This window comes from Curtobacterium sp. ME26 (assembly GCF_903970945.1).
GTDB lineage: Bacteria > Actinomycetota > Actinomycetes > Actinomycetales > Microbacteriaceae > Curtobacterium > Curtobacterium citri.
In genome coordinates this window covers 57,672-114,221 of the sequence record NZ_CAJCKG010000003.1, presented here as the reverse complement: position 1 = coordinate 114,221, position 56,550 = coordinate 57,672, and the positions used below count along the sequence as shown (strand labels likewise).

General features: G+C 72.2%; 52 protein-coding genes (2 of these 52 running past the window's edge). 19 read left to right on the top strand and 33 right to left on the bottom strand.

Going from position 1 to position 56,550, the window contains the following annotated elements:
- The 9 genes from H7A69_RS02150 to H7A69_RS02110 all read right to left on the bottom strand — a co-directional run.
- Positions 1 to 720: the 5' portion of an AMP-binding protein gene (locus H7A69_RS02150; RefSeq protein WP_182045534.1), read on the bottom strand. It extends 699 nt beyond the left edge of the window; the window shows 720 of its 1,419 coding nt (coding positions 1-720); the start codon lies at positions 718 to 720; the stop codon falls past the left edge of the window.
- Between the two features lie 4 nt (positions 721 to 724).
- The gene (locus H7A69_RS02145) at positions 725 to 1,870 is read right to left on the bottom strand and encodes an MSMEG_0565 family glycosyltransferase (protein WP_182045566.1); all 1,146 of its coding nucleotides are present in this window, start codon (positions 1,868 to 1,870) and stop codon (positions 725 to 727) included.
- A gap of 2 nt (positions 1,871 to 1,872) precedes the next feature.
- Entirely contained in the window at positions 1,873 to 3,270 is a 1,398-nt protein-coding gene (locus H7A69_RS02140) for an MSMEG_0567/sll0787 family protein (protein ID WP_182045533.1), read from the bottom strand.
- Between the two features lie 10 nt (positions 3,271 to 3,280).
- Positions 3,281 to 4,360, bottom strand: a complete 1,080-nt coding sequence (locus H7A69_RS02135; RefSeq protein WP_220456172.1) for an MSMEG_0568 family radical SAM protein — start codon at positions 4,358 to 4,360, stop codon at positions 3,281 to 3,283.
- Complete coding sequence (locus tag H7A69_RS02130; RefSeq protein WP_220456171.1) at positions 4,357 to 4,911, bottom strand: MSMEG_0572/Sll0783 family nitrogen starvation response protein; 555 nt, start codon at positions 4,909 to 4,911, stop codon at positions 4,357 to 4,359. The genes H7A69_RS02135 and H7A69_RS02130 overlap by 4 nt, the downstream gene beginning before the upstream one ends.
- Positions 4,912 to 5,057: 146 nt before the next feature.
- The gene (locus tag H7A69_RS02125) at positions 5,058 to 5,906 is read right to left on the bottom strand and encodes a carbon-nitrogen hydrolase family protein (RefSeq protein WP_182045532.1); all 849 of its coding nucleotides are present in this window, start codon (positions 5,904 to 5,906) and stop codon (positions 5,058 to 5,060) included.
- Positions 5,907 to 5,954: 48 nt separating this feature from the next.
- Positions 5,955 to 7,232, bottom strand: coding sequence for an MSMEG_0569 family flavin-dependent oxidoreductase (locus H7A69_RS02120; RefSeq protein WP_220456170.1), 1,278 nt, complete (start codon positions 7,230 to 7,232; stop codon positions 5,955 to 5,957).
- Complete coding sequence (locus tag H7A69_RS02115; RefSeq protein ID WP_259346037.1) at positions 7,229 to 7,519, bottom strand: MSMEG_0570 family nitrogen starvation response protein; 291 nt, start codon at positions 7,517 to 7,519, stop codon at positions 7,229 to 7,231. The genes H7A69_RS02120 and H7A69_RS02115 overlap by 4 nt, the downstream gene beginning before the upstream one ends.
- Position 7,520: 1 nt before the next feature.
- Positions 7,521 to 8,426, bottom strand: coding sequence for a carbon-nitrogen hydrolase family protein (locus tag H7A69_RS02110; RefSeq protein WP_182045530.1), 906 nt, complete (start codon positions 8,424 to 8,426; stop codon positions 7,521 to 7,523).
- 326 nt (positions 8,427 to 8,752) lie between these two features.
- On the opposite strand from H7A69_RS02110, the gene H7A69_RS02105 reads away from it, so the two are divergent.
- On the top strand, positions 8,753 to 9,814 hold the full coding sequence (locus H7A69_RS02105; protein ID WP_182045529.1) for a GAF domain-containing protein: 1,062 nt from the start codon (positions 8,753 to 8,755) through the stop codon (positions 9,812 to 9,814).
- A 5-nt stretch (positions 9,815 to 9,819) separates the two neighbouring features.
- Here H7A69_RS02105 and H7A69_RS02100 read toward each other — a convergent pair whose 3' ends face one another.
- On the bottom strand, positions 9,820 to 10,848 hold the full coding sequence (locus H7A69_RS02100) for a zinc-binding alcohol dehydrogenase family protein (RefSeq protein ID WP_182045528.1): 1,029 nt from the start codon (positions 10,846 to 10,848) through the stop codon (positions 9,820 to 9,822).
- A 143-nt stretch (positions 10,849 to 10,991) separates the two neighbouring features.
- Here H7A69_RS02100 and H7A69_RS02095 point away from each other — a divergent pair, with 143 nt between their 5' ends.
- Complete coding sequence (locus tag H7A69_RS02095; protein WP_259346032.1) at positions 10,992 to 11,369, top strand: winged helix-turn-helix transcriptional regulator; 378 nt, start codon at positions 10,992 to 10,994, stop codon at positions 11,367 to 11,369.
- A gap of 52 nt (positions 11,370 to 11,421) precedes the next feature.
- Here H7A69_RS02095 and H7A69_RS02090 read toward each other — a convergent pair whose 3' ends face one another.
- Both H7A69_RS02090 and H7A69_RS02085 read right to left on the bottom strand, forming a co-directional pair.
- Positions 11,422 to 12,456 (bottom strand): LLM class flavin-dependent oxidoreductase, encoded by a 1,035-nt coding sequence (locus tag H7A69_RS02090; protein WP_182045527.1) that lies wholly within the window; start codon positions 12,454 to 12,456, stop codon positions 11,422 to 11,424.
- Between the two features lie 40 nt (positions 12,457 to 12,496).
- Positions 12,497 to 12,997: a BLUF domain-containing protein gene (locus H7A69_RS02085; RefSeq protein ID WP_259346031.1), complete on the bottom strand. Its 501-nt coding sequence runs from the start codon at positions 12,995 to 12,997 to the stop codon at positions 12,497 to 12,499.
- Positions 12,998 to 13,129: 132 nt separating this feature from the next.
- Here H7A69_RS02085 and H7A69_RS02080 point away from each other — a divergent pair, with 132 nt between their 5' ends.
- Entirely contained in the window at positions 13,130 to 13,432 is a 303-nt protein-coding gene (locus H7A69_RS02080; RefSeq protein WP_182045526.1) for a hypothetical protein, read from the top strand.
- An 84-nt stretch (positions 13,433 to 13,516) separates the two neighbouring features.
- Here H7A69_RS02080 and H7A69_RS02075 read toward each other — a convergent pair whose 3' ends face one another.
- Together H7A69_RS02075 and H7A69_RS02070 are read right to left on the bottom strand one after the other, a co-directional pair.
- Entirely contained in the window at positions 13,517 to 14,359 is an 843-nt protein-coding gene (locus H7A69_RS02075; protein ID WP_182045525.1) for a formate/nitrite transporter family protein, read from the bottom strand.
- 58 nt (positions 14,360 to 14,417) lie between these two features.
- Entirely contained in the window at positions 14,418 to 16,199 is a 1,782-nt protein-coding gene (locus tag H7A69_RS02070; protein WP_182045524.1) for a discoidin domain-containing protein, read from the bottom strand.
- A gap of 140 nt (positions 16,200 to 16,339) precedes the next feature.
- Here H7A69_RS02070 and mtnN point away from each other — a divergent pair, with 140 nt between their 5' ends.
- The 3 genes from mtnN (at position 16,340) to H7A69_RS02055 (ending at position 19,798) form a co-directional block, all read left to right on the top strand.
- Entirely contained in the window at positions 16,340 to 17,050 is a 711-nt protein-coding gene (gene mtnN / locus H7A69_RS02065) for a 5'-methylthioadenosine/S-adenosylhomocysteine nucleosidase (protein WP_083263868.1), read from the top strand.
- A gap of 470 nt (positions 17,051 to 17,520) precedes the next feature.
- The gene (locus H7A69_RS02060) at positions 17,521 to 19,470 is read left to right on the top strand and encodes a potassium transporter Kup (protein WP_069712540.1); all 1,950 of its coding nucleotides are present in this window, start codon (positions 17,521 to 17,523) and stop codon (positions 19,468 to 19,470) included.
- Positions 19,471 to 19,582: 112 nt separating this feature from the next.
- Positions 19,583 to 19,798, top strand: coding sequence for a hypothetical protein (locus H7A69_RS02055; protein ID WP_182045523.1), 216 nt, complete (start codon positions 19,583 to 19,585; stop codon positions 19,796 to 19,798).
- A 45-nt stretch (positions 19,799 to 19,843) separates the two neighbouring features.
- Here H7A69_RS02055 and H7A69_RS02050 read toward each other — a convergent pair whose 3' ends face one another.
- Positions 19,844 to 20,722 carry a DUF808 domain-containing protein gene (locus H7A69_RS02050; protein ID WP_182045522.1) on the bottom strand — a complete coding sequence of 293 codons (879 nt, stop codon included), beginning with the start codon at positions 20,720 to 20,722 and terminating at the stop codon, positions 19,844 to 19,846.
- Positions 20,723 to 20,927: 205 nt separating this feature from the next.
- On the opposite strand from H7A69_RS02050, the gene H7A69_RS02045 reads away from it, so the two are divergent.
- Entirely contained in the window at positions 20,928 to 21,743 is an 816-nt protein-coding gene (locus H7A69_RS02045) for a glycoside hydrolase family 16 protein (RefSeq protein WP_182045521.1), read from the top strand.
- A 74-nt stretch (positions 21,744 to 21,817) separates the two neighbouring features.
- On the opposite strand, the gene H7A69_RS02040 is transcribed toward H7A69_RS02045, so the two are convergent.
- Entirely contained in the window at positions 21,818 to 22,126 is a 309-nt protein-coding gene (locus tag H7A69_RS02040; RefSeq protein WP_182045520.1) for a hypothetical protein, read from the bottom strand.
- A gap of 66 nt (positions 22,127 to 22,192) precedes the next feature.
- Between H7A69_RS02040 and H7A69_RS02035 the strand changes: the two genes are divergently transcribed.
- On the top strand, positions 22,193 to 22,462 hold the full coding sequence (locus H7A69_RS02035; protein WP_182045519.1) for a hypothetical protein: 270 nt from the start codon (positions 22,193 to 22,195) through the stop codon (positions 22,460 to 22,462).
- A gap of 30 nt (positions 22,463 to 22,492) precedes the next feature.
- On the opposite strand, the gene H7A69_RS02030 is transcribed toward H7A69_RS02035, so the two are convergent.
- Positions 22,493 to 22,909 carry a VOC family protein gene (locus tag H7A69_RS02030; RefSeq protein WP_182045518.1) on the bottom strand — a complete coding sequence of 139 codons (417 nt, stop codon included), beginning with the start codon at positions 22,907 to 22,909 and terminating at the stop codon, positions 22,493 to 22,495.
- 38 nt (positions 22,910 to 22,947) lie between these two features.
- Complete coding sequence (locus H7A69_RS02025; protein WP_182045517.1) at positions 22,948 to 23,541, bottom strand: TetR family transcriptional regulator; 594 nt, start codon at positions 23,539 to 23,541, stop codon at positions 22,948 to 22,950.
- Between the two features lie 68 nt (positions 23,542 to 23,609).
- Here H7A69_RS02025 and H7A69_RS02020 point away from each other — a divergent pair, with 68 nt between their 5' ends.
- Positions 23,610 to 24,368: an SDR family NAD(P)-dependent oxidoreductase gene (locus H7A69_RS02020; protein WP_069712547.1), complete on the top strand. Its 759-nt coding sequence runs from the start codon at positions 23,610 to 23,612 to the stop codon at positions 24,366 to 24,368.
- Positions 24,369 to 24,474: 106 nt separating this feature from the next.
- On the opposite strand, the gene H7A69_RS02015 is transcribed toward H7A69_RS02020, so the two are convergent.
- The 3 genes from H7A69_RS02015 to H7A69_RS02005 all read right to left on the bottom strand — a co-directional run bounded on the left by H7A69_RS02015 (position 24,475) and on the right by H7A69_RS02005 (position 28,965).
- The gene (locus H7A69_RS02015) at positions 24,475 to 25,857 is read right to left on the bottom strand and encodes a hypothetical protein (RefSeq protein WP_182045516.1); all 1,383 of its coding nucleotides are present in this window, start codon (positions 25,855 to 25,857) and stop codon (positions 24,475 to 24,477) included.
- A 191-nt stretch (positions 25,858 to 26,048) separates the two neighbouring features.
- A complete protein-coding gene (locus H7A69_RS02010) occupies positions 26,049 to 26,639 on the bottom strand; it encodes a TetR/AcrR family transcriptional regulator (protein WP_069712549.1) in 591 nt (196 codons plus the stop codon).
- 118 nt (positions 26,640 to 26,757) lie between these two features.
- The gene (locus H7A69_RS02005) at positions 26,758 to 28,965 is read right to left on the bottom strand and encodes an MDR family MFS transporter (protein WP_182045515.1); all 2,208 of its coding nucleotides are present in this window, start codon (positions 28,963 to 28,965) and stop codon (positions 26,758 to 26,760) included.
- Between the two features lie 183 nt (positions 28,966 to 29,148).
- Between H7A69_RS02005 and H7A69_RS02000 the strand changes: the two genes are divergently transcribed.
- The 4 genes from H7A69_RS02000 (at position 29,149) to opgC (ending at position 36,285) form a co-directional block, all read left to right on the top strand.
- Positions 29,149 to 30,996: a DEAD/DEAH box helicase gene (locus H7A69_RS02000; protein WP_182045514.1), complete on the top strand. Its 1,848-nt coding sequence runs from the start codon at positions 29,149 to 29,151 to the stop codon at positions 30,994 to 30,996.
- A gap of 239 nt (positions 30,997 to 31,235) precedes the next feature.
- Positions 31,236 to 33,263: a glycosyltransferase gene (locus H7A69_RS01995; RefSeq protein WP_259346030.1), complete on the top strand. Its 2,028-nt coding sequence runs from the start codon at positions 31,236 to 31,238 to the stop codon at positions 33,261 to 33,263.
- Positions 33,260 to 33,673, top strand: coding sequence for an ATP-binding protein (locus tag H7A69_RS01990; RefSeq protein WP_182045513.1), 414 nt, complete (start codon positions 33,260 to 33,262; stop codon positions 33,671 to 33,673). Before H7A69_RS01995 ends, H7A69_RS01990 begins: the two co-directional genes overlap by 4 nt.
- Positions 33,661 to 36,285: an OpgC domain-containing protein gene (opgC, locus tag H7A69_RS01985; protein ID WP_182045512.1), complete on the top strand. Its 2,625-nt coding sequence runs from the start codon at positions 33,661 to 33,663 to the stop codon at positions 36,283 to 36,285. The genes H7A69_RS01990 and opgC overlap by 13 nt, the downstream gene beginning before the upstream one ends.
- A 271-nt stretch (positions 36,286 to 36,556) precedes the next feature.
- Here opgC and H7A69_RS01980 read toward each other — a convergent pair whose 3' ends face one another.
- The 9 genes from H7A69_RS01980 to H7A69_RS01940 form a co-directional block, all read right to left on the bottom strand.
- Complete coding sequence (locus H7A69_RS01980) at positions 36,557 to 39,007, bottom strand: FN3 domain-containing metallophosphoesterase family protein (RefSeq protein WP_182045511.1); 2,451 nt, start codon at positions 39,005 to 39,007, stop codon at positions 36,557 to 36,559.
- 333 nt (positions 39,008 to 39,340) lie between these two features.
- Complete coding sequence (locus H7A69_RS01975) at positions 39,341 to 40,219, bottom strand: hypothetical protein (RefSeq protein ID WP_182045510.1); 879 nt, start codon at positions 40,217 to 40,219, stop codon at positions 39,341 to 39,343.
- A 102-nt stretch (positions 40,220 to 40,321) separates the two neighbouring features.
- Positions 40,322 to 40,936: a response regulator gene (locus H7A69_RS01970; RefSeq protein WP_069712556.1), complete on the bottom strand. Its 615-nt coding sequence runs from the start codon at positions 40,934 to 40,936 to the stop codon at positions 40,322 to 40,324.
- Positions 40,933 to 42,315 (bottom strand): ATP-binding protein, encoded by a 1,383-nt coding sequence (locus tag H7A69_RS01965; protein ID WP_182045509.1) that lies wholly within the window; start codon positions 42,313 to 42,315, stop codon positions 40,933 to 40,935. Before H7A69_RS01965 ends, H7A69_RS01970 begins: the two co-directional genes overlap by 4 nt.
- 140 nt (positions 42,316 to 42,455) lie before the next feature.
- The gene (locus H7A69_RS01960) at positions 42,456 to 43,583 is read right to left on the bottom strand and encodes a Gfo/Idh/MocA family protein (RefSeq protein WP_182045508.1); all 1,128 of its coding nucleotides are present in this window, start codon (positions 43,581 to 43,583) and stop codon (positions 42,456 to 42,458) included.
- Entirely contained in the window at positions 43,580 to 44,446 is an 867-nt protein-coding gene (locus tag H7A69_RS01955; RefSeq protein ID WP_259346029.1) for a ThuA domain-containing protein, read from the bottom strand. Before H7A69_RS01955 ends, H7A69_RS01960 begins: the two co-directional genes overlap by 4 nt.
- 50 nt (positions 44,447 to 44,496) lie before the next feature.
- Positions 44,497 to 45,390: a carbohydrate ABC transporter permease gene (locus tag H7A69_RS01950; protein WP_182045507.1), complete on the bottom strand. Its 894-nt coding sequence runs from the start codon at positions 45,388 to 45,390 to the stop codon at positions 44,497 to 44,499.
- A complete protein-coding gene (locus H7A69_RS01945; RefSeq protein ID WP_182045506.1) occupies positions 45,387 to 46,337 on the bottom strand; it encodes a carbohydrate ABC transporter permease in 951 nt (316 codons plus the stop codon). The genes H7A69_RS01950 and H7A69_RS01945 overlap by 4 nt, the downstream gene beginning before the upstream one ends.
- A 65-nt stretch (positions 46,338 to 46,402) precedes the next feature.
- Positions 46,403 to 47,584 (bottom strand): ABC transporter substrate-binding protein, encoded by a 1,182-nt coding sequence (locus H7A69_RS01940; protein WP_259346028.1) that lies wholly within the window; start codon positions 47,582 to 47,584, stop codon positions 46,403 to 46,405.
- Positions 47,585 to 47,815: 231 nt separating this feature from the next.
- On the opposite strand from H7A69_RS01940, the gene H7A69_RS01935 reads away from it, so the two are divergent.
- The 4 genes from H7A69_RS01935 to H7A69_RS01920 all read left to right on the top strand — a co-directional run bounded on the left by H7A69_RS01935 (position 47,816) and on the right by H7A69_RS01920 (position 52,377).
- Positions 47,816 to 48,835 (top strand): LacI family DNA-binding transcriptional regulator, encoded by a 1,020-nt coding sequence (locus H7A69_RS01935; protein ID WP_182045504.1) that lies wholly within the window; start codon positions 47,816 to 47,818, stop codon positions 48,833 to 48,835.
- Between the two features lie 379 nt (positions 48,836 to 49,214).
- Entirely contained in the window at positions 49,215 to 50,534 is a 1,320-nt protein-coding gene (locus tag H7A69_RS01930) for an ABC transporter substrate-binding protein (protein WP_182045503.1), read from the top strand.
- The gene (locus H7A69_RS01925; RefSeq protein WP_259346027.1) at positions 50,531 to 51,529 is read left to right on the top strand and encodes a carbohydrate ABC transporter permease; all 999 of its coding nucleotides are present in this window, start codon (positions 50,531 to 50,533) and stop codon (positions 51,527 to 51,529) included. The genes H7A69_RS01930 and H7A69_RS01925 overlap by 4 nt, the downstream gene beginning before the upstream one ends.
- The gene (locus tag H7A69_RS01920; protein ID WP_182045502.1) at positions 51,529 to 52,377 is read left to right on the top strand and encodes a carbohydrate ABC transporter permease; all 849 of its coding nucleotides are present in this window, start codon (positions 51,529 to 51,531) and stop codon (positions 52,375 to 52,377) included. The genes H7A69_RS01925 and H7A69_RS01920 overlap by 1 nt, the downstream gene beginning before the upstream one ends.
- A 131-nt stretch (positions 52,378 to 52,508) precedes the next feature.
- Here H7A69_RS01920 and H7A69_RS01915 read toward each other — a convergent pair whose 3' ends face one another.
- Both H7A69_RS01915 and H7A69_RS01910 read right to left on the bottom strand, forming a co-directional pair.
- Positions 52,509 to 52,661 (bottom strand): hypothetical protein, encoded by a 153-nt coding sequence (locus H7A69_RS01915; RefSeq protein ID WP_182045501.1) that lies wholly within the window; start codon positions 52,659 to 52,661, stop codon positions 52,509 to 52,511.
- Between the two features lie 162 nt (positions 52,662 to 52,823).
- A complete protein-coding gene (locus H7A69_RS01910) occupies positions 52,824 to 53,270 on the bottom strand; it encodes a MarR family winged helix-turn-helix transcriptional regulator (RefSeq protein ID WP_182045500.1) in 447 nt (148 codons plus the stop codon).
- 121 nt (positions 53,271 to 53,391) lie between these two features.
- On the opposite strand from H7A69_RS01910, the gene H7A69_RS01905 reads away from it, so the two are divergent.
- Positions 53,392 to 54,372, top strand: coding sequence for an AraC family transcriptional regulator (locus H7A69_RS01905; RefSeq protein WP_182045499.1), 981 nt, complete (start codon positions 53,392 to 53,394; stop codon positions 54,370 to 54,372).
- A gap of 133 nt (positions 54,373 to 54,505) precedes the next feature.
- Here H7A69_RS01905 and H7A69_RS01900 read toward each other — a convergent pair whose 3' ends face one another.
- Positions 54,506 to 55,540 carry a LacI family DNA-binding transcriptional regulator gene (locus H7A69_RS01900; RefSeq protein ID WP_182045498.1) on the bottom strand — a complete coding sequence of 345 codons (1,035 nt, stop codon included), beginning with the start codon at positions 55,538 to 55,540 and terminating at the stop codon, positions 54,506 to 54,508.
- Positions 55,541 to 55,698: 158 nt separating this feature from the next.
- On the opposite strand from H7A69_RS01900, the gene H7A69_RS01895 reads away from it, so the two are divergent.
- Positions 55,699 to 56,550, top strand: the 5' portion of a protein-coding gene (locus tag H7A69_RS01895; RefSeq protein ID WP_182045497.1) for an ABC transporter substrate-binding protein. It continues 444 nt past the right edge of the window; 852 of the gene's 1,296 nt are visible here — the first part of the coding sequence; the start codon lies at positions 55,699 to 55,701; the stop codon falls past the right edge of the window.

Genomic DNA, 56,550 nt, shown 5'->3' with positions numbered 1-56,550 from the left:
GGGACCGAGGGCGGCGATCCGGGACATCATCGTCGGCACGACCATGCCCCAGGTCACGTGTGCGCGAGCGACGAAGTCGAGCCAGGTGCCGGCGTCGAAGCGCGGCACGAGGACGAGGGAGTGTCCGGTCATCAGACCGCGCATGGCGTAGACGAACGGCGCGGCGTGGTGCAGGGGACCGGCGACGAGCTGGCGGGCGTGCCGGGGGACGAAGGCGGCGACGCGTCCGTCCGGGTCGACGTGCGCCGAGGCCGCTGCGACGACGACCTTGGGGGTGCCCGTGCTGCCGCTCGAGGTCGGTGCCTTCCAGGACGCGGCGGCCAGGTCCTCCGCCAGTGGCTCGGCGTCGGCGGGGGACGGCGTGGTGCCGGCGGACGTGAGCGGCATCCACGGGGGCCCGTCGACGGGGTCGTCGGCGACGACGAGGGCGGGACGGACGAGTCCGAGCACCGCGCGGAGGTCCGCTCCCGGCAGGCGCGGGGAGAGCGGTTGCGGGGTCGCGCCGGCCTTCCACGCGGCGACCGTGGCGACCACGGTGTCGACCGTGTTCGCGCCGGTGATCGTCACGATGTCGTCGGTGCGGACCCCGGCGTCCCGGAATCGCCGAGCAAGGGCGTTCGCGCGGGCCTCGACCTCCCCGCGGGGGACGTCGTCGACCGCCGGTGCGTCCGGATCGCGCTGCGCGAGTTCCGTGAAGGCGCGTGAGATCGAGGTGCGCACGGCGTCAGGCCGGCAGGGGAGCGCTGCGGGTCCGACCGATCGCGACGCCGCCCGAGGCCGCCAGGAGCCGCTCGTACAGTGCGACGTGGGACGCGGCTGCGGTCGTCCAGGAGTACCGCGCGGCCAGGGCCCGGCCCGGCCCGGGGTCGAGCGGGTCGGAGAGCGACACCTGCAGGGCGTCGGCGATCCCCTCGACGTCGGCCGCGAACCGGACGGTGTCGCCGAGCACCTCGCGCAGCACCGGGAGGTCCCGGGCGACGACGGGCACCCCGGCTGCGAGGGCCTCCATCGCCGCGAGGCCGAAGCCCTCCTTCGTGGAGACGAACGAGAACGCCGCTGCCCCGGCGACGAGCGCGGGGAGGTCCGGGTCGGGCACGACGCCGAGCTCGGTCACCGGGATGCCCCGTCGGCTGACCAACTCGTCCACCGCCGCGCGGTAGGGACGGTAGTCGAAGAGCGTCTCGCCCCCGGCCAGCACGAGTCGGACGTCGGACCCCACGTGCTCGCGCAGCCGGTCGTACGCGGCGACCAGGTCGATGGTGCCCTTGCGGGGCTCGATGCCGCCGACGGCGAGGACGTACCGGCCGAGCCGGTCGGTCCACCTCGCCCGCGCGGCGACGGCCTCCGGCGACGGTCCGGCCGCCGCCGTGAACCGCACGGCGTCGACGCCGTTCGGGATGACCGTCGCGGTGCGGCCGTGGGCGTCCTGGACCTCGGCGGCGACGGACGCCGACACGCAGACGAGAGCCGCGGGCTCCCGGACGGCGCGGTCGTGGCAGGCCACGAGCTGCGCGGTGGTGAAGGTGTCGAGGTGGTGCACGGTCCGTACCGCGCCGTCGCAGGCGTTCGCGGAGATGCAGTCCTGCGCGTGCACGACGTCGAGGCCCTCGAGCCCGAGGCCGTCGCGCAGGGCGGCGATGGAACGGACGATGCGCTCGCCGACGGTCTCGCCGTCCGGTCCGTCGGGGAACGTCACGACCTGCAGTCGCACGCGCGGGTCGACGTCGCGGAAGAACACGTGGTCACCGCCCCGGCCGAGCGTGCCGACCGTGACGTCGTGACCCAGCTCGACGAGCGCCTCCGCGAGTGCGAGGGTGTGCACGACACCGCCGCGCGGCCGGGTGGAGTAGGTGAGCAGGGCGATCCGCACGCTCAAACCGCCGCGCTGCCGAAGCCCGTGACGCCGCCGGTCACCACCGTGGTCTCCTCACCGTCCGGCCAGCGGAGGCGGACCCCCGGCTCGCTCGTGACCTCCCCGCACTCGCGGGTGGTCGCCGCGGGGGAGGCCATCCGGCTCGCCCCGGCATCGTCCGCGGTGAGCATCGCGAATCCGGGGAAGCAGCCGAGCCAGTCCGCCGTCGCCGCGAGCCGCGGGATCGGGACGTCGGCGACGTCGAGGACGGCGCCGCCACCGGACGCCTCGGCGAGCATCCCGGCGGTGCCGACGATCCCGGCCATGCTGACGTCCTTCGCGGCCGCGGGTCGCGCGCGGCCGACGGTCGCGGCGAGGTCGCGCAGGGCGGCACGGTCCCGCCCCTCGGTGCTGTTCCACTGGGCGCCGGTGTGCCCGGTCCGCCACCCGCCGGACAGGTCCGCCGTCAGCGAGATCCGCTGGCCCGGCCGCGCGCCGCCGCCGGGCACCGGGTGCTCGGTCCGGCCGAGCGCCGTGACCGACAGCGCGGCGGGGACGCCGACCTGCGTGTGGCCGCCGATGATCGGGACGCCCCAGGCGTCGGAGGCGCGGCGCAGCCCCGACACGACCCGCGCGACGAACGAGGTGTCGCGTCCGGCGACGGCGTCGAGGAGCGCCGTGGGTGCAGCACCCATCGCGGTCAGGTCGTTGACGTTGACGAGGACGCCGCACCACCCGGCCCACTCGGGGTCCCGCTCGACCATCGACGGCAGGATCGCGTCGCACGCGGCGATCACGTCGGTGCCCGCGAGCGGTGCGCCGTCGTCGCCGACCCAGCCCGCGCCTCCCGGCCGGTCACCGGCGAACAGCGCCGCCAGGTGCGCCTTCGTCGCGTCGACGAGGCGCTGGTAGCGGTCGACGGGCCAGCGCATGCGCAGGTGCGGGACGCCGCCGAGCACCTCGCGGCCCGTGGGCTGCCAGCCGATGCGGGTGAAGAGCGCCGCTGCGCGCTCCTGCACGAGGGCGTCGAACCGCAGCGCACCGCGCTGCTCGACCAGTGCGCACGCAGCGCGGACGAGCGCCGAGCCGACCCCGGCCGCGTTCCGCGCCGCGGGACCGACGACGAGCCGACTGCCGGTCCACCAGCCGATCTCACGGACCGTGGCCGGGGCGACGCGGACGCCGCCGAGCACCGCGCCGCTGCCGTCCGTCGCGCGGGCGACGAGGACGACCGTGCGGTGGTCCTGGTCGAGGTGGTCCACGTCCGTCCGGTCGAACAGGCCCTGGTCGTCGACGAACGCGTCGTGCCGGAGCCGCCGGTACGCGGCGACCTCGACGGCGTCGGCGATCCCGACGACGAAGGGTGCGGGTGCGACCGACGCGGTGGGCGCCGGACCCATGAGCGCGGGGACCTCCATCGACGGCACGTCAGGCCCCCGTCGTGCTGAGGACGGAGCACGCGCCGCAGGCGGCGCAGCCGGCGGCCTGGTCGGCGCCGTGCATGCCAGCGGCGAGCAGCAGCGCGGAGACCCGGCGGGTGACGTCGTGCATCACGTCGCGGGACGGCGTGGTCGCCCCGTCGACGTCGACGGCGAGCGTGCCGCGGATCGGACGGAACGGGACGACGAACGGGTAGACGCCCATCTCGACGAGCTCGCCGGCCGACGCGACGAGCTCGTCCGGGTCCTCGCCCATGCCGACGATCAGGTAGGTCGAGACCTGGTTCCACCCGAAGACCCGGACGGCTTCGCGCCATGCGGCCCGGTACTCGTCGAGCGGCACGCGCGCCTTGCCGGGCGTCCAGCGGCGTCGCACGTCGTCGTCCATCGACTCGACGTGGATGCCGATGCTGCGGGCACCCGCCTCGTACAGGTCCGTGATGGTGCGGAGGTCGGCCGGGGGCTCGCACTGGACCTGGATGCCGAGCTCCGGGACGCGCTCCTTGATCGCGCGGACGCAGCGGGCGAGGTGCGTCGCGCCCCGGTCGCGCCCCTTCGAGGTGCCGGTCGTCATCACCATCTGCTCGACGCCGTCGAGCCGGACCGCTGCCTCGGCGACCTCCGCGAGCATCGCCGGAGTCTTCACCGCGATGGTGTTCCCGGCACGGAGGCTCTCCTCGATGGAGCAGAACCGACAGCGCTCGGCCTCGTCGTACCGCATGCAGGTCTGCACGACGGTGGTGGCGAGGACCTTGGCGCCGTGCAGCCGGGCGACCTGCTCGTAGCGCACGCCGTCCGCGGTCACGAGGTCGTAGAAGCGGGGGCGGGCGACGGGGTCGACGCTCAGCCCGAGGTCGGCACCGTCGAGCATGAGCTTCCCGCCCGACACGGTGTACGGGCTCGTGGCGTTCACCGGCAGTGCCGCCTGCAGTCCCTCGAACAGCACGTGGCCGTCGTCCGACGGACCGGCTCCGCCCTCGCGGTGCACCGGTGCGGCGACTCGCACACCGAGGAGGGACACCGCCACCCGGTGCCCGACGCGGTCGGTGCCGTTGTTGGTGATCGTCACGGCGTCACACCATGTAGGTGCTGTTGATGATCGCGCCCTTGCGGGGCGTAGTGGATGACGGCGTCCTGCACGTCGAGCGGGTGGCAGGGGGTGACACCGGCGATGAGGTCCTCCTCGCGGTTGCCGTGCAGGGCGAGGCCGAAGCGGCAGCAGAAGACCGTCCCGCCCTCGGCGATGAAGGTCTCGAGGGCGTTGTTGATGTTGTTCTCGCCCGGGAACCCGTCGGCGCCGGTCGTCGGGAACCCGCGGTTCGCGATGCAGTTCATGGCACCGGGTCCGTAGAAGTACAGGACGCTGGTGAAGCCCTTCCGGAGCGCCCGCGTCGCCTGGAGCACCGCGACGAACGACACCGAGGATTCGTGCGCGATGCCGTGCACGAGCTGGAAGTAGTACTGGTCCTTCGTCGCCTCGTAGTCGGGGAAGACCTTGGTGGAGCCGTAGATGTTGCTGCCCTTCGGCAGTGACGGGTGCGCGATCTCGTTGCGCGACTTCTCGGCGTTCTCCGCGACGATCGCGTCGTAGTCCGGGGTGTCGGTGGCTGCATCGGTCATCGAGTGCTCCTTGCTCTGCGTCGGGAGGCGGCGAGGAGACTGCTCCGCGCCGGTGGTCCCAGTGTTCGGGCGCGCGGTTTCGGAGTGGTTTCACCTGGAACAACGCTGCGTTTCGTCCGTGACGATTGCGTTTCCGGGGCGGACGGTCAGCCCAGGCGGTAGGCCGACGGGGAGCGCTGACGGACGTGGTCGAGCGATCGTCGGGCGCGGGCGATCGTCGCGGCGACGTCGAACTCCGCGACCGCCATGCCGCCCTTCGCCCACGTCTTGGCGACGATCTCGCCGCCGGGGTCGACGATCTTCGCCTGCCCCAGGAACCGGAGGTCGCCGAGCACCCCGGTCTGGTTCGAGGACACCAGGACGACCTGGTTCTCCGCCGCACGGGCGCAGTCGTACAGGTCGAACAGGTGCGCCTGCCGGTCGGAACGGATCCGGTCGGAGCGGTCGGTGACGCTGGCCGGCCAGGCGCTCAGGCAGGCCAGGACCTCGGCGCCGTCGAGGGCCAGCGTGCGGGCCGCCTCCGGGAAGGTCTTGTCGAAGTCGATGAGCATGCCGACGCGACCGACGGGGGTGTCGAAGGCGCGGAACTCGTCGCCCGGCCGGTAGGCCTCGGACTCGCCGAGCGGCAGGTGCACCTTCCGGTGCGTGCCGAGCACCCCGTCGCCGGTGAGGCAGACCGCGGTGTTGTACCGCACGGGCTCGCCCCCGACGTCGCCGCGTTCGGAGATGCCGAAGCAGATCGTCATGTCTCCGGCCATCTCCTGGACGGCACGGACCTCGGCGCCGTCGAGGTCGATTGCGCCGGGGATCCCGTCCTCGGTCGCGGCCGGGCGGTGGAGGTCGAGCAGGTAGCCGCCGATGGTCGCGTCGGGCAGGACGAGCAGGTCCACGCCGCGCTCCCGGGCCTGTTCGACGATGCCGGGCAGCTTGGTGAGCGTGCGCTGCACGTCGCGGCCGAAGTGCGCGGCCACCGCTGCCATCCTCACGGTCGTCACACGGTCAGCGTAGGGCGAGGTGTCCGTTCCGGCGCCGGCGACCGCCGATCAGCGCGTCGGCGCGGGCACCGCGGGGCGCACCGTCGCGGTGACGACCCCGGCGACGTGCTCCGCGTCGCGTGCGACCGCGTGGAAGCGGCCCGATCCCCAGGTGTGCATCCACGGCAGGCCGATGAACTGGAATCCAGGGACCTCGGTGACGCCGCGGTCGTGCACCGGCATCGACTCGGCGTCGAGGACGCCCAGGTCCCCGAGCCACGACCAGTCGGCCCGGAACCCGATCGCCCACACGACCGTGCCGATCGCGTCCAGCGGCAGGGCCGGCGGAGCACCGGGTGCGGTGTCGTCCGGCCGCCACACCGGCACGTACCGGGGCTCCTGCGGCACGTCGAGCCCGACACGGTCGATGTACCGGTCGATGTCGTCCTTGATCGACTCGGCCACGGAGTCGGCGTGGTCGAGGTCCGCGGCGAGGCCGCCGCCGAACGTCACGCCGCCGTCCGCGATGCCGGTCGCGCGTCCGTGCAGGTGCATCCCCTGGAGGGCGAAGGCGCGGAGGTCGACGTCGCGGCCACCACCACGGCCGGTGACGTAGTGGTTCGTCGACTCCCGCTTGGCGAGCCCCCGCGTGGCGACCGGGACGTCGTACACGCCCATCTCCGCGAGCCAGGTCATGCAGTCGCGTCCGCGGTAGGAGCGAGCGACACGGGGGGCGCGACCGAGCGCCAGGTGGACCTCGCGGCCCTCGAGCAGCAGGTCCTCGGCGATCTGCGTGCCGGACTGCCCCGTCCCCACCACGAGCACCGCCCCGTCGGGCAGCGACCGGGCGTTGCGGTACTCGTGCGAGTGCACCTGGTGCACCCGCGCGGGCAGCTCGTCCGCCCACGTCGGGACGACGGGCCGGTGGTAGCCGCCGGTGGCGGAGGTCACCGTGTCGGCCGTGACGGTCCCCGCGGAGGTCCGCACCGTGAACCCGCCGCCGGCCCGCCGCTCGACCCGCTCGACCGCGATGCCCTCGGCCACGGGGGCGTCGAAGGTGTCGGCGTACCGACGGACCCAGGCGTACGTCTCGTCGCGCGTCATGAAGCCGTCGGGGTCGGAGCCGTCGTACGGGTACCCCGGCAGGCGGCAGTGCCAGTTGGGTGTGACCAGGGTGAACGCGTCCCAGCGGCCGTCACGCCACTCGTGCGCCACGGTGTCGCGCTCGATCACGACGTGGTGGACCCCGGAGGCCACGAGCCCGTGGCTCACCGCGAGGCCGGCCTGTCCGCCCCCGACGACGACGGCCTCGAAGTGGTCGCCGTCGCGGAGCGTGACGGCGATCACGCGGGCGCTCCGTCGAGCGGCGGTTCCATCCGGAGCACCACGACCTCGCCGTCGTCCACGCCCCGCGCGGCGTCGGCGATCTCCTGCCGGGTGTGGGCGGCGGACGTGCAGGCGAACCCGAACCGGGCACGGACCCGCTCGCTCGCGATGTCGAGCGCCCGGTCCGCGCGGTCGACGAACTCCGCCACCGGGTAGGTGCCGCCGACCTCGAGGTGGTCGTGGACGACGAGACTGGGGGAGTAGTAGGAGGCCTCCGAGCCGTCCGGCCACCGGACGGCGAAGTGCATCTCAGGCACGGGCGAGCTCCCGCCACCCGTTGACCGAGGCCGACTCCGACTCGGCGACCGGGCCGTAGAGGTCGGGGCGGCGATCGCGCAGGTGGAACATGCCGCCGCGCATCGCCCGGAAGGTCCCCTCGACGTCGATCTCCGCGACCGCGAGTCCGGCGTCGAGGAGGGTGTTCGCGAGCACGTTCCCGCCGGGGTCCACCACCTTCGCGTTCCCGACGTAGCGGAGGGATCCGAAGGTGCCCGACTGGTTCGACGCCATCCAGAACACCTGGTTGTCGAGCGCCCGTGCGACGTCGAAGGTGTTGTGCCGGTACGTCCACCGGTCGTCCTGCAGGTCCTCTGCGGTGGCGGTGCGTGCCGCGGGCCAGGCGGAGAGGCTGACGATGACCTCCGCGCCGTCCAGGGCGAGCATCCGAGCGGCCTCCGGGAAGGCCTTGTCGTAGCAGATCTGCAGACCGACCCGGGCGAGCGGGGTGTCGAACGCGGCGTAGGAGTCGCCGGCCGCGTACGACATGTGCTCCCCGAGCGGCTGGTGCACCTTCCGGTAGGAGCCGTAGACCCGGCCGCCGTCGAGGCATGCTGCCGCGTTGTAGCGCGTCACGCCGTCGTCGTCGAGCTCGCAGAAGCCGATGGCGACGAGGGTGTCGCCGGCGAGCTCCTGGATGCGCCGGATCTCCGGCCCGTCCAGACGGATCGCCGGGGGCAGCGAACGCTTCGTCGTCGCGACGGTGTCCCCGTGGTTGCCGAGCGACGACAGGTACCCGCCGATGGCCGCCTCGGGGAAGGCGACGAACTGCACGCCCTGCGCCCGGGCGTCCTGCAGCGTCTGCTCGATGAGTGCGAAGTTCTGGTCGAGGTCCCGGGTGAAGTTCGCCGAGACCGACGCGACCGTGATGGGTGGCATGGTGCTCCTGCAGGTCGGTCGACGACACCCGGACCACGCGGAGGTCGGCGGTCTCGTCTGGTCGGACGCGTCCGACGACTGTCGGGCGGTGCGGGGAGAAGCGTTGCAACCAGTCTGCGGAGCGGGTGTTTCCGGATGGTTTCGAGCGGAATGAGAGTCTGTTACCGGGAACCGCGCTGATCGTCACCGGGTCCGCGTGCAACGGATCGCGCGTCCCCGTCCGCGTGTCTACCGTCGAGGCCACGCCGGCGCGCGCCGGCCGCACACCGAAGTGCTCCCCGGACCGCGGCGGTCCCGGAGCAGCTGTCTCGAGAGGGATACCGACGATGACGATGACGGAACCACCACGACCCACCCACCGCCCGCTCCCGACCCGCGTCGTCACGGCGTCGGCCGGTGGCTCGGACCCCGATCGGATCCTCGTGTTCGGCGATGCGGTCCTCGCGCCGGGGGAAGCGCTCCACGACGCCGCCCGCCTGGTGGCGGACGCGGTGGCCGCACGGTCCGGTCGGGGTGCCGACGTCACCGCGGTGCCCTGGTCGAGCTGGTCCGAGCAGACGCTGCTCTCGGCCGTGAGCGGGCTGCAGGTCGCCAACCACGACGTGGTGGTGGTCTGCCTCTCCGGCAGCGTCGTCCACAGTCGCACGACCACCACGGCCGTCGTCGGAGCCGCCGAGGAGGCCCTCGTCCTGGTCGACCAGCTCCGGCCACGGCTGGCGCCGAACGCCGAGGTCGTGGTCGCCCTGGCCCTCACGGAGGACCAGGGTGCCCTCTCGGCGGCGCTGCAGCGGGCCCGGCCGGACCTGGTCGTCCTCGACCTCGACCCCGACGCGCTCACGTCGGTCCCGCCGCTGTTCCTGGAGGTGACGCACCTGCTCCTCGAGCAGCAGCGTGCCCGAGCCGGGAGCCCCCAGTGGCGCCGTTCGACGCCGCAGCCGTTCGAGCACCGCTACGAGGCGATCCGCCGCCTGGGGATCGTGGATGCCCCGGCTGATGCTGCACTGGACCGGATGGTGCAGCGGATGACCGAGCTCTTCCACACGAGGGGCGCCGCGATCACGTTCCTGCCGGAGGGGCGCCAGTGGTCCGCTGCGAGCCTGTGGATCCCGCGGGGGAACGGCGCCCTGCAGGACTCCTTCTGCCGGTCGACGGTGTTGGGGTCCGGGCCGATGGTCATCGGGGACGCCTGGGACCCGGACCGTCCGCAGGTGGCACGTCGGGGGCGGATCCGCTTCTACGCCGGCCATCCGCTCGAGGACATGGACGGGACCCGGGTCGGCGCGGTCTGCGTGTTCGACCCCGAGCCGCGGCGCGAGGACACCGTGGAGCGCGACCTGTTGCGGGACTTCGCCGTCCTCGCCCGGGACACCCTGTACCGCTGGGCGTGACGGACTCAGTCCTCCGGTTCGTCCGTCACGACGACCTTCCCGATCACGCGTCCGCCCTCGACGAGCCGGTGCGCCTCGCGCAGGGTCTCGGCGGTGATCGGCCGCAGGACGGTCGTCGCGGTCCCGCGGATGCGTCCGGCGTCGACGAGGTCCGCGATCCGGTCGAGGATGCGGTGCTGCTCCGCCAGGTCGGCGGCGCCGTGCAGGGATCGGGCGAACATGAACTCCCAGTGCCAGGTGAGTGCCTTGGACTTGAGCGCGACGACGTCGACCTGCTCGGGGTCGTCGATCGCGACGACCTGCCCGAAGGTGCGGAGGACGCGCTCGTACACGGGGAGCTGCCCGGTCGAGTTCGTCGTCAGGATCCACTCGATGCCGTCCGGAGCGAGCTCGAGGACCTGCGCGGCGAGGTCACCGTGGTGGTCGACGACGTCGTGGGCGCCGAGGTCACGCACCCACGCCTCGCTCTCCGGACGTGACGCCGTGGCGATGACGCGCACCCCGGGCAGCAGGGCGCGGACGAGCTGGATCGCGATCGACCCGACACCGCCCGCACCGCCGACGACCAGCAGGGTGCCCGTGGCCTCCGGCGCGATCCGGAGCTTCTCGAACAGGCTCTCCCACGCGGTGATCCCGGTGAGCGGGAGCGCGGCGGCCTCGGTGTGGGACAGGGTCGACGGCTTCCGGCCGACGACGCGTTCGTCGACGAGCTGCAGCTCGGCGTTGCTGCCCGGTCGGTCGATCGCACCGGCGTACGAGACCTCGTCCCCCGGCGCGAAGAGCGTGACCGCCCCACCGACGGCGCGGACGGTGCCGGAGGCGTCGAAGCCGAGCACCCGCAGGCCGTCCTCCGGCTCGGCGCCGCCGCGGAGCTTCACGTCGACCGGGTTGACCGAGACCGCGCGGACCTCGACGAGCAGGTCGTGGGGCCCGGGCACCGGTCCGGGGATGGTCGTGGACACCAGGCTGTCGGTGCTGGTGACGGGCAGTGCGGCTGTCTGTGCGATCGCTCGGATCTCGTTCGTGGTGGTCACGCCACCACTGTGCACCCTGTCACGTGGTCACCCGCAAGGGGTCCTGGTCACCCTCGGGTGACCGAGGAAGCCCAGGTCGGGAGCCGTACCCGGCGGGGACCGGACGGCTCGCCCGGCACCGGGTCGACGGGTACAGTGCCGGGGTGAGCACGTCGACGAGCGATGTCCCCGGCACCGAGCACGTGCTCGACTCCCGCGACCGGGACGACGTCTACGCCGCAGCCTGCCCGTGCCGGTCGATGCTCGACCTGCTCGCGAACAAGTGGACGGCGCTCGCCATCGGCGTCCTCGAGGGCGGCCCGCATCGGTTCGGTGAACTCCGTCGCCGGTTGCAGGGTCGCAGTCCGAAGGTGCTCTCCGCGTCGCTGAAGCGGCTGGAGGGTGCCGGGCTCGTCAGCCGGACGGTGTTCGCCGAGGTGCCGCCACGGGTCGAGTACGCGTTGACGCCGCTCGGCCGGGGAGCCGCGGTGCCCCTGGCGGACCTGCGGGACTGGGTGGAAGCGAACGTGCCGCGACACTGAGGCCGGACCTGCGTCCTGCCGGACCTGCGCCCTGCCGGGCGGAGCGGCACGGTCAGGGTGCGACCGACCCCGTCCGCGGCGCCCACCCGAGCTCCGGCCCCAGCCGCTCCGCGATGTCCGACACGATCTGGGCGTACTCGTCGGCCTCGAACGAGAACGGCAGCGCGAACGCCACCTCCGTCGCCACCTGGTACCCGGCGTCGGCGCGCAGGCGGTCGGCGATCTCGGCCGAGGTCCCGACGAGGTCCGCGGCGAACAGCAGCCCGGCCGGCCCCTGGGGGACGCCGACCCGCTCCGACCGCGCCGCGACGTACGCCCGGTACCGCGCCTCCTGCTCCGCCGTCGCGGTGTCCGTCGGGATGACCACGAGGCCCTGCGAGATCCGGGCACGCCCGCGGTCCGGGTGTGCGTCGAGGTAGGCCTCGACCTGCGCGCGCTGGTTCGTCGCGAAGTCGTTGCCCGCCTCGGCGCGCGTGACGCTCGAGGTGAGCAGGTGGAAGCCGTTCTCCGCCGCCCAGACGGCGGAGCGCGTGCTGCCGGTGCCGTACCAGATGCGATCGGCGAGCCCGGGGCTCTGCGGTTGGACGGTCGTCGCGAACTCCTCGATCCCGCGGCGCTGGACGCCGTCCGTCACCGGGTCGCCGCGCACGAGGTCGCGGAAGCGCAGGAGCCGCTCGTTGCCGAGGTCCTCGTGCTCGGCGGTGTCCGGGTGGATCGCGTCGCGGTACAGGTCGTAGTGCATGGGGGTCCCCACCGAGAACCCCGCCTGCAGACGTCCACCGAGCAGGACGTCGACGGTGCCGAGGTCCTCGGCGAGCCGGAACGGGTTCTCGGCACCGATCGGGGTGACGGCCGTCCCGAGCGCGATCCGGGAGGTCCGCTGCGACGCGGCCGCCATGACCGCGACGGGGGAGGAGATGCCGTGCTGCAGGTGTCGGTGCCGCAGCCACGCGCTGTCGTAGCCGAGCGACTCGGCCCGCTCGATCACGCGGAGGGTCTCCTCGTGGCCGGCGGCGGGGTCGGCCGGGTCGAAGGACCCGAGGGTCAGGAAGCCGAGGCGTTCGAGCGGTCGTCCGTCGGAGGGCATGCCCCGATCGTCCCAGACGGACGTCCCGGCGGCACGGCGATCACCGGGGGCGGGCGGTCCCGACGCCGGACGCGGCGGTCGGCTGGTGCTCCCGGAACCAGCGCAACAGCTCGCGCAGCTCGGGCAGGTTCGGCCCGAGCCGGTGGTCGTCCGGGATGAAGTCGATGTCGTCGAAGGTCGTGCGGTGCCCGGGGACCTCGGCGCGCTGCAGCGTGTCCTCGGCGGCGTAGCCCATCGTCCACTCGGGGAACTGCCGCGTCGGCACGTCCTCCTCGAGCAGCACGGTGACGTGCTCGTGGCGGGGGTCCTCCGCGATGAACGCCATCTTCTCGCGGACCGCGGTCGCCGGGCCCTCGAGCAACTGCAGGAACCGGTGGTCCTTGAACAGGAGCAGACCCGTGACCCCCGCGACGGCGTTCGCCCGGCGGGAGTGCGCGAGGAGCTCGTCGAGGTCGTCGAGCCCGAAGCCGACGACCGCGCGGCTCGCGTAGACGAGGGACAGCAGGGGCTGCTGCGGCTGTTCCGGGGTGACGGGGTGCACGCTCCCACTCAACCCGTGCTCGCCGGGAAGCCGCCCGGGACCGGGCCGGACCGGACCCGGACCGCGGCTGGCGAGCAGCGACGTCCCCCGGCTTCCTGTGACCCTCGGCAGGTGCGGCTCTACGGTGGAGCGATGCGTGAGGAACTCGAGGCAGCCCTGCTGGTGCACAGCACGTCGCCGCTGCCCGAGGGCGTGGACCGTGCGAGCGTGTGCGACCCGGAGCTCCCGAGTGCGGAGATCGTCGGCTGGGCCACGCTGGTCGCCGCCGGCGTCCCGCTGTCGGCATCCGAGCAGCAGCGGCTCGCGGACACCGCGGCGGACGCCTTCGCGCTGATCGCGCTGCTCCCCGTGACGGTCCGCCCGTACTTCGCCCGACTCGGCCTCATCGCGACGCTCGCGTCCGCGCTGGCCGTCGCCACCCCCGCCGCTCACTGACCCCTCCGGCGCAGCGGGACCCCGTGCCGGACGGGAGGCGCGTGGCGGCGCCGCCACGCGCCTCCCGTCCGTCACGTGTCGGCGTCAGCCCTGCTCGCGCGCCCCGCGGTCGGGTGCGTCCGGCGCGGTGCGCCGCCGGCCCTGGAGCAGGTCGGCGGACCGGATGATCCGCAGCGACGTGACGAGCACGACCCCGCCGAGCACGTTGAACAGCAGCGTGTAGCCGAACCACCCGAGCCACTGCCCGTAGGTGATCGACGACCCCGCCTGGATCGCGCCGAACACGAGCAGCGAGTCGAGGATCGAGTGGAAGAGCTGCAGGCCGGCGAGCAGGAAGCCGCCGACCACGGCGGCGACGAGCTTCGCGGGGTCCGAGTCGGTGCCCTGCTGCATGCGGGTCATCAGCGTGATCGTGCTGCCGCCGAGCACCGCGAGCACGACGGCCTGCAGCCCGAAGGGCGTGTCGACGTAGTGCCGTGCCGACTCCTCGAGCACCGTGTGCCACTGCGGGAACGCCTGCACGACGAGCCACATCACCACCCAGCCGCCGGCGAGGTTGCTGAGCAGGGTCCCGAGCCAGAGCCGCAGGAGCTGACCGACGGTGCCCTCGCGGGCGATGAGCGCCACGATCGGCATGAGGAAGTTCTCGGTGAAGAGCTCGCTGTGCGCCAGGTGCAGGGCGATCAGCCCGACGCTGAAGGCCAGTCCCGCGAGCAGGTGGCTGTCGGTCTCGTGCAGCACGGCGAGGTAGCCCATCACCCCGAGCCCGATCTCGAGGCCCCCGGCGAACCCGGTCGCCAGGACCACGCGCGTCGTCCGCTGCAGTCGTTCGGCACCCTCGTCGACCACGGCGTCGAAGGACTCCTCGATCTCGTCCTCGACGGGTGCGTCGCCCTCGCCGACCTCGCGGCGTCGATCATCGGTCACCGGTCCGACCGTAGCCCCCTCGGCCCTGCGGATGTCGGCGACGGGGCGCGTCCCGACGTCAGCGCACCCGCACCGAGGTCGTCCCGATGCCGACGTTGCCGTGCCCGTCGAGGGCGTAGACGGCGATCTTCCACGCACCCGGGGTCGTGGGTGCGGTGACCCGGAGGGAGCCGTCCACGGCGCGTGTGACCGGCGTCTCCCGCTGGGCTCCGTTGCCGTCGATGTACCGGCTCGACGTGTACGCGCGCCAGGTGAGCGCGTCGCCGTCGGGGTCCGAGACCGGGGCGGTGACGGTCACCGTCGCGCCGGGGGCGACGCCGGTCGACGGGCTCGCGGTGGTGGTGCCGACGACGGGCGGCCGGTTGCCGGCGACGGTGCCGCGGTACGCCTGCTGCACCGCGTACCAGGACGGCCGCTTGAGCCCGTCGGTGCGGAGGTTCAGCCAGACGCCCGGCTCGTCGTTCTCGACGCCGTAGTGGAACATCGTCGCGCCGAGGGCGACGCCGGTTGCCGCGGTGACGGCACGCCACGCGTCCGTGTAGGCCTGCGCGGTGGCGGTCTCGTCCGGCTGGCGGGGCACGCCGTTCGCGTCGCTCGGGACCTCCCACGACCCGGCCGGGCCGGTCTCCGTGACCAGGTACGGCTTCGTGTAGCCGCCGTCGCGCCACTTCTGCTGGACCCAGCCGATGCCGCCGTAGGAGTTCACGGCGTAGAGGTCGAGGCTCGGCGTGTACCGCTGGTAGTAGTCCCACGCGCCGGTCCAGGCGTCCGTCGAGGTCACCGGGTGGGCCGGGTCGGCGCGGTGGATCGCCTGCACGACCTGCTCGACGTACTTCGCGTACGCGATGCGCTGGGCCTCGCCCTGGCCGAGCATGACCTCGTTGCCGACGTCCCACATCAGCAGCCCGCCGTGGTCGCGGTACGACGTCACCGTCCTCGTGATGCTCGCGAGCGTGTCGGCCTTGTACTCCGTGTCACCGACGTAGTCCGCCCCCTGGTCGAGCCAGAGCCCGGCGACGACCCGGATGCCGTGTGCCCGCGCGGCGTCGAACAGCTGCGCGGAGGACGCGTCGGTGCCCCAGGTCCGCACGGTGTTGACGCCCATGCCCGCGATGTCGTCCATGTAGTCCGCAGCCTGGGTGTTCGACGGGCCGTACGTCACGCCCTTCACGAGCCACGGCTTCCCGTCGACCGTGAGCTGCCACGCCCCCTGGGTGCCGGTGACCCGCACGCCCGTCGTCGGGGTCGTCGGGGTCGGGGTCGGGGTGGGCGTCGGCGTCGCGCTCGGCGGAGCCGTCGGGGTCGGGCTCGGTGTTGCCGCGGGCACGGTGCCGTAGACCTGGAACTCCCAGAGCGAGTACCCGTGCTGGGTGCCGCGCTGCACGCCGAGCATCCGCACGTAGCGGCCGCTGCCGGACAGGTCCGTCGTGACGACCCCGCCCTTGCCCGAGCGGGTGCTCGACACCGTGCGCCAGGTCTTCGCGTCCGCCGACACCTGGATGTCGTAGGCCTTCGCGTAGGCGACCTCCCACCGGAGCACCACGCGCGAGATCGTCGCCGTCCGACCGAGGTCGACGCGGAGCCACTGCGCGTCGCTCCGGGCGCTCGCCCAGCGGGTGCTCGTGCTGCCGTCGACGGCCTTGCCCGGAGCCCTGCCGGTCGCGTCGCTCGACGACGCCACGGCCGGTCGGCCCTGCGACAGCAGCGTCGGGGCGGCGCTCGCCGCCGGACCCCTGGTCGCCACGAGCAGTGCGGCGAGCAGGACGACGGCGAGCACCGCGGCGGCGACCCGTACGGTCGTGCCGGCGGTCCTGCCGAGGGTGGTGGTGACGGCGCGCATCGGGCCCCTTCCGATCGTGACGAGCGCAACGGTACGGACACCGTTCCGCGGCGGTCAACGGGGCGCCGACGCCCCAGTCCGAGGGGCCGGCCGGGGTCGATCCGTCCCGCGACGTCCGGGCCGCGTGCGAGGATCGGTCGGTGCAGCCCGAAGGAACCCCCGTCGCCGTCGTCATCGCCGCGATGACCGAGGAGCTCTCCGCCGTCGCCGACCTGCTCGGCGGCGTCGTCATCGACGACGGACCCGTGGGCGGCCACGACGAGCACCACCTGCTCGACGTCGACGGGTCGCTCGTCGCCCTCCGCCGCAGCGGCATCGGCTTCACCAACGCGACCGCGGCGGTCGCGCACTGCTTCCACGACTTCGGGACCGTCCCGGTGCTGAGCGTCGGCACGGCCGGCGGCCTCGAGCGCGGCATCGAGATCGGCGACGTCGTGGTGGGCGACCACTACGTCAACATCAACGCGGACGCCACCGCGTTCGGCTACGCCCTCGGCCAGGTGCCGGGCATGCCGCCCCGCTACGACCCGGACGCCGGGATGCTGGCGCGTGCCGCCGCGGCCGACACGCCGTACCGCGTGCGCGTCGCGTCGATCGGGTCGAGCGAGGTCTTCGTGACCGACGCGCGTGCCCGGGACCTGCGCGTGACGTTCCCGACGATCGCGGCGGTCGACATGGAGTCAGCGGCGATCGCGCAGTTCGCACACGTCCACCGCATGCCGTTCCTGTCGATCCGGGGGATCAGCGACCTCTGCGCGCCGGACGGCGACGAGTTCCGCGAGCACCTCGACGACGCGTCGGCGCGCGCCGCGCGCGTCGCGCACGACGTGCTGCTGGACCTGGCGGTCTGACCGGGGCCACGCTCCGCGCCCGGCACCGACGACGGACGGGAGGCGCGGTGCGCGTCCGCACCGCGCCTCCCGTCCGCCGTCCGCTCGCCCTGCCCGGTCTGGTCCGTCGGTCGGGTCAGCGGGTCGGCGGGTCAGCAGGTCCGGGGGTCAGCGTCGGCGTCGGCTGCTCAGCAGCCCGCCGAACACCAGCGCCGCCGCGATGACGAACACGATCAGCTGGACCGGTTGGAAGCCGTCGAGGTCCATGGAGTGCTCCTTCCGCACGCGCGGGCGCCCACGCGTCCCGCGTCGGTCCGTACGGTAGGTCGCCGTTCCTGTACGCGTCGAGGGGACGGGGTACGACCCCTGCACACCAGCCGGTCCCCGCACCCGTGCCACCCCTTGGGCGTCCGCTGCGAGCCGCAGGGCCGCGGCGGTGCGATGATGATCCGCGGCCGTCGCCCGGACGGCCCTGCACGGAAGAGACGAGCGTGACCGAGACCCGCTCCCAGACACCGACGACCGACGGTGTCGACGCGCCCTCGCACGGCCCCGCGAAGGGTGTCGCCGCCCTGGCGCTCGCCGCCCTCGGCGTGGTGTTCGGCGACATCGGCACCAGCCCGCTCTACGCCCTGCGCACGGTCTTCACCATCGACGGCGGCCTCGTCAAGGCGAACCAGGAGGACGTGTACGGCGTCATCTCCATCATGTTCTGGAGCGTCACGATCGTCGTCTCGATCAAGTACGTGCTCGTGCTCATGCGCGCCGACAACGACGGCGAGGGCGGGGTCATGGCACTCGCCGCGCTCGCACGGCGGCTCTACGCCAAGCGTCGCGGGGGAGCGACGGTCTTCCTCGTGATCGGCATCATCGGCGTCTCGCTCTTCTACGGCGACTCCGTGATCACCCCGGCGGTGTCGGTGCTCTCCGCGGTCGAGGGCCTGTCCACCGCCGCCCCCTCCGTCGAGCACCTCATCGTGCCGATCGCCGCGGTCATCCTCGTGCTGCTGTTCGTCGTGCAGAAGTTCGGCACCGGCAAGGTGGGCAACCTCTTCGGGCCGGTCATGCTGCTGTGGTTCGTCGTCATCGCCGCTGCGGGCGTGCCGCACATCGTCGCGCACCCCGGCGTGCTGCAGGGCCTGTCGCCGACCTGGGCGATCGCGTTCCTCGTCGCGCACCCGTACATCACGTTCGTGGCGATGGGCGCGGTCGTGCTCGTCATCACGGGTGCCGAGGCCCTCTACGCCGACATGGGCCACTTCGGCCGGCCGGCGATCCTGCGGGCCTGGTTCTTCGTCGTCTTCCCCGCGCTCGTGCTGAACTACCTCGGGCAGGCATCGCTCGTGCTCGAGGACCCGGCGGCCGCGAAGGACCCGTTCTTCCTGCTCTTCCCGGACGCCCTGCAGATCCCGGTGGTCGTGCTCGCGACGATGGCGACGGTCATCGCCAGCCAGGCCGTCATCTCGGGGGCGTTCTCGCTGACCCGCCAGGCGATCCAGCTCGGGCTCCTGCCGCCGCTGACGATCCGGCAGACCTCGCGCGACGAGGGCGGCCAGATCTACCTGCCGGCCGTCAACCTGCTGCTGTTCATCGGCGTGATGGCGATCATGCTCGCGTTCCGGTCGTCCGCCAGCCTGGCGACCGCGTACGGGGTGTCCGTGACCGGTGCGCTCGTCGTCGACACGCTCCTGCTGCTCCTCGTGGTCAAGCCGCTCTGGCACTGGGCGACGTGGAAGCTCGTGCTCGCCGCGGTCGTGTTCGGCGGCCTCGAGCTGACGTTCCTCGCCGGCAACCTGTCGAAGATCCTGCACGGAGGGTGGGTGCCGCTGCTCATCGCGCTCGCCGTCATCACGCTCATGACGACGTGGCGCCGCGGTCGCCAGCTCGTGCAGGACGAACGCAAGGAGCGCGAGGGGTCCCTCGCCGACTTCATCGACCGGATCAACACGAAGCACGTCCCGCGGGTGCAGGGGATCGCGGTGTTCCCGCACCCGAACAAGGAGACCACCCCGCTGGCGCTGCGGGCCAACGTGGAGCACAACCACGTGGTGCACCGCACGGTCCTCATCGTGTCGGTCCTGACGGCGAACGTGCCGCACGTGCCGCACTCCCGGGCGTTCTTCCGCGACGACCTCGGCTACGAGGACGACGGCATCGACCACATCACCGTGAAGTTCGGCTTCTCGGACGACCAGGACCTGCCGCGGGCCCTGCACGCCGCGTGCCTGGCCGAGGTGCTCGACATCGACCCGGACGACATGGCGAAGGCGTCGTACTTCATCTCGCGCGGGGCACTCCGGCCGCAGCCCGGCAACGGCGGCATGGCCCGGTGGCGGAAGAAGCTCTTCGTCGGTCTCGCCCACAACGCCGCCGATCCCGCGGCCCGCTTCGGGCTGCCGGCGCAGCGCACCGTGACGATGGGCAGCGACGTCGAGATCTGACGCCGGACACCACCGCGGTGCCGGACCTGGGCACGGTCCAGGACCACGGCGTACCGTCCGACTGGTCGTTCCGCCGTACGGGCTCCCGCGGCACCGAGCGGAAGCCGCAGCGATGATGCACCAGCACAACCTCACCTGGCGTCAGGACACCGAGACCTCGTGGTCGGCGGTGGCCGGTGACCGGGTCGTGGCACGCATCTCGCTCGAGCGGCAGTACGAGCTCACCTCGGCCGACGGCGCGGTCCGCGGGTCGCACAGTGCCCTCGGCAGTGCGCAGGCGCAGCTCGAGGCCTGGTACCAGTGGGAGTCGTCGGTCGACGGTCACTGACCTGCAGGGCACCCGCTCCGGGGCGACCTCGCCGCCGCGCGGCGGTCAGTGCGCGGACGAGCCCCGCAGGCGTCCGATGCCGAGCACGATCCCGACGACGACCATCCCGAGGACGAGTCCGACCACGGCGGACACGGCGGTGTCCACGATCCAGGTGACCACGGGCCCGGCGGCCTCGACCGCGTGCTCGACGACGTGCAGCAGGTCGTACGGGCCGGACCAGAACGTGTCCGCGAGGTTCGCGATGACGAGGTGCCCACCGACCCAGAGCATCGCGACGGTGCCGACGACGCTGAGCACGCGGAACACCGTCGGCATCGCGTCCACCAGTCGGGTGCCGGCGCGTCGGGTCCGGGCGGACGGGCTCGCCGTCATCCGGACACCGATGTCGTCGATCTTCACGAGGAGCGCGACGGCGCCGTAGACCAGGACCGTCATGCCGAGGCCGATGACGGCGAGCGCGCCGAGGGTCGGCCAGAACCCGAGGTCCGGGTCGAGGCTCGCGAGCCCGATGAGCATGATCTCGGTGCTGAGGATCAGGTCGGTCCGGATCGCCCCGAACACGAGTCCCTTCTCGGCGACGGTCTCGGTGCCGGCGGACCCGTGGTGCATCCCGAACCACTCGGTCACCTTCTCGGCGCCCTCGAAGCACAGGTAGGTGCCGCCGACCAGGAGCAGCCAGGGCAGCACCCCCGGCGCGAACGCGGACAGCAGCAGCGCCAGCGGGATGATGATGACGAACTTGTTGAACAGGCTGCCGAGCGCGATGCGCCCGACCACCGGGAGTTCGCGTGCGGGCTCGAGCCCCTGGACGTACTGCGGTGTCACGGCGGCGTCGTCGATGACGACCCCGGCGGTCTTCGCACTGGCCTTGAGGGCCGCGGAGAGGATGTCGTCCACCACGGCGAGCAACCCGACTGACATGTCGCTCACCCTACTGGAGGGCTGCACGTCCTCTCAGCGACGGTGGCGCAGACCGCTGTGACCCCAGACGGGGGCACGCGGCGCGATCCGCGCACGGTTCCACTGACGGACGCGGTCGCGGAGCCGACACGGCAGGACGGACCCGAGCACCACCACCCACACCGCCGACGTCACCCACCGTCGGCGATCGCAGGCAGGAGCGCACATGAAGACCTCGATCGTCGCCGCACTCACCGTCGCCGTGCTCGCAGCGGGCACGGTCGCCGACACCACGGCCCCCGCCCCGGCGTCCGCGGCACCGCCGGCGAACGCGTACACGACGACGGCGCCGAAGGGGAACGTCGTCTCGAACGGGCGGACGTGGAAGCAGACCTACCGCCAGGACTTCGACACGGCGGCACCGACGGGCACGGTCGCGAAGCGGTACCCGGGCATGGGCCTGTACGACGGCTTCGCCGACACGAGCGGGCAGGGCCGGTACACGCCGTCGAAGGTGCTCAGCGTGTCGAACAGTGCGCTCGACTTCTACCTGAAGTCGGACGCCGGACGACCCATGGCCGCAGCCGTGATGCCGGACGGCTACAAGCCCCACACGACCGGTCGCGTGTCGATCCGGTACAAGACCACGAACACGCCGGGCTACAAGTTCGTCGTGATGCTCTGGCCCAACAGCGACAACTGGAACGAGGGCGAGATCGACTGGCCCGAGGCCACGCTGGGTGCCAAGCCCCGACCGGCGTCCGCGGTACCCGGCAGCATGTCCGCCCGCGGGATGGTGTTCCAGCCCGAGCGTGAGACGTTCGCCCCCACCGACACCGCGCTCTACCACGTCGCGACCACGGAGTGGGACCGGACCGCCGTCCGCTTCTACTGGGACGGCAAGCTCGTCGCCTCGACCACGAAGGCCGTGCCGACGAAGCCCATGCGGGTGACCCTGCAGGCCGAGACCGACACCGGCTCGCGGACCCCCGCCAAGGCGAGCGGGCACGTCAAGGTCGACTGGGTCACGATCTACGACTGACGGACGGACGGACGGACGGACGGGAGGCGCGGTGCGGGTGGGCGGGCCTGCCCACCCGCACCGCGCCTCCCGGCTCAGCGCGTGGTGCGTCCGACGATCAGCCGTCCCGGTCCGACCGGCAGCACGCCCGCTCGGTGGGTGAGGACGACGGCGTCACCGACGGTCGTACGAGCGGCGCCGAAGCGCCAGAGCCGGTTGAAGCAGTACACGCCGACCTCGGTGCTGCCGTCCTCCGCCACCGCCCAGGTGCCCGACCCCCACTGGGCCGGGTGCCCGACGCCGTCGATCGTCACGGTCGGGCGAGCGCCCCAGGTGACCAGGGGACGGCGGACGTCGAGGGTGATCCGGCGCTTCGTCGTGCCGGACGGCTGCGGGCTGTCCATGTGCGCCAGGCTACGGCCAGCGGCGGTCCTGGGAGTGCTCGGCGTGCCGTCCGTAGGCTCGCGGGCATGGCTGACTTCACCGCTGCCCAGGCCGCCGTCGTCCGGATCGAACGCGCCGAGGAGGGACGCTGGGACCTCACGCTCATCAGCGACTCCGGCGTGCGGATGGGGCACGGCGTGCACCTCTCCGACGCGGCGTCCGACGACCCCGCGGACGAGCAGGCCGCTGCCCTCGACTTCGTGCGCGAGTACGGGTTCCGGTTCGAGGCGGACGCGGTCACGGCGGACGGCCCGGACGCGTTCTGGGCCCCGCTCCTGCCGCTCGACGCCGCCTAGGGGCCGCACCCCGGGCCGGGGCGGCGGCGGTCAGTCGTCGAGCGCGCTCCGCTCGAACCCGATGAGCCACGTGACGCCGAACGCGTCGCGGACGGTGCCGTCCCAGGCGCCCCACGGGCGTTCCTGCAGCGCGTCGACCACGGTGCCGTCGGTCGACAGGTCGGCGAACCAGCGCCGGAGGACGTCCGGTCCCGCGGTGCCGAGGAGTGCGAAGAGGACGCCGGAGGCCGAGAAGGACTCGTCACCCGGCCCGGCGTCGGCCGCGGCGAGCCGCACGGGGCCGACGAGCTCGCCGTGGGCGACCGCCTGGGGTGGGCCGTCGGTGCGGGCGAAGTCGCCGTACGAGGCGATCCGCAGCTCGCCGCCGAACACCTGCTGCCACCGGGCGAGGGCCACCCGCGCGGTGCCGGGGAGCAGGAGGTACGGGGTCGGTCCGCTGCGGTCCATGCGCGCACGGTACCCCTGACCGGACCCGCTGACCAGGGTCAGGTCATCTCGAGGGCGCGGTCGACGGCGTCGGCCGGATCGCCGCCGTCCTGCTGCGCCCACCACTCCAGGGCGGCGTGGGCGGCGGCCGCGAGCGTGCTCGCGCGGACCGCGACCCGGAGGTCGTCCGGTCGCGCGCCGTCGTGGTCGGCGACGAACCGCACGATCGTGGCGGCCAGGCGTGCCTGCGCCTCGGCGCCACCCGGAGCCAGGCCGGGGTTCGCCCGGATGACGCGGAGGCGGTGCCGTGTGGTCTCGACGGTGTCCGCCGGGAACGTCGCGCCCGCGCGGTACGCGGCGCGGAGGCCGTCCCGGGACGGCTCGTCCGCCGGCCGTGCGTCGAGCTCGTCGGTGAACCGCTGCGAGAACTCGGCGAGTCCGCCCCAGACCAGGTCGGCCTTGGTCGGGAAGAGCCGGAAGAGCGAGCGTCGGCTCACCCCGGCGGCCTCGGCGACGTCGTCCATCGACACGACGTCGAACCCCCGCTCGTCGAACATCCGGAGAGCCACGAGCGACACGGCCTCGGGGTCGATGGTGCGTGGTCGGCCGGTCGTGCGGGGTCGTCCGGGCTGGTCGGCTGCGGGAGTCCCCATGGCGTCCTTTCGGCACTGAGTGCTACAACTGTGTCGCGCAGGCAGCGCACACTCGACGAGGAGCACACATGAGCGACACCACGGCCGGACGGTTCACCGGCAGGACCATCATCGTCACCGGAGCGGGTTCCGGCATCGGACGCGCCACGGCGACCCGGATCGTGCACGAGGGCGGCCGCGTGGTCGCCACCGACGTCGTCGCCGAGCGGCTCGACGCCCTGCGCGAGGAGCTCGGGTCCGCCGCACTCGAGACGGTGGTCGGCGACGTCACCGCAGCCGACACCATCGACGCGGTGCTCGCCGCCGCCGGCGACCGCGTGGACGGGCTGGCGAACGTCGCCGGCATCATGGACGCGTTCCTGCCGCCGAGCGAGGTCGACGACGCCACCTGGGAGCGGGTGTTCAGCGTCAACGTGACCGGTCCGATGCGGCTGACCCGGGCCGTGCTGCCCCGGATGATCGGCGCCGGCAAGGGCGCGATCGTGAACGTGGCCTCGGAGGCGGCGCTCCGGGCGTCCGCGGCGGGTGCCGCCTACACGGCGTCGAAGCACGCGATCGCCGGCTTCACGAAGAGCGTCGCCTTCTTCCACGGCCCGCAGGGGATCCGCGCGAACGCGGTGGCCCCGGGCGCCGTCGCGACGAACATCGAGGCGCCGATGCGCAGTGAGTACGCGGCGTCGCGCGTCGGGCCGGTCATGCAGGTCACGATCCCGCCGGTTGCGCAGCCCGAGGAGCTCGCGGCGGCGATCACCTGGCTCCTGAGCGACGACTCGGCGAACGTCAACGGCGCGGTGCTGCCGAGCGACGGCGGGTGGTCGGTGGTCTGACCGGGGCTGCACCGCCCCGGACGCCGAGACGCCGCCGACCAGGCGGGACGCCGCCGGAAGTGGCGGCGTCCCGTGCGGTCGGCGGCGTCTCGCGGCCGTGCGGGTGTCAGGCGCGGTGGCGGGACCGACGGACGCGACGGAGGCCGAGCAGCGCCGCTCCGACAGCGAGGAGCCCGGCGGCCCAGCCCATCGGAGCCGCGGTGTCGGCACCGGTGTACGCGAGCGCGTGCGCCGGCGTCGTCCTGGTCGCGACCGGGGCGAGTGCGTCGCTCGTGGTCGGCGTCACCCGGACGACGGGCACGATGCCGCCGTCCTGCGGGGTCGTGTCGACCGGTGCGGCGGGCGCCGGGTCGGCGGGCGTCGGCTCCGCGGGCGTGGGGTCGGCGGGCGTGGTCGGCTCGGTCGGGGTCGTGGGCCCCGCGGGCTCGTCGGCGACCGCGACGCTGAACTCCGCGCAGACGCCGTCGACCGACACCCAGACGGTGTGCGTCGCCGCGGTCGCGAAGGTCACCGTGAAGCCGTCCGGACCCTGCTCGACCCGGTCGGCGTCGTCGCTCGCCCAGACCTGGGCGCGGTCGGTCACCTGCACGGTGTTGCCGTGGGCGTCGATGGTCCACGGCACGAGCGTGATCGAGCCACCGGGGACGACCGCGATCGGGATCGGGCTGCCGGTCTGGTCGCCCTCGACCCAGGTGTACGAGCCGTCCGCCGCGGCGGGGACGCCGTGCACCACGACGCCGACGCCGACGACCGCGGCGGGTTCGACCGTCTGCCGGATCCACTGCGTGGCGGTGCCGCCCGCGGTGGTCGCGGTCACCCGGAGGGTGAAGGTCCCGGCGACCGTGGCGGTGCCGCGGAGGAAGCCGTTGCGGAAGGTCAGTCCCTCGTTGAGCCGCGCGGGGCTGCCGTCCGTCTCGGTCAGGGTGTAGGTCGCCCCGCGAGCGTCCTGCGCGCGGAGGTCGGCGGCGACCGTGCCACCCGCGGTCACTGTCGGCAGGACGCGAGGGGACGACTCGCTCGTGCCCTCGCTGTAGGACGGCGCGGAGGCGGAGGCGGAGGCGCTGGCGGGCGCCGACGCCGCGGGTGCCGGAGCCGCGGGCGTCGCCGGCGGGGCCGTCGTGCCGGTGCCGGTGCCGGTGGCGGGCGCGGCGGGGGTCGCGGGAGTCGCCGGTGCGGTCGTCGCGGTCGTCGCGGTCGTCGTGGCCGTCGCGGTCGGAGCAGGGGCCTCGGTCGACACCGCGGCGGGGGTGGACGGGACGGTGACCGGAGCGGCTGCGGCGCCGCCCTGGTCGGTCGACGGCACGGCGGTTGCGGTGCCGGTCGTCACGGTGTCCGGTGCCGACGGCGACGACACTGTCGACGCCGACACGGGCTCGGGGACGTCTGTGGCCGCGGTCGCGGGCAGGACGCCGAAGGCGGTGGTGACCAGCACGGTGCCGGTCGCTGCGGTGATGAGCGCCAGGGAACGGCAGCTCGGAACGGACTTCATCGGTGCTCCTCGCGGATCCCCGGTGCGTCGGGTGGGCTGCACCGGGACCGGACATCGGGTACGTCCGGTGCTGCGAGCGTAGGGCCGGATCGACCCCGCCTGAGGGCTTCCTGCGGGTTGCCGAACGGCGGCTGTGGAACCACGCAGCGGCGCGGGATCCCGCAATCCCGCACGGCGGCGCGGCCCATCGCTCAGGCCGAGGCGAGTGCGCCCATCTCGGCGACGACCACGCGCAGTCGTGCCGCCAGTTCGTCGCTGTCACCGACGGTGTCGCGGTGGGCGACCTCGGACAGGGCGGACAGCACGAGGCCGACGACCGTCCGCGCCGTCTGCTCGTCGGTGCGTGCGGACACGGTGGCGAGGAGTGACTGCCGTGACTCGGCCATCCACTGCATCACCATCGGGGCCATCTCCGGGCGGAGCACCAGCAGCTCCTTCATCCGGCGGCGGTCCTGCGACAGGGGCACGGTGCCGGCGATGAGGGCGCAGACGTCGTCGACGAGCCGGCCGTCGGCGGCGGCGAACCGGGTGGCCGCCCACTCGGGGACCTCGACCGTGTCGAGTCCGAGTGCGGCGTGTGCCTTGGACGTGAAGTAGTTGAAGAACGTCCGCGGCGAGACGTCCGCGTCGCTGCAGATCTGCTCGACGGTGACGCCGTCCAGGCCGTGCTCGGAGACGAGCGTCAGGGCGGCGTCGTGGAGCGCCTGCCGGGTCTGCTGCTTCTTGCGTTCGCGCAGCGTGCACGGCGCGGTGGCCGGCTCCGGTGCTGCTGTGGTGCTCACGTGCACTCCTGTACTGCTGGGCGGCCACCGTGTCCACCGGTGGCCCGGGTCGTCCTGCCGGACGTGTCCGGCACGGGGAGGCCGCCCGCACCCCGGGCGGGGTGCGGGCGGCCGAGGGTCACCGACGCTGGGTCGGCGTGGAGCCGGTCATCGGACCGGTGAACGATCCGGCCTCGGCTGCTGCGAGCCCGGCGCGGGCCTCGAGGTCGGCCTGGGCCGACGGTGCGGAGCCGTCCTCGTCGGCAGACGACGCCCCGTTGGCCGCGTCGTGCTGCTCCTGCAGCGCCGACCGCTGGCGGAGCGGCGGCACCTTGAAGAACCAGGTGAGGACGAAGGCGAGCAGGATCACGCCGAGTCCGACCCAGTAGATCGTCACGGACGAGGCGTTGAAGCCCGCCATGAACGGCCGCGTGAGGCGGCTGTCGGCACCGGTGAGGAACGAGGTGTCGTTCGTGCTCGTCGCGGCCGAGTCGGACTCTCCGCCCTTCCCGATCTCCTTCGCGAGGGCCGGCGTGAGCTCGTCCACCCAGTACGAGCGCTGCGAGGCGTCCGACCAGTCGACGGACACGGTGCCGTCCTGGACGCTGGCGTGGGCCTGGTCGGCGACCGCCGTCAGGGCAGCGGACTCGGCAGCCGGGGTGGCCGCCGCGACCTGCTGGTCGATGATCCCCTGCGCCGCGGCTGCGGGCACCGCACCCGCCGTGACCTGCTGCTGCACGGCCGCGGTGACCTGCTGCGTGACGGCCTGGTCGGCAGCCTGCTTCGCCTGCGCCGATGCGTCGTCGAGCCGCGACTGCACGGTCTGCTGCAGCGGCGTCGTGATCGGGGCCCAGATCTTCTCGATCGCGCCCTGGTTCGCCGGCTTGCTCGCGACGGACGGGTCGAGTGCGGCGGACAGCGCCGGCTTGAGGTCGGCCTGGTTCGCGGTCGCGGACAGGATGTTGTTCGGCATGACCGAGAACAGGATCGAGAGCAGCACGGCGGTACCGAGCGTGCCGCCGATCTGGCGGAAGAACGTGGCCGAGCTGGTCGCGACGCCCATGTCCCGCGCCTCGACCGAACCCTGCGAGGCCAGGGTCAGCGACTGCATGACCGACCCGAGCCCGAGGCCGATCAGGAACATGCCGATCATGAGGAACCAGAGCGGCTTGTCGATCGACATGAAGGTCAGGACGACGTAGCCGGCCGACACGAGGAACGTGCCGATGACCGGGAAGATCCGGTAGCGGCCGACGCGGGCGACGATCTGACCGGAGGTGATCGACGCGATCATCAGGCCACCGACGAGCGGCAGCGTGGCGAAGCCGGACTCGGTCGGGGTCAGGCCGACGACGATCTGCAGGTAGAGCGGGATGGTCAGCATGGCGCCGAACATCGCGAAGCCGACCAGGAAGCCGATCACGGTCGCCATCGAGAACGTTCCCGAGCGGAAGAGCTTCAGCGGGATGATCGCCGCGTCGCCCATCTTCGACTCGACGAGCAGCAGGGCGACGAGGCCGAGCGCGCCGATCACGTAGCTGGCGATGGCGGCGGGGGAGCCCCAGCCCCAGGTGCGGCCCTGCTCGGCCACGAGCAGCAGCGGGACGAGCGTGACGATGACCGCCGTGGCGCCCCACCAGTCGACCTTCGGCTTGTCGCCCGTGCCGTGCACCTTCGGCAGGTGCAGGAAGACGATCACCATGATGAGCGCGGCCACGCCGATGGGCACGTTGATGAGGAGCACCCAGCGCCAGCCGGTGATCCAGAGGATCTCGGACGAGCCGGCGAGCAGGCCGCCGATGAGCGGTCCGATGACCGAGGAGATGCCGAACACGGCGAGGAAGTACCCCTGGTACTTCGCGCGCTCACGCGGGGCGAGGATGTCGCCCATGATCGCCAGCGGCAGCGACATGAGCGCGCCGGCCCCGATGCCCTGCACGGCGCGGAAGGCCGCGAGCATGAGCATCGAGGTGGACATCGAGGACAGCACGGCGCCGAGGATGAAGACGACGATGCCGAAGATGTAGAGGGGTCGACGGCCGAAGATGTCGGAGAGCTTGCCGTAGATCGGCGTCGCGATCGTCGACGTGATCAGGTACGCGGTCGTGACCCAGGCCTGCTGGTCGAGGCCGTGCAGGTCGTCGCCGATCGTGCGGATGGCCGTGCCGAACACCGTCTGGCCGAGGGACGACAGGAACATGCCCGCCATCAGGCCGTAGATCACGAGCAGGATCTGGCGGTGCGTCATGAGCGGCTGCTGGCCGGGCGCGCTGGACGCTCCGGGTGCCGCGTCGGCCCCGGCGCCGTGGCGGCCGGGCTGCACCGAGACGGGTGCGGTGGCGGTCATCGAACTCCTTTTTCGTACTGTGTAACTTTGCAGACCGCGCAACGATACATTCGATGGTTCCGGAATGCAACCAATTGCGGGACGGACGGGAGGCGCGTGGCGGGCCCGCCACGCGCCTCCCGTCCGTCCACCGATCGCCCGCCCGCGTCAGCGGGCGTCCGCCGTCCGAGGTACCGTTTCCGCATGAGCACGGACACCGCCACCACCACCGAGACCACCGACGAGGGGCCCGTGGTGACCTTCGCCGACCTCGGCCTGAGCGATGCGGTGCTCAAGGCCGTCAGGGACATCGGCTACGAGACCCCCTCCGCCATCCAGGAGGCGACGATCCCGACGCTGCTCGAGGGGCGCGACGTCGTCGGCCTCGCGCAGACCGGCACGGGCAAGACCGCTGCGTTCGCGCTGCCGATCCTGTCCCGCATGGAGTCGGGCAGCAAGGTGCCGCAGGCCCTCGTCCTCTCGCCGACGCGCGAGCTCGCACTGCAGGTGTGCGAGGCGTTCGAGCAGTTCGCGTCGCACATGAAGCACGTGCACGTCCTGCCCGTCTACGGCGGTCAGGCGTACGGCGTGCAGCTGTCGGCACTGCGCCGCGGCGTCGACGTCGTCGTCGGCACGCCGGGTCGCATCATGGACCACATCGCGAAGGGCACGCTCGACCTGTCCGAGCTGAAGTACCTCGTGCTCGACGAGGCCGACGAGATGCTCAAGATGGGCTTCGCCGAGGACGTCGAGACGATCCTCGCCGAGACGCCGGACGACAAGCAGGTCGCGCTGTTCTCGGCGACGATGCCCGCGCAGATCCGTCGCATCTCGCAGCAGTACCTGACCGACCCGTCCGAGATCACGGTCAAGACGAAGACGAAGACCGCCGCGAACATCACGCAGCGGTACCTCATGGTGTCCTACCCGCAGAAGGTCGACGCCCTGACCCGCATCCTCGAGGTCGAGGACTTCGAGGGCATGATCATCTTCGTCCGCACGAAGAGCGAGACCGAGACCCTGGCCGAGAAGCTCCGCGCCCGCGGGTACGCCGCCGCGGCCATCAGCGGTGACGTCGCGCAGGCCCAGCGCGAGCGCACGGTCAACCAGCTGAAGTCCGGCAAGCTCGACATCCTCGTCGCCACCGACGTCGCGGCCCGTGGTCTCGACGTCGACCGCATCACGCACGTCGTGAACTACGACATCCCCGTCGACATCGAGTCCTACGTGCACCGCATCGGCCGCACCGGTCGCGCCGGTCGCAAGGGCGACTCGATCAGCTTCGTGACGCCGCGTGAGCGCCGTCTGCTCTCCGCGATCGAGCGGCACACCAAGCAGCCCCTCACGCAGATGCAGCTGCCGACCATCGACGACGTCAACGAGACGCGCCTGACCCGCTTCGACGACGCGATCACCGCGGCGCTCGAGCAGCAGGACCGCATCACGGCGTTCCGCGACGTGATCGCCCACTACGTGCGGAACCACGACGTCCCCGCCGAGGACGTCTCCGCGGCGCTCGCCGTGGTGGCGCAGGGCGACGACCCGCTGCTCCTCGACCCCGCCGACGACCAGCTGCGCAGCCAGGTCGACCGCGACGGCCGTCGTGCCGAGCGCCGCGACGACGACCGCGGCGGGCGCGAGGACCGCGGTCCCCGCCGATCGCAGCCGATGACCGCCTACCGCATCGAGGTCGGGCGTCGTCACCGTGTCGAGCCGCGTCAGATCGTCGGCGCGCTCGCGAACGAGGGTGGCCTGCGCCGCGACGACTTCGGCGCGATCCAGATCCGGCCGGACTTCTCGATCGTCGAGCTGCCCGAGGACATGGACCGCGGCGTGCTCGACCGGCTGTCGGACACCCGGATCAGCGGGAAGCTCATCGAGATCAAGCCGGACCGTCGCGGTGGCGGGCGCCGCTACGACCGCGACGACCGCGACGACCGGGGACCCCGCGGTCCCCGCCGGGACGACCGTCCGCGTCGGGACGACCGTGACGACCGTCCGCGTCGCGACGACCGCGACGACCGTCCGGCCCGCAAGCCGCGGCACGGCTGACGCCGGTCCCGGCCGGGCGGGGCCGGCGCTGACGCGAGCCCTCGGGGACGCGGGCGGCGCGCCGGGGCCGCGCCGCGCCTCCCGGCCGACGGCTCGGACTGGTCGGACAGCGCCGACTCCTCGCGGGTCCGGTCCCCAGATCGGGGCGTCGGGCTGACAGGTGGGCAGCGCCTGCGGTAGACAGGCCTGTACGCAGCGCACTCACCAGCGCTGTCCGGCTGCAGCAGGGAAGGACGCCGATGACCGCGCTCGACGTCAGCCGTCAGGATCGTCGCCGACTCACCACCGGCACCTCGCCCCGTCGACTCGCGACCGTGCGCACCGTCGCGCTGCTCGCGTCGATCGCGGGCGTGAACTACATCGTGTGGCGCTGGGCCGCGTCGGTGAACTGGCACTCGTGGTGGATCGCGGTGCCGCTGATCCTCGCCGAGACGTACAGCGTGATCGACTCGCTCCTCTTCGCCTTCGGTGCGTGGCGGCTCCGCGAGCGCGGCGAACCGCCGACCAAGCCGGCGGGTGACGTCACCGTCGACGTCTTCATCACCACGTACAACGAGCCGGTCGACCTGGTCGTGCGGACCGCCCGCGCCGCGAAGGCCATCAGCCACCCGCACGCCACCTGGATCCTCGACGACGGCAACCGGCCCGAGATGCGCGCCGCGGCCGAGTCGCTCGGCATCGGTGTCATCACCCGCGGTGCCGACTGGGTCGACCGCCCGCGGCACGCGAAGGCCGGCAACCTCAACAACGCCCTCCTGGCGACGCAGGGCGAGTTCCTGCTCATCCTCGACGCCGACCAGGTTCCCGAGCCGTCGATCCTCGACCGGACCCTCGGGTACTTCAAGGACGACCGGATGGCGCTCGTGCAGACGCCCCAGTGGTTCGAGAACGTGCCGGACGCCGACCTGCTCGGCAGTCAGGCCCCGCTGTTCTACGGCCCGATCCAGCAGTCGAAGGACGGCTGGAACGCCGCGTTCTTCTGCGGGTCGAACGCGATCCTCCGGCGCGAGGCGCTCATGCAGCTCGGCGTCACGCGGTACGTGCGCGAGGTCGAGGAGTCCGTGGAACGCACGATCAAGACCTCGCGGAAGCTCCTCGCCCGGGCCCGCGAGACCGAGACCGACCCGCGGGTGCTCGAGGCGCTCGACGGTGCCGAGCAGGTCGTCGACCGTGCACGGGACCAGATCGACCGCGGCGAGCCGCTCGGGGACGTCACCTACGACTTCCAGCGCGGCATCGACGCCATCGCCTACCGCTTCGCCGCCGCGGACCTCGAGTCCGTGCGCCGTGACCTGCAGGAGCTCGCGGCGATGTCGACCGAGGCCGACACCTTCGCCGGGCTCGACGACGCGGCGCTCGACGTGCTCGGGCGGCGCGAGGCCTCGCCGGTCGCCGCCATCGAGTCGATCGCGGTCCTCGCCCGCGCGCTCGACGTCAACCGCGACGACGAGGCACAGCCGATCATGCCGCTGGCGACGATCTCGGTGACCGAGGACATGGCGACCGCGATGCGCCTGCACGGGCTCGGCTGGAAGTCGGCGTACCACGACGAGATCCTTGCGAAGGGCCTGGCACCGGAGGACCTGCCGACCATGCTCGTGCAGCGGCTCCGCTGGGCGCAGGGCACCATGCAGGTGTTCTTCCGCGAGAACCCACTCGTGCAGAAGGGCCTGTCGTGGGGGCAGCGCCTCATGTACTTCTCGACGATGTGGAGCTACCTGTCCGGCTTCGCCGCGATCGTCTACATCGCGGCACCGGTGCTGTGCCTGTCGTTCGGCGTGGTGCCCGTGCAGGCCTACAGCGTCGACTTCTTCGCACGGCTCATCCCGTTCCTCGTGCTCAACCAGCTGCTCTTCTGGGTGGTGGCGGCGGGCAGACCGACGTGGCGCGGGCAGCAGTACTCGCTCGCGCTGTTCCCGGTCTGGATCGAGTCCGTCACGAGCGCGTTCGAGAACGTGTTCCGGGGCAAGCCGCTCGGCTTCCGCGTCACGCCGAAGGTCCGCGACGAGTCCGAGCAGAAGCCGCGGTGGGACCTCGTGAAGCCGCAGCTCATCGCGATGGGGGCGCTCGTCGCCGCCCTCGTGCTCATCGGGATCCGGTACCTGACCGGGCAGGCGTCCGGCATTGCGCCGCTCGTCAACACCGCCTGGGTCGTCTTCGACCTCTTCATCTTCAGCATCGTGGTCCGCGCGGTGCTCTACCGGGGACCCGGATCGGGCACCGTGCAGTCCGAGCACGTTTCCTCGACGGCAGGAGGCCCGCTGTGACCGAACACCACCTGACCTTCGACGTGCCCGCGGTGGCGGCGTCCCTCGACGAGGTCCAGGACCGGTTCGGCGCGTGGTGGGACTCGCTCGGGATCGACGACGTGCGGCTCCGGTTCTCGTTCGAGACCGCGCTGGCCGAGGTCGCGGCGAACATCGTCGAGCACACGCGTCGCCGTGACCAGGTCGCGGGGCGGCGCTACGCCGTCGAGCTCTGCGCGACCGAGGACGAACTCGTCGCGGTGCTCACCGACAACGGGATGCCGGCCGACGTCGACCTGTCGGCGGTGACGATGGCCGATGCCGACGAGGAGAGCGGGCGGGGGCTCGCGCTCGCGATCGCCGCGCTCGACCGGCTCGAGCACGAGCACACCGGCGGGCACAACATCTGGACGCTGGCGTGCAGCCGGTGAGGGGCGCCCTGGCGAAGGTCGTCGCCTCGGTCGTGGTGGCGGGGACGCTGCTGCTCGGGGGAGCACTGCCGGCGTCGGCAGCCTCGACGGCGCCGTCCGCGTCGCCGTCGCCGTCCGCGTCGTCGTCGTCGTCCGCGTCGTCGGCACCCGCCGCGTCGCCGTCTGCGTCGTCGGCACCCGCCGCGTCGTCGTCGCGGTCGCCCTCCGGTGGTCTGCTGCCGGCCGACGGTCGGGCGTGGTTCGGGCCGGACCTCGACTGGGGCTCCGACGCCCCCGACGGCTACGCCGGACGACTCGGTGCGGTGCCCTCGGTGTACGGCGTCGAGATCGAGTACCCGTTCGACCGCAGCGCCCGCGAGGAGTTCCTGCGCGCCACCCGTGCCGCCGCTGCCCAGGGGGCCGTGCTCGCCGTGAGCCTCGAGCCGTCGCGCGCGCTCGACACCCTGACCCGGGCCGACGCCCGCACCGCGAACCGGCTGTTCCAGCAGGTGCACGAGCAGTACGACACCCAGCTGCTGGTCCGCTTCGCGCCGCAGATGAACGGCACGTGGGTGCAGTGGGGGCAGCAGCCGACGGCGTTCGTCTCGGCCTTCCGGACCCTGGCCGCCGCCGTCCACGCGGGCGACTCCGACGCCGCCATGGTGTGGTCGCCGTCCTACGGCGCCGGCTACCCGTTCGGCGAGTCGGCCGGACGGCTGGAGGACCTGACCGACGCCGACGTGGCGCGGCTCGACACGAACGGCGACGGCCGGCTCACCGCCGCCGACGACCCCTACGGCCCGTACTGGCCCGGTGCGAGGAGCGTCGACTGGGTCGGCCTGTCGATGTTCTCCTTCGGCAAGGGCAAGGCGACCGAGGCCGCCGGACGCGACGTCCCCCTCACGAGCAACGAGCTGCCCGAGGCCGGCGAGGTCGAGGCCCGCTTCGACGAGACCTGGGGCTACGAGGAGCCGCAGACCGCCGGTTCGTTCACCGAGCGGTTCGCGCAGGGGCAGGACCGCCCGATGGTCCTCGACACCGGCGCGCTCTACGACCACTCGCTGCGCGGCGCCGACGAGCTGGCGATCAAGCAGGCCTGGTGGCGCCAGGTGATCGCCGCCGTGCAGGACCGCCCCGAGGTGCGGGCCGTGACCTTCCTCGAGACGAACCGCCGCGAGCCGGAGGCCGGCAACCGCGTGGCCGACTGGCGGGACACCGCGGTGCCGGGCATCGCCGGGTCCTTCCGCACCGACCTCGAGCAGTCGCGGCACTTCGTCGACGGTCCCGTCACTGAACGGGTCACCCCGCAGGACGGCGCCGCCGCGATCAGCCAGGAGTACGAGACCGGCGGCGACCAGATGGCGTGGATCGTCTGGTGTGCGTTCGGTCTGGCGGCGGCGTTCCTGCTCAGCGGGATCGTGGGACGCCTGCTGCCGAGCTGGCGGTACCCCGACGACGGGAAGCCCGGGCGTGACCTCCGGCTCGACCTGTTCCGCGGCTTCATCATCCTGGCGGTGGTGATCACGCACATCGAGATCGGCGGCCCGTACTCGTACATCACGCTGCACGCGGTCGGCGCGATCACGGGTGCCGAGATGTTCGTGTTCCTGTCCGGCATGGTGCTCGGCATGACGTACCCGTTCGCCATCAAGAAGTTCGGCGAGTGGGTGGCGGCGGTCGGTGCGTGGAAGCGTGCCCGGAAGCAGTACGTCGTCACCCTCGCGGTGATCCTGGTCGTCTTCGCGCTGAGCTTCGTGCCGTTCCTGAACACCGACGCCATCACGACCTTCACCGACCGGGGCACCGGCACCGGTGGTGTCGTCGCGGAGGGCCGGGTCTACGACCTGTACCCGAACGCGATGCAGCTGCTGGCCTACCCGCCGCCCTGGTTCGCGATCCGGCAGTTCCTGCTGCTCGAGATGGGCCCGTGGCCCTTCAACATCATGGGGCTGTTCGTCGTGCTGAGCCTCTTCATCCCGCTCTGCATGTGGGTGGTCCGACGGGGCTTCTGGTGGGCGCTGCTCGTGGTGAGCTGGGGCCTCTACGCACTGCAGGCGCTCGTGCCGGAGCTGCGGCCGCTGAACTCCCAGTTCGAGTCGGTCTTCCCGCTGCTCACCTGGCAGGTCGTCTTCACGCACGGGCTCGTGCTCGGGTACTACCGACGACAGGTCATCGGGGCGCTCACCGGCCGGCTGGGCAAGGTGCTGATCGGCATCGGCATCACCGGGTACGCCCTGTTCCTGGTCTACGTCTGGGCCGGCAACCACTTCGGCTTCACGCCGGTGCCGTTCCCGGCATCGATGTACGACACCCTGTACAACACGGCGTACCAGCGCGTCGACCTGCAGTGGGGACGGCTCGTCGACATCGCGTTCTTCGCGATCGTGTCGTACGCGATCCTCACGGTGTTCTGGAAGCCGATCGCGACGGTGCTCGGCTGGCTCTGGATCCCGATCGGTCAGGCGAGCCTCTACGTGTTCGTGTGGCAGGTCTTCTTCGCGCTGGCGATCGCCTCGATCCCGGGCGTGGACTGGTACAACGGCTGGATCGGCTTCGCGGCCCACACGCTGCTGATCCTGCTCGTCTGGTACATGATCCGGAAGCGCTTCCTCTTCTCGGTCATCCCGCGCTGACGCCGCCGGTCCCGCCCGCGCGTGCTGCGGGCGGGACCGCGCGGTCGCTCCTGCCCGATCCTTCCCATCGCGCGTGCGGTGGGAAGTGGGATCGGGCGTACCGGGTGGTCCTGGTCGACCGGGTACGCCCGTTCCTGCCCGGTACGCCCGGTTCCGCCCGGCGCGCGCCGCCCCATGCCCGCCCGGCACACAGGGGCGGGGTCCGGGCGACGGACGCACGGGAGGCACGGTGCGGGTCCGACCCGCACCGTGCCTCCCGTGGGTGGTCGCGTCAGACGCGCCGGCGGCGGGCAGCCAGGGCGATGCCGAGCCCGGCGGCGATCGCCAGGGCACTGCCCGCGGCGAGCGGCAGGACGTCGGCGCCGGTGAAGGCGAGCTCGCCGGTCGGCTGACCGGTGACCGGGTCGATCACGAACGCGAACGTGGCCCACGTGGCGACGCTGCCGTCGGCGCGCTGGGCGACGAGGGTGTGCGTGCCGGACGCGAGGTCGACCGGCAGCTGGAGCGTCAGCACGCCGTCGTCGTCGCTCGCGAGGTCACCGAGGTACTCCGCGTCCGAGTGCACGAACCAGTCGAACGGGGTACCGGCCAGGGCGCGGGGGACGGTCACGGTGACGGTGCCGGCCTCGACGTCGACGGCGTCCACCCGCAGCGTGTGCGTCGCCTCCGTCAGGGTCGACAGGTCGGCGGCGACGGGAGCGTCGTCGGCCGGAGCGGTCGGCTCGTCGCCGGGCTCGCCGGGCTCGGTGGGCTCGTCGCCGGGCTCGGTACCCGGGTCGGTCGGCTCGGACGGGTCCGTCGGGCCGGTGCCGGGGTCGGTCGGCTCGGACGGGTCCGTCGGCTCGGCCGGCTTCTGCAGCGTCACCGCGTCCACCACCGACAGGTCCTCCGACCGGTACGTCGTCATCGCGATGGAGTCGCCCGAGACCTCGACGTTGGTGAAGTTCGGCGTGTACTCCTGGTTCTGCACCGCCGCGAAGTCGAACGGACCCGGCTTGATGTCGTAGTACTTGCTGCCCGACGACGAGTTGGCCGTCACGTAGAGCACCTCGTCGCCCGACGGCGTGACCTCGGCGGCCGGCTCACCGGAACCGGTCGGGGTGGTGCCGCTCATGAGGTAGCTGCGGACGTACACGTGGTCGTGGCCCATGAGCACCAGGTCCACGTCGAGCGCGCTCAGTGCCGGCGGCAGGTCGGCGCGACGCGTGATGATGTCCGAGTCGTCGGCGTGCGAGGCCGTGCTGTACACCGAGTGGTGGAACGTGACGACCTTCCAGCGGGCCTCGTCACCGTGCTCGGCGAGCACCTTTCGCGCGAACTCCGCGTGGCCGGCGTCGTCCATGTCGTTCGAGTTGAACGAGATGTAGAGCGTGTCGCCGTAGACGAACCAGTAGTCGCCGCCGGCGCGCGCGGCGTCGGGCTTGCCGTGCTCGGCGCTGACGTTCGGCAGGTTGAAGTGCTGCTCGTAGGCCAGGCTCGCGACGTCGTGGTTGCCGATGTTCGTCACGAGCGGGATGCGCTGCAGCTGGTCGGGCGAGAGGAAGCCCTCGTACTGGGCCTCGTTCGAGGCCGTGTTCACCTGATCACCGGCGGAGAACACCATCTCCGAGTCGGGGAAGGCGCGCTCGGCGACGTCGAGCGTGTCGTTCCACCCGTCGGTGTCCGAGGCCGCGTTGCCGGACGCACCGATCTGGGCGTCGCCGATGAACAGGAACGAGTAGTCGCCGTCGCCGTCACCGGTGCGGAACGTGGTCACCGGGCTCCAGCCGTCGGTGTCGCTGCCGACGCGGTACGCGTACTCGCTCGACGGCGCGAGGCCGGCGAGCGTGGCGTGGTGGTACTGCTGCCCGTCGGTGGCGGTGCCAGAGGTGCTGGCGACCTTGGTGACGCCGGTCGTCGGGAAGGCGCCGTCGACGAGCTTCGCAGCGGGGACGACCTGCGCGCCCTCGGCCGCTGCCGAGTCGGAGTACCAGGCGAGGTTGCGCGAGGAGGCGTCGGCGCCGATCGTCATCACGACGTCGGAGATCGTCGCGGGTCGCGCAGCGTCCACCGGGGTCAGGGACGGCATGTCGAAGTAGACGTCCGAGCTGTTCGAACGGCCCTGGTACAGCGCGACCGCGATGTCGTTCGCGCCCTCGTGCAGGAGCGCGGCGTCGACCGAGAACGTGCTGGTGTCCGGGTCCGACCCGTTGTCTCCGGCGTACTGCACGTTCTGCGTGACGCCGCCGTCCTCGAAGCCGGCCACCTTCGTGCCGTTCACGTACACGACGAGCGCGTCGTCGTACACGACCTCGGCGGTGAGCGACTTCCACGCGGCGAGGTCGGTCGCGTCGGCCTCGAACGAGGTCCGGAAGAAGTACGTCGGGACGTCCTTGCCGTCCGCGAGGTACTGCTCGAGCAGCGTGTCGACGGCGTGCCCGCCGCCCATGCCGGTCGCCGCGCCGTTCTTGGCACCGAACGACCCCTTCGCGGTCTTCCAGTCGCCCGTGGGCAGTGCGCCCGTCGTCCAGGCGGTGCGGTCGGTCTGCCCGGCGGCGGGGTCGGACCCGTCCTCCAGGTACTGCCACTCGGTGGTCGCCGAGGTGACGAGCGGTGCCTCCTCGGCGGAGGCGGCGGGGACGGAGCCGATCATCGTGGTGGCGGCGATCGCGGCGAGGGCCGCGGTGGCGGCTCCGACCGTGCGTGCGGTGCGCCGCCGTCGTGCGGGGTGCTGCGGGGTCATGGTGTCCTTGTCGTCGAGACCCCCTCGTGGGGGCCGTGGACATCCGAGCCGGCTGAGGTGACGTACAGGTTTCCAGCGGTCGTACGCAAGCGGAACTGTCAGCCCGCACAGCCTTCGGACCCGCGTCCGCCCGTTCCTTCCCGTACCGTCCGCGATGGCAAGCGGAATCGGGTGTACCTGGTGATCCTGGCCGACCATGTACGCCCGTTCCTGCCCGGTACGCCCGGTCCCGCCCGGCGCGCGGGGGCGGACGGGTGTACCGGCGCGCGGGTGGGCGCAGCGGGAGACGGACGGGAGGCGCGGTGCCAGCCGGCACCGCGCCTCCCCGTCGCGTCAGCGCGACGTGGTCCCCAGCGGCTGCGGGTCCACCGGGTCCGGCGGGACCGGCAGCGAGCCGCGGATCTGGTTCTGCGCCTGGCAGTCGCTCGTGCAGTTCGTCGCGCCCTGCGAGAGCTCGACCGCGTCCTCGCCGAGCACGCCGCCGAGGCGTCCGCCGGGCTGCACGGTCCAGGTCGTGGTGGTCGCGGTCTGCGAGGTCTTCGTCGCGACCTGCGGGCTGTCCTTCCCGAGGAGCATCTGGTGCGCGTCGCTGCCCGAGGACACCGCCGCGACGCCGTCGCCGAAGTTGATCTTCCCCGTGTACGGGTTCGTGAAGTAGAACAGGCCGGCGCCGAGGGTGTGCGTGAACGTCACCGGCTGCGCGAACTCGGTCTCCATCTGGAAGATGCCGCCCTGCGCGCCGTCCTTCGCCTGGATCTTGTACTTGCCCGCTCCCGTGCCGAAGATCGCGACGAGCGTGTCGTCACGGACCTCGAGCGAGGACAGCTTCGTGCCGGCGAGCTGCGCGGCCGTGAGCGACGGGACCTTCGACGCGAACACCACGGTCGGCTTCGTCACCATCCGCTGCGAGTCCGGGGCACCCGTGAGCGTGTAGTCGTAGACGCCGAGGTCGGCGACGCGGATGTCGAAGCCGTTGTGCTTCCCGCGGACCGCGATGGTGCCGGAGACGGCGACGTCCTTGAGCTTGAAGTCCTTGCCCACCGCGGGGTTCGTCGTGGTGCCGTTGACGGTGACGGCGTAGTCACCGCCCGTCGAGGTCTTGCCGGACGCGTTCGCGGGGGAGACCCCGACGAGGGCTGCTGCGGCGACGGCGCCGAGCGCGACGACCGCGGCGATGCCGGTGGAGCGGCGTCGGGAGCGCTGGGTGTGCATGTGTGCCTCCTGAGGGCGACGGTGCGGGACGGAGCGTCCCTCGGGAACGATCGTCGCCGCAGCGCCGCGCGGGCACCATCGGACCTTGGTACTAGTACCCGCTCACCAGCCGTGGTCGCGGGCCCACAGGGCGGCGCTCGTCCGGTCCGCGACCCCGATGCGTCGGAAGAGCGACCCGACGTGCACCTTCACGGTCCGCTCGGCGATCCCGAGTTCGGTCGCGATCTGGCGGTTCGACAGGCCCCGCGCGATGCGCACCAGCACGTCGCGCTCCCGCGGCGGCAGCTCCGGGCCGTCCTCCCGCGGTGCCGCTCCGGGCAGCAGTGCGCGGGCGACCCGGGGATCGATCGGGGTCTCGTCGCGCGCGGCGGCCCGCACGGCGGCGACGACCTCGTCCGGCGCGGCGTCCTTGAGCAGGTACCCGGTGGCGCCGGCCGCCAGGGCGTCGCGCACACGGCGGTCGTCCGAGAAGGTGGTGAGCACGAGCACCCGGACGGCGGGCATCGCGGTCCGGAGGCGCGCCGTCGCGGCGACCCCGCCCTCGCCCGGCATCGACAGGTCCATCACGACCACGTCCGGTGCGGTCTCGGCGGCGCGTTCGACCGCCTCCTCGCCGGTGGCCGCCTCGCCCACCACCGTGCAGTCGTCGGTCGTGCCGAGCACGGCCCGCAACCCCTGCCGGACCAGGGCGTGGTCGTCGACGAGCAGGACCCTCACCGCAGGGCCTCGGTCTCGGCGGGGACCGTCAGCTGCCAGGTCGTGCCGGCACCCGGCGCGGTCCGGAGCACGAGCGCACCGCCGGTGTCCTCGGCGACCTCGCGCAGCAGCGTCGTCCCGAGGTGTCCCGGTCGGGACGGTGCGTCGAGGAGGTCCGGCTCGAAGCCGGTCCCGTCGTCGGCGACGGTCACCCGCAGGTCCGGGCCGTCCACCCGCACCCGGACGTCGATCCGGGTCGCGCGGGCGTGCTGCGCCGCGTTCCAGACGGCCTCGCGGACGAAGCGGACGGCGGCCGTCATGGCCGCCGGCGACGCCGCGACCGTGTCGGGGACGTCGACCACGGTCATAGTCCCCGCGCCGCGGGCCCGTGCGCACGCGTCGTCGAGCGCCGCGCGGAGGCCGTCGCGTTCGGGTGCTGCCGGACGGATCGTCGACATCGAGGTGCGGAGCGAGGACACGGCGGCACGGAGGGTCGTCGCGGCCGCCCGGGTCTCGGGCACCGACCCGAGGGACAGCGCGAGCCCCGCGACGTCCTGCACGGGACCGTCGTGCAGCTCGCGGGCGAGTCGGCGCCGCTCGGCGACCTCGGCGTCGAGCGCTCGTCCGAGCAGGCGTTCGCGCTGCCGCTGGCCGGACCGGATCCGGACGAGCAGCCACAGCAGCAGCGGCACGAGCAGCACCAGCACCACCCCGACCGTGCCGAAGGCCAGGGCGGCGAACGCGCCGCGCAGGTCGGCGGCGCGGGCGAGCACGTCGCCGTACGGGCGGTACGCCTCGAAGAGCAGCGCCTCGCCGGAGGGCGTGTGCACGGCCTGGTACGCCTCGAGCAGCGGACCGTGGCCCCGCTCGTACCGGTTCTCCGCGCCCTCGAGCTCGGACACCTCGGCGTCGGAGCGGTCGGTGCGCAGCGCTTCGAGGTCCTCGTCGGACAGCGGGAAGCGCTCGCCGACCAGCCGCGGCTCGTCGGACCACAGCACCGTGCCGTCGGCCGACCAGAGCTTCATCCGGACGGTCGACCCGGCGCTGACCTGCCCGGCGAGGGCGTCGTCGAGTCGCGCGCGTGCGGCGGCACGGTCGGTGGCGCTCGCCGCGGGATCGGCGACGGTGTCGGTGAGCGCGGGTTCGACGACGATCCGGGCGAGGGCCGCGGTGTCGGCGGTCGCGTCGCGCACCGCGAACGACTCCGCGACCCGCTGCGACACGAGCGTGCCGACGGTCGCCACGGCGGCGCCGCCGACGAGCGCGGCGAGGACGACGCCGACCAGCACGCGACGCCAGGGCGTGCGACCGGTACGGCGGCGCGGGTCGGCGGCGACGAGCACGAGGGGTTCCGGGAGCGTCCCGCTGTTCCCGCTGTCCGAAGAACTTTGTCCGTGCACGGAGCAACCGTAACCCGAGCGCTGCTCGGGCCCCGATGGGACGGGACCACGGGAGCGGACCACGAGACGGACGGGAGGCGCGGTGCCAGCCGGCACCGCGCCTCCCGTCCGTCCCTGGTCGGGTCCGGAGACCGCTCGCCTCAGGCGGCCGTCGCGCGGTCCGCCGCGTGGGTGGACGCGAGCGCCTGCCGCACCGACGTCCACGCGGCGAGCCGCTCCCGGACGGCGTCGTCCCGTTCGACCTCGAGCGCAGTGGCGTGCGCCTGCTCGAGCACGTCGTCGACCACGACCCGCTGCCCGGACCGCGCCGACGCGATCGCGGCGTCGACCATCACCAGGCTCATCACGTTGCCGTGGACCTCGCCGTCGGGGACGACCCCGGTGCGGACCGCCCGGACGAACGACGCCAGCGACCCGGCGATCTCCGTCCCGACGCCCGGTGCCGCGGCCGGGGCACCCGGTGCGCCGTCGACGATGCTCGACGGGTCGTGGTCGCCGTCCCACACCGCGGAGCCGGCCGCGCCGGTAGCCCGCCAGTCGCCGTTCCACGAGGTCTCGTCGCCGGGCGCGCACCACGAACCGTCGTAGACGTACCGGACGTCGTCCTCGAACGTGAAGACCGCTGCCGCGTTCGCGTCCCCGCGGTACCAGGACCACGACGGGTTCCAGGACTCGCAGTAGACCGACACCGGGTCCCGGTCGAGCACGTAGCGCGCCGAGTCGAACGCGTGGATCGCCATGTCGAGGAGCAGGACGTCGTCCATCTCCTCGCGGAAGCCGCCGAAGTGCGGGGCCTTCGCGAAGCGCGTGTTGAGGCCGCCGACCGCGCCGAGCGCCCGGACGTGCTGCCGGAACGCGACGAGCTGGTCGTTGTACCGGCGTGACTGGGACACCATGAAGAGCTGGCCGGTCGCCTCGGCGGCCGCCGCCAGGGACAGGGCCTCGGCGACGGTCTGCGCGGCGGGCTTCTCGCCGAGCACCGGCAGGCCGGCGTGCAGGGCGTCCATCGTGACGGGGTGGTGGGCGACGGGGACGGTGATGTCGAGGACGGCCTCGGCGCCGGTGTCGGCGAGGAGCGCCGGCAGGTCGCGGCCGACCGGGATCGACGGCGCCCCGGCCAGCTCGGCCCCCGCGCGTGCGGCGTCGAGGTCGAGGTCCACCACGCCGACGAGCTCGACGTCCGGGTCCGCCGCGACGGTGCTGAGCCATGCCCGGCCCATCCCGCCCGCGCCGACCTGCACGACCCGCAGCGGGGCGTGGTCGGTCATGCGCGGGCCTCGACGGTCTCGGTGGCTGCCGCGTCCTCGGGCGCGTCGGTGGTCGCCTCGTCCTCGGGCGCGTCGGTGGTCGCCTCGTCCTCGGGGGCGTCGTCGAACGGACCGCGGTAGTGCTGGCCGTCGAAGTACTCGCCGAGGTCGTAGCGGCGGAGCGTCGGCAGCTCGCGCTCCCGCTCCGGCCGCGCCCACTCGGTGGCGTTCGCGATCACACGGCGGACGTCCTTGTGGTGGTACACGGGGAAGTCCTGGTCGCCGGGGGAGAAGTAGAAGATCTTCCCGAGCCCGCGGCGGTACGTCATGCCGCTCCGGAACACCTCGCCGCCGGTGAACCCCGAGATGAAGACCAGCTCGTCGGGCGTCGGCACGTCGAAGTACTCGCCGTACATCTCCTGCTCGGGGATGACGATCGGGTTCGGGACCCCGCGGGTGATCGGGTGCTGCGGGTTGACCGTCCAGACGAGCTCCTGGTCGTGCTCGCTCCGCCAGCGCAGCGTGCAGGTGGTGCCCATCAGCTTGCCGAAGATCTTCGACCAGTGGCCGGAGTGCAGGACCACGAGCCCCATGCCGGACAGCACGTGCTTGTGGACGCGGTCGACCACGGCGTCGTCGACGTCGGCGTGGGCGGCGTGCCCCCACCAGGTCAGGACGTCGGTCTCGGCGAGCACGGCGTCGGTCAGGCCGTGCTCGGGCTCCTGCATGGTCGCGGTGCGGACGACGGCGTCCGGCAGGTTCTCGCGGATGCCGTCGGCGATCGCGCCGTGCATGCCGTCCGGGTACCGCTCGGCGACGTGCGGCTCGACCTGCTCGTGGACGTTCTCGCCCCAGACGGTGACGCGGAGGGGGGTGCTGGTCATGGTGGGCCTTTCTGGCTCGGAGGGTGCGGGGGTCGTGTGCGGTGGCGTCGTCACTTGACGGCACCGCCGAGCGCACCCGCGGAGATGTAGCGCTGGGCGACGATCAGGAGGACCGCTGCGGGGAGGGACGCCAGGACGCTGGTCGCCATCACGGGGCCCCAGTCGGTGACGTTGGACCCGATGTAGTTGTAGATGCCGAGGGTGATCGGACGGACGGCGTCGGTGGACGTCAGGGTGAGGGCGATGAGGAAGTCGCCCCAGGCGCCGAGGAACGTGAACAGCGCCGCCGTGACGATCGCGTTGCGGCTGATCGGCAGGACGATCGACACGAAGGCCCGGAGGTCGTTCGCGCCGTCGACCAGTGCTGCCTCGACCAGGCTCGGCGGGATCGACTCCATGAACGCCCGCATGAGCAGGATCGCGAAGGGGACCTGCACGGCGCTGTCGGCGAGGATCAGACCGAGGTAGCTGTTGAGCAGCCCGACGTTGTTGAACAGCGTGTATAGCGCGTTCGCGATCACGATGCCGGGGACCATCTGCGTGACGAGCAGGACGAGCAGCAGCGTCCTCGTGCCGCGCATCCTGAAGCGCGCCAGACCGTACGCCGCCGGGGTGGCGACGGCGAGCGTCAGGACCACCGTGCCGAGGCCGATGATCATGCTCGAGACGAAGTTCTGCCCCTGCTGGGCGAACGCCGTCCGGTAGCCGGCGAAGGTCGGGTTCCACGGGAACCAGGTGGCGGTCGCGGCACCCGAGGTGGCCTGCAGGCTCGTGTTCACCATCCAGTAGACGGGGAAGATCATGATCGCGAGGAACACGATCCCGAGGACGGTGAACGGCAGGCCCTTCACCGAGCCGCGCGGGCGACGGGTGCGCTCGCTGCGTCGGCGGGTCGTGATGGCCCTGGTGGCCGTGACGGTGCTGCTCGCGAGTCCGACGCTCATTCGTCGACCGCCTTCCTGGAGATCGCGATGTAGATCATCGCGAAGACGAACGAGACGACGATGAGCACGTTGCTCACCGCGGCTCCGATGCCGAACTGGAAGTTGATGAAGGACTGGTGGTACGCGTTCGTGGCGAGCGTCTGAGTGGAGTTCGCCGGGCCGCCGCCGGTCAGGCCGAGGATGATGTCGACCACCTTCAGCGTGTAGACGACCCCGAGCACGATCACCACGCTCACGACCGACCGGATGCTCGGCCAGGTGATGTACCAGAAGGCCTTGAACCCGGTGGCGCCGTCGAGGGCACCCGCCTCGTAGAGCTCCGGCGGCACGGACTGCAGGCCGCTGTAGAGGATCGTCGTGTTGAAGGGGATACCGAGCCAGACGTTCACGCCGATCACGGCGATGAGGGCGAGGCTCGGGCTGACCAGCCACGGCACCGGGCCGATGCCGACGACCCCGAGCAGCTGGTTCAGGGCGCCGCTGTCCTGGTCGAGGAGCCACTTCCACACCGCGCTCGACGCGATGAGGGGCAGCAGCCAGGGCAGGAGGAGCAGGCCGCGGAGGAAGCCGGACAGCGGGAAGTGCCGCCGGAAGAACAGTGCGAGGCCGAGCCCGAGGACGAACTGCAGCACGATGGAGCCGGCCGTGAACAGGGCGGTGTTGACGACGCTCGTCGTGAACACGCTGCTCGAGAAGACCGAGACGTAGTTGGCGAAGCCCACCCAGGGCGCCTCGCCGGTGAAGAAGGTCTTGGTCGTGTAGTCCTGGAACGACATCACGACGTTCTTGACGACCGGGTAGCCGAAGAACACGGCGACGAAGACCGCCGCCGGGACGACGAACAACCAACGGGTGAAGCCGGAGCGGAGCCGCGCGCGGCGCTGTCCCGGGCGGACGGAGGCCGCGGGCGTGGTCGCCCTGGGCCGGATCTGTGTCGAGGCGCTCAATGTCAGGTCCTTTGCGTCTGGGGACGGGAGGAGCCGGTCGTGCGGACCGGCTCCTCCCGTTTCCGCTACTGGTTCTGCGACTGCGCCTGCTCGAGCGCCTGCTCGGGGTCGGCCTTGCCGGTCAGCGCGAGCTGGACGGCGGTGTAGATCTTCGTGGCGGCCTTGGGCCAGTCCGGGCCGAGCTCACCGGTGCGGGCGCGGGCGGTCTGCACCGTGGTGACGAACGAGGCGACGTCGGCGTGGTCCTTCGCCCAGGCCTTGCCGACCTCGATGTTGGTCGGCACGTTGCCGCTGACGCCGGCCAGGACGGCCTGCATCTTGTCGCTGTTGAGGCACCCGACGAACTTGCCGGCGAGCTGCATGGTGTCCTTGTCGCCGGTCTGCGGGACGGTGAACGCCTCGCCGCCGAGCGGGGCGACGGTCTCCGAGCCGGTGCGGGTCGGGATCGGGACGCTGTCGAACTGCAGGTCCTTCGCCTTCTTCAGTGCCGGCAGCTGCCACGGGCCGTTGATCATCATCGCGGCCTTGCCCGCGATGAACTGGTTGTTGACGTCGGCCTGCGCCCAGTTGATCGAGCTCTTCGACATCGAGCCGTCGGCCTGCAGGTCCTGCACGAGCTGGAGCGCCTGCGCCGCCTCCGGCGTGGCGATGTCCTTCTCGTCACCGCCGTTCGACCAGAAGAAGGGCAGGAACTGCCAGGTGCCCTCGTAGGTGTTGATGTTGCTCATCGCGAAGCCGTAGGTCGACCCCTTCGTCAGCGTCTTCGCGGCGGTCTTGAGCTCGTCCCACGTCTTCGGCGGCTGGACACCGGCGTCCGCGAGCAGCTTCTTGTTGTAGTACAGCGCGATCGAGTTCGTGTTCGGCTGCAGGCCGTAGAGCTTGCCCTCGAACGTGTTCGCGCCCTTGACGCCGGGGACGTCGTCGTCCGCGTCGAGGCCGTAGTCGGACAGGTCGGAGAGCGCGCCGGACGAGGCGATCTGCTGCACGTCGGGGTTGTCGAGCATGAGGACGTCGGGCAGGGTCCGCGACGACGCCTGCTGCAGCACCTTCGAGATGAGGCCGGCTCCGGCGACGTGGTTGCTCTTCACCTCGACACCGACGTCCTTCGCGCACTGCTGGTACACGGGGTCGTAGTTCGCGTCGTAGTAGTCCTCGATCGTGAGGGTCTTGCCGCCGCCGGACGACGAGGCGTTCCCGGAGCCGGAGCAGCCGGCCAGGACGAGGGGGACCGTCGCGGCGACTGCCACGGCGCCGACGAGGGCGCGGGTCCTGCGGGACGTGGAGCGGGAACCAGGCTTCATTGCACTGCTCTTCTCTTCGCGTTTGCGGGGGAGGACGCGGTGCGACGACTCCACTGACGTCGTCGTCGCGGTGGTCCTGGGGCGAGAAGCTAACAGAAAAGCGCTTCACCTGTAAAGCGCTTTTCTCGATCGGGGCGAGAGATATGCTCGTACCATCCGACCGCTCCAGGAGGCGTGATGGCGACGATGCAGCAGGTGGCCGACCGCGCGGGCGTCTCCATCGCGACGGTGTCCTTCGTCGTGAACGGCACGAAGTACGTCACCCCCGCGACGACCGCCAAGGTGACCGCCGCCATGCGCGAGCTGAAGTTCCGGGGGAACGTCGTCGCACGGGCGCTCGCGAGCCGGCGGACCCGCATCGTCGCGCTGCTCTTCCCGACCACCGGCAACCGCTTCAGCTCCACCACGTCCGACTTCTTCATGAGCGCCGCCGAGCGGGCGTCCGAGCGCGGGTACCACCTGGTGCTCTGGCCCGTGGACCCCGCGGGAGAGGACCTCGACGACCTCGTCTCCGGCGGGCTCGTCGACGGTGTGGTCCTCATGGAGGTGCGGATGGAGGACCCCCGGGTGGTCAAGCTCGCCGACCTCGGCGTGCCCTTCACCCTGATCGGCCGGACGCGGGACAGCACCGCACTGCCGTTCGTCGACATCGACTTCGAGACCACGATCGAGGACGGCCTCGACCACCTGCAGGGCCTCGGGCACCGTCGCTTCGGGCTGGTGCTCGAGAACCTCGAGGGCACGCCGATGGCCGGGTACGCCCCGCACCTCCGGGTCGAGGACACCTTCCGGCGCTCCGTGGTCGACCGGGGCTGCACCGGCACCGTGGTGTACGCCGGTCCGGGCAGCGACGGCGGACGCGAGGCCGCGCGCGAACTCCTCGACGCCGACCCGGACGTCACCGCCGTGCTCGTGATGAAGGACGACTCGGCGGCCGGGCTCCTGGTCGGGATGTACGCCGCCGGGCGCCGCGTGCCCGACGACGTCTCGGTCCTGAGCATCGCGTCCTCCGCTGCGGCCGGCGACCAGCACCACCCGCGGCTCTCGGTGATGATCGCCCCGGGTCGGGAGCTCGGCGTCCGCGCGGCCGATGCCCTGATCGACCAGCTCGACGGCACCTCGGCCGAGCTCCCGCACTTCCTGCTGCCGTGCGAGCTGCGCCCCGCCGAGTCGACCGCCGCCGCGCCCACGCGCTGACGCGGACGCGCTGCGCGAGGCTCGCCGCTGCGGACACTTTCGTGGCACGCGCCCCGCGAAAGTGTCCGCCTGGCCGAGACTCGGGCGCCGGCGAACGCGGTGTGGCCGGGCCGGCCGCCGGACGGGAGGCGCGTGCCGGGGTCGCCCCGCTCCTCCCGTCCGCCCCGCGCGAGCGACAGTGCTGCGCGAGGCTCGCCGCGGCGGACACTTTCGTGGCACGCGCCCCGCGAAAGTGTCCGCCTGGCCGAGACTCGTGCGCCGCCCCGCCACGCACCGCACCGCCACCGCACCGCACCTGTGCGTGCACTCAGGCTCGCTTGCCAGGGTGGACGGACAGGTACGCCGGGTGCACCGCCGCACCCCTCGTCGAGGAGGACGCATGGCCATCGACCGCAGACTCTTCCTGCTCGGGGGCGCGGGGGTGCTGCTGCTCGCCGGCTGCTCGACCCGACCCGAGCGCACGACCGTCGAGCAGTGGCCGACGGAACCGCCGGAGGGCGACGTCACGATCAGCTGGTGGGCCGGGCAGATCGCCTCGAAGGACGGCGGGGACCTCCGCCGGCAGCTCATCGCGGAGTTCCAGAAGGAACACCCGAACATCCGCGTCCGGATCGTCAGCGCGCCGAGCGACACCGACACGAACCGGACGAGCCTGACGACGCAGATCGCCGCCGGCAGCCCCACGCCCGACGTCTACCTCGGCGACGTCGCCTGGCCGGGGCAGTTCGCGAAGAACAAGCTCGCGACCCCGGTGAACCAGCTCGTCGGCGAGGACTTCTTCGAGCAGTTCCCCGAGGGTCTGCGGCAGGCGGCGAGCGTCGACGGGACCTACTACATGTTCCCGCTCTACATCGACGAGTCGTTCTTCCTGTACCGGCAGGACCTGCTCGACAAGCACGGGTTCCAGGTGCCGCGCTCGTGGGAGGAGGTCAAGGACACCGCCGCGAAGCTCGTCGACACCGGCGACGTCGACTACGGCTTCGCGTTCCAGGGCGACGTCTACGAGGGCCTGACCTGCAACGTCACGGAGTTCGTGGCGGACGCCGGCGGCTCGCTCCTCAACGACGACCTGACGAAGCCCGAGACGACGAGCTCCGAGACGAAGCGCGCGTTCGAGTTCATGCGGTCGCTCATCACCGACGGCGCCAGCCCCCGGGCCACCCTGACCTACCAGGAGCAGGACACGAACGACGCCTTCTCGGGCGGGCGCGCGGCGTTCCTGCGCAACTGGTCGTACGCCTGGGGGATCGCGAACGGTCCGGACTCGGCGGTCGCCGGCAAGGTCGGGCTCGCGGCGCGCCCCACCTTCGACGGCATGCAGGACCACCACTCGACGATCGGCGGCTGGGGGAACTACATCAACCCGCACACGCAGCAGCCGGCCGCCGCGCTGACCTTCGCGTCGTGGATGTCGAGTGAGACGGCGCAGCAGTTCCTCACCCGCGAGGGCGGGGTCTTGCCGGCGCGCAGCGCGAGCCTCGTCAGCGAGGACGCGAAGCGCCAGCAGCGCCCGACCTACGACACCGCCGCGGGCATCACGCTCGTGCCCCGCCCGACCTCCACGGCGTACTACCCGAAGGTCTCGCAGGGCGTCTACCAGAACGGCAACAGCATCCTCGGCGGGCAGGCGTCGGTCGACGGCGGCACCGGCGCGATGGCGTCGGCGATCTCGCTCGCCCTGTCGGGGGAGGCGCTGTGAGCGCCGGCACCGAGATGCGTGCGGCAGCGACGCGGTCGCAGACGACGGGCGCGGGGCGGACGGGAGGCGCGGGTCGCCACGACGGGTACCGCCCGACGACGGGGCGGTCGCGCATGGAGCGCATCCGTGCGCGGGGTGCGTGGGGCTTCGCCGCCCCGGCGCTCCTGGTCGTCGCCGCGGTCACGATCTTCCCGGTGGTGTACTCGATCGTCCTGAGCTTCGCGGACGTCGAGATCGGCTACGACGGGTTCAGCATCCAGGGCTTCGGCCTCGGCAACTACGCGGCGCTGCTGCAGAGCGCCGACTGGTACCGGGCGCTCGGCTTCACGGTGCTCTACACGGTCGTGACGGTGTCGGTCGAGCTCGTGCTCGGCATGCTCGTCGCCCTCGTGCTCGAACGGCTCGGGGTCACCCGCGGCTGGATGCTCGCGCTGCTCCTCGTGCCGTGGTCGCTCGTGACGATCGTCAACGCGCAGCTCTGGAAGTACATCTACGACTCGACGTACGGCGTCGCGACGTGGTTCTTCGGCCTGTTCGGCGACGCGCCGGTCATCCTCGGCGAACCGGTCCCCGCGATCACCGGGCTCATGGTGGCCGACATCTGGAAGACGACGCCCTTCGTGGCCATCATCCTGCTCGCCGGCCTCGTGCAGATCTCGGAGGACCTCTACGAGGCCGCCGAGCTCGACGGGGCGAACGGGTGGCAGACGTTCTGGCGGGTCGTCGTCCCGCAGCTGACCCCGACCCTGACGATCGCGGTGCTCTTCCGCGTGCTGCAGGCGTTCGGCGTCTTCGACCTGCCGTTCGTGCTGACGAACGGCGGGCCGGGCACCACCACCCAGTCGCTCGCGATCATGGGCTACAAGGTGCTCTTCCAGGACATCAACATCGGACCGGGCGCCGCGATCGCGACGAGCACCGCGGTCATCGTGGCCGTCGGGTGCCTGCTGTTCCTGCGGGCGTTCCGGAACCAGGCGAAGGGAGGGGATGCCTGATGCCCCGTCAACGTGTCCGCAAGGGCTGGCGGAAGTGGGTCAACACCGTGAACGTCAGCGGTGTCGTCATCGCGGTGCTCACGGCGCTGCCGCTGTACTGGCTCGTGTCGACGTCGCTCAAGCCGTCGTCGGAGATCGCCCAGTCGCCGCCGACGATCTGGCCCCGGTCGCTGACCTTCGACAACTTCGTCGTGGCCTTCCGGGACAACGCGCTCGGTCAGTACATGGTGAACAGCGTGATCGTGTCGGTGTCGACGACCGTGATCGTGCTCGCGCTGTCGTTCCTCGCCGGGTACGCCCTCGCCGGTCGGTGGATCAAGGGCCGCACGGCGATCATGACGTCGCTGCTCATGCTCTCGGTCTTCCCGGCGATCGCCGTCCTGACCCCGCTGTACCTGCTCGAGCGGAACCTCGGTCTGCTCAACTCGTACCCGGGCCTGATCATCCCGTACGTGGCGTTCAACCTGCCGTTCGCGATCTGGATCATGCGGAACTACCTGCAGGGGATCCCGTCGACCATCGAGGAGGCGTCCGAGATCGACGGCGCCGGCGCCTGGCGCACCGTCCTGTCGGTGATCCTGCCGATGGCGAAGCCCGGGCTCTTCACGGTCGGCGTGTTCACGTTCACGGCGTCGTGGAGCGAGTTCCTCATGGCGCTGACGTTCAACAGCGAGAACTCGTTCCGGACGATCCCGGTCGGCATCGCCCTGTTCGGCACCCAGTTCACCGTCCCGTTCGCGCAGATCTTCGCCGCCAGTGTCGCCGCGACGGTCCCGATCGTCATCCTCGTCCTGGTGTTCCGCCGGTCGATCGTGTCGGGCCTGACCTCGGGCGCGGTGAAGGGCTGAGACCCGGTCCCGGTACCCGGTGCGGGTCCCGGATCGGCCCCATGACGGACGGGAGGCCCGTGGCGATCCCGCCACGGGCCTCCCGTCCGTCTGCCGGTGCCGTCGTCAGCGACCGGTCCGACGTGGTGCCGTCAGTGCCGCCCCTCGCGGGCGGTGTCGGTGAAGAAGTCGGCGTACAGGCCGTTGGCGTCCTGCAGCTCGCCGTACTTCCAACGCTTGCGCATGCGACGGAACGTCTCGATGCGCACCGGGTCGATGCCCGGTTCGGACTGGTACGAACCCATCGGTCCTCCCGTTTCCCTGTTGCTCACCCCCGACCGGGGGTACCCACCGGAGACGCTACGGGCTCGCGCCCCCTGCGTCCGGCAAGATAGATCGGGAATCTACCTAACTGCGCTTGTTGGACAAACGTCCGAGGGGGGTCCTCGACCGCCCGTACCCTGCCGTCAAGGGGTCGGAGCGCCGTGCTCGAGCGCCTCGATCACACGGTCGATCACCCGCACGTACCGGTCGCTCTCGCGTTCGGAGAAGGAGGACAGGAGCTCGTGCAGATGCTCGTTCGTACTGTCCATCGCGACGGCGTACGCACGCTGCGTCTCGGGCGTCAGCTCGATGAAGCGGCTGCGTCCGTCGTCCGGGTTCGGGACGCGGCACAGGTGCCCGGCGCGTTCCAGGCGGTCGACCGTGCCGGTGATCGCCGGACCCGAGAGGCCGAGGTGCGACACCAGGTCCTTCACCCGCACGCGGCGCCCGGCCGCGGCCGCCCGTGCGACGAACTGCAGCACGGTGAGGTCGGAGCCCGACACGGACAGTCGCTCGCGGAGCCGGCCGCGCAGGGCGCCCATCGCCGCCTCGAGCCGGGTGATCGCCGCGGTCAGGTCGATCTCACTCACGTGGTCGTCCCTCCGGTGCGTGTCGGTCGTCCGCGACGTTACGCCGCCCTCACCCTGCAACCGTATCCGGAGAACGCGAACCATGGCGCAATGCGGATGATCGAGCCCGGACGGAGTCGTCGTGGCTGACCCGCTGATCGAGGCGTTCGGCGCCGAGGAGACGATCGCGCCGGTGCGCTTCGAGGTCGCCGGCACGCGTCCCGAGGCCGCCGTCCGCGACCTCGGCGGCGTCTACGCGGGGGAGCGGTGGAGCGCTGCGCCGTCGAACGGACGGTTCGACTACCGGTACACGGCGATCGGTGACAGCGAGGTCACCATCCGCCGCTCGCAGATGCACGGCGAGATCCGCGGGCACATGCCCGGCGGCGGTGACTACGTGGTGACGTGGATCAGCGCGGGGACCGGCGAGCTCGAGATGCGCGGTGAGCGGTGGCCGATGGAGCAGGACGTCCCGGTGATGTTCCCGGCCGACGAGGAGTTCTCGTTCGTCACGGCCGACTACGACCAGCGGCTCGTGCACTTCGACCGCGAGTTCGTGCGCCGGGTGGCCGCGTCGCGCGTCGACGGCGGGAGCGCCCTGCGGTTCGACCCGCGCCGTGGCGCTGCCGAGACGGTGCACCACCGATGGCAGGGAGCGCTGACGGCGCTCTCGCGCGCGCTGCGCATCGGCGGCCCGGACTCGGACGCCTGGCAGGACGCGAAGGTCACCGCGGCCGAGGTCTTCCTCGACATGTTCCCGCCGCAGACGGGCGGGTTGCCCGACGTCCTGGAGCAGCCCCGGAACGCCCGGCTGCGCGCCGCGGTGGAGTACATCCACACGCACGCTGCCGAACCGGTCACGATCGTGGACCTCTCCGAGGCGGCGGGGCTCAGCGTCCGCTCCGTGCAGGAGTCGTTCCGGCGCGTGTTCGACGTGTCGCCGCTGACGTACCTGCGGCAGGTTCGGCTCGACCGCGTGCACGAGGAGCTCCTCGAGGCGGGGCCGCAGGCCGGTGCCGTCGGCGACGTCGCTCGGCGGTGGGGGTTCGCGCACCTCGGGCGGTTCTCGGCGTCGTACGCCGAGCGCTTCGGCGAGTACCCGAAGCAGACGCTGCGGCGCTGACGCGGGCGCGCGGCGACTCGCTCCGCGGGTGTCGAACCACGGAACCGACGTCGAACCACGCGTCGCGAGTGGTTCGACGTCGCAAGCGTGGTTCCACTCCCGAGTGCGCCGCGCCGGGCAGCGCCGCGCGGCGTCAGGCGGCCGCGGGCGCCGGCGCCGTGCTGCTCCGCACCCGGAGCGTCGACCGCAGCCGCACGTGGTCGCTCGTCGGCTCGCCGCGGAGCATCGCCATGAGCATCGCGACCGCGCTCGCGCCGAGGTCGGCGAGCGGCTGCGCCACGGTCGTGAGCGGCGGCGTGGTGGTCGAGGCCTGCGGGACGTCGTCGAACCCGACCACCGACAGGTCCTCCGGCACCCGGAGCCCGAGCGTCGCGGCGGCGTGGAGCACGCCGATGGCCGACGAGTCGTTCGCGGCGAACACCGCGGTCGGGCGGTCGGGCAGCGTGAGGAGCTCGTGCGCGACCGCCGCGGAGCGCTCCTCCTGGTAGTCACCGGCACGGACCAGGCGTTCGTCGACCGCGACCCCGGCGGCGGACAGGGCCTCGCGGAAGCCGGTCTCGCGCAGCTGGGACGACGCGAGGTCGCCGCGGCCCTGCACGTGGGCGATGCGGGTGTGCCCGAGCGCGAGCAGGTGCTCGACGGCGTCACGGGCGCCGGCGGCGTTGTCGGTGTCGACCGTCGCGTGGCCCTCGGGGCCGGTGTGCGGGTCGATGGCCACGACGGGGATCGACGACCCGGAGAGCGCCGCGGAGGGCGTGACGACGATCGCGCCGTCGATGAGCGTGCCGGACAGGCGGGACAGCGACCGGCGCTCCCACCCCGGGCGCCCGGTGCCGGCCTCGAGCCCGGCGTAGGCGAGGAGCTCGTACCCGCTGCCGATCGTCGCGGCGGACACGCCACGCAGGAGCTCGGTCGAGAACGGCTCGAACTCGGGCACGAGGATCCCGATGACGTTCGTGCGGGAGCTCCGCAGGCTCCGGGCGACCAGGGACGTCTCGTAGCCGAGGCGCTCGACGACCTCCTGCACCCGGACCATCGTCGCGGGGGCGACCCCGTCGCGGTTGTTGACGACCTTCGAGACGGTCGGGATCGAGACGCCGGCGGCGCGCGCGACGTCCGCGATCGTGACCCGGCCCGGCCCGGGCGGGTGGTCGACGACGGTCTCCATGTGCACACCGTACCGCCGGAGACGCTTTCCGCCAGTGCGCGGATCACGGTTGGAAAACGTTATCGATAACGATTGACAAGGCCGTGCAGCACCTGGCACGCTCTCCGCAGCGGCATCGACTGCCGCGAACGTCAACGACGACACCGAGGAGTTCCACGATGACGAGGAAGATCCGTGCCGCGGCAGCCATCGCGCTGATCGGGGCGACCGCGCTCACAGCAGCCGGCTGCTCCGCCGGCAGCGACGCTTCGAGCGACGGCGGGAAGGTCTCGATGACCTTCTGGCACAACTCCACCACCGGCCCGGGCAAGGCCTTCTGGGACCAGACGGTCAAGGACTTCGAGGCGAAGAACCCGAACGTCACGATCAAGGTCCAGGCGATCCAGAACGAGGACCTGGACGGCAAGCTCCAGACCGCGCTCAACTCGGGCTCCGCCCCCGACGTGTTCCTGCAGCGCGGCGGCGGCAAGATGGCCGCCATGGTCAACGCCGGCCAGCTCCTCGACATCTCCGACTCGATCGGGTCGACGGCGAAGTCGCAGATCAGCGACGGGTCGTTCAAGGGCTACCAGCAGGACGGCAAGACCTGGGCCATGCCGGTCGACGTCAACCCCGAGGGCATCTGGTACAGCCAGGACCTGTTCAAGCAGGCCGGCATCGAGGGCACCCCGACCACGATGGAGGAGCTGAACGCCGACATCCAGAAGCTCAAGGACGCCGGCATCCAGCCGGTCGCCGTGGGTGCGAAGGACGCCTGGCCGGCAGCGCACTGGTACTACAACTTCGCGCTCCGCGCCTGCTCCGAGAGCGTGCTGAACAAGACCGCGCAGGACCTCAAGTTCACGAACGCGTGCTGGAAGCAGGCGGGCGAGGACACGAAGGACTTCTTCGACACGAAGCCCTTCAACGACGGCTACCTGACCACCGCCGCACAGCAGGGCGCCGGCAGCTCCGCCGGTCTCGTCGCGAACCACAAGGCCGCCATGGAGCTCATGGGAGCCTGGGACCCG

What these genes read in the sequence shown, in the direction of transcription:
- H7A69_RS02035 (WP_182045519.1), top strand. Translation starts at nt 22,193, where the DNA reads ATGGCTGACTTCACCGCTGCCCAGGCCGCCGTCGTCCGGATCGAACGC.
- H7A69_RS01915 (WP_182045501.1), bottom strand. Translation starts at nt 52,661, where the DNA reads ATGGGTTCGTACCAGTCCGAACCGGGCATCGACCCGGTGCGCATCGAG.
- H7A69_RS02000 (WP_182045514.1), top strand. Translation starts at nt 29,149, where the DNA reads ATGAGCACGGACACCGCCACCACCACCGAGACCACCGACGAGGGGCCC.
- H7A69_RS01950 (WP_182045507.1), bottom strand. Translation starts at nt 45,390, where the DNA reads ATGAGCGTCGGACTCGCGAGCAGCACCGTCACGGCCACCAGGGCCATC.
- H7A69_RS02030 (WP_182045518.1), bottom strand. Translation starts at nt 22,909, where the DNA reads ATGGACCGCAGCGGACCGACCCCGTACCTCCTGCTCCCCGGCACCGCG.
- H7A69_RS02140 (WP_182045533.1), bottom strand. Translation starts at nt 3,270, where the DNA reads ATGGAGGTCCCCGCGCTCATGGGTCCGGCGCCCACCGCGTCGGTCGCA.
- H7A69_RS02115 (WP_259346037.1), bottom strand. Translation starts at nt 7,519, where the DNA reads ATGCACTTCGCCGTCCGGTGGCCGGACGGCTCGGAGGCCTCCTACTAC.
- H7A69_RS01935 (WP_182045504.1), top strand. Translation starts at nt 47,816, where the DNA reads ATGGCGACGATGCAGCAGGTGGCCGACCGCGCGGGCGTCTCCATCGCG.
- H7A69_RS01960 (WP_182045508.1), bottom strand. Translation starts at nt 43,583, where the DNA reads ATGACCGACCACGCCCCGCTGCGGGTCGTGCAGGTCGGCGCGGGCGGG.
- H7A69_RS02025 (WP_182045517.1), bottom strand. Translation starts at nt 23,541, where the DNA reads ATGGGGACTCCCGCAGCCGACCAGCCCGGACGACCCCGCACGACCGGC.
- H7A69_RS01930 (WP_182045503.1), top strand. Translation starts at nt 49,215, where the DNA reads ATGGCCATCGACCGCAGACTCTTCCTGCTCGGGGGCGCGGGGGTGCTG.
- H7A69_RS02110 (WP_182045530.1), bottom strand. Translation starts at nt 8,426, where the DNA reads ATGCCACCCATCACGGTCGCGTCGGTCTCGGCGAACTTCACCCGGGAC.
- H7A69_RS02090 (WP_182045527.1), bottom strand. Translation starts at nt 12,456, where the DNA reads ATGCCCTCCGACGGACGACCGCTCGAACGCCTCGGCTTCCTGACCCTC.
- H7A69_RS02070 (WP_182045524.1), bottom strand. Translation starts at nt 16,199, where the DNA reads ATGCGCGCCGTCACCACCACCCTCGGCAGGACCGCCGGCACGACCGTA.
- H7A69_RS01980 (WP_182045511.1), bottom strand. Translation starts at nt 39,007, where the DNA reads ATGACCCCGCAGCACCCCGCACGACGGCGGCGCACCGCACGCACGGTC.
- H7A69_RS02045 (WP_182045521.1), top strand. Translation starts at nt 20,928, where the DNA reads ATGAAGACCTCGATCGTCGCCGCACTCACCGTCGCCGTGCTCGCAGCG.
- H7A69_RS02005 (WP_182045515.1), bottom strand. Translation starts at nt 28,965, where the DNA reads ATGACCGCCACCGCACCCGTCTCGGTGCAGCCCGGCCGCCACGGCGCC.
- H7A69_RS01900 (WP_182045498.1), bottom strand. Translation starts at nt 55,540, where the DNA reads ATGGAGACCGTCGTCGACCACCCGCCCGGGCCGGGCCGGGTCACGATC.
- H7A69_RS02080 (WP_182045526.1), top strand. Translation starts at nt 13,130, where the DNA reads ATGCGTGAGGAACTCGAGGCAGCCCTGCTGGTGCACAGCACGTCGCCG.
- H7A69_RS02055 (WP_182045523.1), top strand. Translation starts at nt 19,583, where the DNA reads ATGATGCACCAGCACAACCTCACCTGGCGTCAGGACACCGAGACCTCG.
- H7A69_RS02040 (WP_182045520.1), bottom strand. Translation starts at nt 22,126, where the DNA reads ATGGACAGCCCGCAGCCGTCCGGCACGACGAAGCGCCGGATCACCCTC.
- H7A69_RS02130 (WP_220456171.1), bottom strand. Translation starts at nt 4,911, where the DNA reads ATGACCGATGCAGCCACCGACACCCCGGACTACGACGCGATCGTCGCG.
- H7A69_RS01975 (WP_182045510.1), bottom strand. Translation starts at nt 40,219, where the DNA reads ATGCACACCCAGCGCTCCCGACGCCGCTCCACCGGCATCGCCGCGGTC.
- H7A69_RS01955 (WP_259346029.1), bottom strand. Translation starts at nt 44,446, where the DNA reads ATGACCAGCACCCCCCTCCGCGTCACCGTCTGGGGCGAGAACGTCCAC.
- H7A69_RS02020 (WP_069712547.1), top strand. Translation starts at nt 23,610, where the DNA reads ATGAGCGACACCACGGCCGGACGGTTCACCGGCAGGACCATCATCGTC.
- H7A69_RS02050 (WP_182045522.1), bottom strand. Translation starts at nt 20,722, where the DNA reads ATGTCAGTCGGGTTGCTCGCCGTGGTGGACGACATCCTCTCCGCGGCC.
- H7A69_RS01995 (WP_259346030.1), top strand. Translation starts at nt 31,236, where the DNA reads ATGACCGCGCTCGACGTCAGCCGTCAGGATCGTCGCCGACTCACCACC.
- H7A69_RS02105 (WP_182045529.1), top strand. Translation starts at nt 8,753, where the DNA reads ATGACGATGACGGAACCACCACGACCCACCCACCGCCCGCTCCCGACC.
- H7A69_RS01920 (WP_182045502.1), top strand. Translation starts at nt 51,529, where the DNA reads ATGCCCCGTCAACGTGTCCGCAAGGGCTGGCGGAAGTGGGTCAACACC.
- H7A69_RS02015 (WP_182045516.1), bottom strand. Translation starts at nt 25,857, where the DNA reads ATGAAGTCCGTTCCGAGCTGCCGTTCCCTGGCGCTCATCACCGCAGCG.